Below are 57,075 nucleotides of genomic sequence, written 5' to 3'. Positions count from 1 at the left end.
TCCAGGACGCGCGTGCAGTTCTCGCACTGGTCGCCGCGCGCCTTGTCGTAGCCGCAGTGCGGGCAGGTCCCGACGATGTACCGGTCCGGCAGGAAGCGCCCGTCGGTGACCGAGTACACCTGGCGGATCGCCCGCTCCTCGACGAACCCGTTGGCGTGCAGCTCGCGGGCGATCTCCTGGGTGATCTCCCGGTTCTGCACCGAGGAACTGCGCCCGAAGTGGTCGAACGACAGCCGGAAGCCGTCGTACACCGCCTTCTGCCGGTCGTGCGCCCGTGCGCAGAACTCCGCCACCGGCAGCCCGGCTTCCTGGGCGGCCAGTTCGGCCGGCGTGCCGTGCTCGTCCGTCGCGCAGATGTACAGCACCTCGTGCCCGCGCTGCCGCAGGTACCGGGAGTAGACGTCCGCCGGCAGCATGGACCCGACCATGTTGCCCAGGTGCTTGATCCCGTTGATGTAGGGAAGGGCGCTGGTGATCAGGTGCCGAGCCATCCTCGGATGCTCCGATTTCTCCCGCACGGACCCCTACCCCGGAGTGCCGTGACAGGCGCAGGGTTCTGGGGCCGCGACGGGACCGGCACGCACGCAGGCTCCCGGGCTGCCGCACAGAGCGAGTTCCACTGTGGGCGGGCCCAATCCTAGCGAAGCTCCCCGTGTCCTTCGCTCGTATTTACCGCTGTCCCGCCCCCCGGACCTGGACCAGCGCGTGCCGCCCGTCCGTCCGCCACGCCGTCCCGGAGCGGTCCAGCCGCGCGAGCGTTCCCGGGTCCACCCCCACCAGCACGTCCGACTTGAGCGTGCGCAGCGCCGCGACGGGCGAGGGGAAGTGGTCGACCGTGTCGGCGAACGGCGTCGTCGGCGGCCAGTGCCGGTCGCCCACCAGCCGGCGGTAGTTGAGGTCACCCTTGAGGACGGTGAGGGCCGCACCGCCGAACTCCGCCCGCAGGTCGGCGGGCATCGCGTCGTAGGGCAGCGGCGCGCAGAAGAACGGGTGCGTCCGGACGGCCAGCGTGCCGTCCTCCATCGCCCGCCGGATCCGCCGGCCCGCCGCCGTGCCGTGCAGGCGGCCGACCGCCGCGAGGACGTCGGCCATCGTCGCGTCCGACACGAAGTACGGCCGGGGCTTCACGTACAGGGCGACCCCGGCCGCGAGTCCGCTCGTCAGCAGGTGGTCGATCAGCGCGAGGTCGGGCAGCAGTTCGGGTCCGGCGTTGTCCGCCACCACGGCGACCAGCCCGCCCCGGCCCTTCTCCATCCCGGTCCAGAACGCCGCCGAGTCGTCCACCACCAGCGCGTCCCGTACCGCGTCCCGGCCTTCGCCGGCGGTGACCCGGAACCCCAGGTCCGCCCGGTTCCCCCACAGTGAGGACACCAGCAGCTCCTGCGGTCCGTCGCCGAACCCGTCCACCGCCGCGTCCGCCAACTCGGGTGCCTTGAACGGTCCGAAGGGGTCGATCCCCTGCCAGACGCCGTCCCCGAAGTAGCCGGTGGCCTCCAGCAGCCGCCGGTAGAAGTAGCTCTCCGCCCACAGGAACGGAGCCTCTCCCCAGGGCCGCCCCCAGAGCCCCTCGCCCCAGGCCAGCCACTCGGCGCGGTCGTGCGCGTCCGCCGGCGGCGGCTCCAGTACCCCGGTGGTGCTCTCCACCAGCAGCCGCTCCACTGCCGCCCGTTCCCGAGCCCCGTACGGCAGGGCGGCCAGCACCTGGCCCACCAGCCGCGGATGCCGTTCGTGGAACACCGCCCATGCGAACGACCCGGGTACGTCGCTACGAATCACCGCCACCTCAGCCACGCCGCGACCCTAACCGGCCCCGGCCCCTCCGGCGTCGGCGCCACCCGGTGCGGGGCCCGATCCGGGTGGCGGTCGACCGCTGCCCCGGCGGTACGGGGTGTCGATCAGACGGTGAACTCGCCCTGCTTGACGGCGGCGACGAGGTCCTTCCACTCCTGGTGGGTGAGGACGGCGTGGGGCGCGTCGGGGGAGCGGCCGCTGCGGACGAGGACGGCGTCCGGGGTGATGGTGACCCGGGGGCGATCGCCCGGAGCCTGCGGGTCGTGGTCGTCCATGAGTACTCCCGGGAGGATCGGTGGTGAGGGGCGGCGTGGTTCCGGAGAGCGGAGTGGTCGAACTCGCCGTGCTCGACGCCTCGGCAGTGTGGCGCGCGAGGCGGGTTCGGCGCCACTCGTGGAGGGCGGCAGGCGGGATCCCCTGACGGGGCCGTCGGGGTGCCGAGACGGTTGCTCCGGGATCTTCGTCGGGATCTGCCGGGATCTGCCGGGGCCGTTCGGGACCGGCACCGACGGGCCGGTCCGACCTCTCCGGGCCGGCGACCGGTGCCCTGGTCGGCGGCGGCGGCGCAACCGCCGCCGGGCTCGAACTGCGGTGCGGGCGGCCTCACATGGCCGTGAAGTGCGACGCTCCCCGCCGCCGGTCCGACCGGGACCGGATGCGGCTCGAACGGGTGGGCGGGGGCTTGACCTCGTCGCCGCTTTGGCCGATGACTGGGGTGTGGAACTCATCGGGCTTTGTGGCAGGGCGGTTCGGGCCGTGGCGGCGGTCGATCGCTGATGGCTGTCGTGCTGCTGACGGGACTGCTGGTGTCGGTGCTCTTCGTCGGCGTGGTGGCGCAGATCATCGCGAGCCGTCAGCAGCGGGAAAGGCGCTCCGGCGGAGGGGACCCGGCCTCCGGCCGCTCCTCCACCGGCCGACAGGAGGAGGCGCTGTCGCGCCGCCTTCCGTCGGGGCGGGGGCGTTCGCACCGGTAGCTCTCGGCGGCGCGCCGCACCCGATCGTGAAATGGCCCACCACCGGCCGGTGTTGAGGCCCCCGCACGGCCGCCCGGCTCGCCCCGGGCCCTCGCGCGGTCAGCCCGCGGCCAGCCGCTCCTCCAGGCGCGCACGGGCCGCGGGCCATTCCTCCCTCAGCATCGAGAAGTACGCCGTGTCGCGCCAGACCCCGGTGTCGCGCCGCTTGTCGCGGCGGTGGATGCCCTCGAACGTGGCGCCGAGGCGCAGGATCGCGTTGCGGGAGCGGTCGTTGAGCGCGTCCGTCTTCCAGAACACCCGGCCCATGCCGAGTTCCTCGAACGCGTACGTGAGCAGCAGCAGCTTGGACTCGGTGTTGAGGCCGGTCCGCCACGCCGACCGGGCGTTCCAGGTGCCGCCGATCTCGACCAGTTCGTTCTCCGCGCTGAAGTCGTAGAACCCGGTGATGCCGACGGCCCGCCCCGAGGCGAGGTCGACGGCGGCGAACTTCACGGCCGTCCCGGCGGCGACCTCCGCGAGCCGGAGGTCGAGGATCGCGCCGAGCTCCTCCTCGGTGGTCGGCGCGGCGAACGGGATCCAGCGCCAGACGTCCTGGTCCCGGCCGACGGACGACCACAGCTCGGTGAGGTGGCCGCGGCCGAGCGGCTCCAGGCGCACGTGGCGGCCGGTGAGCGTGACGGGGGCGGGAAGCTTCGCAGTCATGATCGAAAAATAGCGGGCGAATGCACTAGATGCAATGCCGCATTGTCCTAGTGCAAACGCTCAAGGGCAAAGGGGAGCCCTGCGGACACGAGGTCCGCAGGGCTCCCCTCAGCCGGTGGCGGGTGCTCAGACGAACGAGTTGATCTGGATCGTCTCGTACCGGCCCGGGCCGACGCCGATGGCGGAGATGGGGGCGCCCGACATCTCCTCCAGCGCCTTCACGTACGCCTGGGCGTTCTTCGGCAGGTCGCCGAAGGTCTTCGCCCCGCTGATGTCCTCGTTCCAGCCCGGCAGCGACTCGTAGATCGGCTTGGCGTGGTGGAAGTCCGACTGGTTGTACGGCAGCTCCTCGACCCGCTGCCCGTCGATCTCGTACGCGACGCAGACCGGGATCTGCTCCCAGCCGGTCAGCACGTCGAGCTTGGTGAGGAAGAAGTCGGTGAGGCCGTTGACCCGGGTCGCGTAGCGCGCGATGACCGCGTCGAACCAGCCGCAGCGGCGGTCACGGCCGGTGGTGACACCGCGCTCGCCGCCGATCCGCCGCAGGGCCTCGCCGTCCGCGTCGAGCAGCTCGGTCGGGAACGGGCCCGAGCCGACGCGGGTGGTGTACGCCTTCAGGATGCCGATGACCCGGTCGATCTTGGTGGGACCGATGCCGGCGCCGGTGCAGGCGCCGCCCGCGGTCGGGTTCGACGAGGTCACGAAGGGGTACGTGCCGTGGTCGACGTCGAGCAGGGTGCCCTGGCCGCCCTCCAGCAGGACGACCTTGTTCGCCTTGAGCGCCTCGTCCAGCACCAGCGTGGTGTCGGCGAGGAACGGCTTGATCTTGTCCGCGTAGCCGAGGTACTCCTCCAGCACCAGCTCGGCCGGGATGGCGCGGCGGTTGTAGAGCTTGACCAGCAGCTGGTTCTTGTCGTGCAGCGCGGCTTCGATCTTCTGCTGCAGGATCGACTCGTCGAAGAGGTCCTGGACCCGGATGCCGACGCGGTTGATCTTGTCCGCGTAGGTCGGGCCGATGCCGCGGCCGGTGGTGCCGATCCGGCGCTTGCCGAGGAAGCGCTCGGTGACCTTGTCCAGGGTCCGGTGGTACGGCGTGATCAGGTGGGCGTTGCCCGAGATCAGCAGCTTGGAGGTGTCGATGCCGCGCTCGTTCAGGCCGCTGAGCTCGGAGAGCAGCACGCCCGGGTCGATGACGACACCGTTGCCGATCACCGGCGTCACGTTCGGGCTGAGGATGCCGGAAGGGAGCAGGTGCAGGGCATACTTCTGGTCGCCGATGACCACCGTGTGACCGGCGTTGTTGCCGCCCTGGTAGCGGACGACGTAGTCGACGGAGCCGCCGAGGAGGTCGGTCGCCTTCCCCTTGCCCTCGTCTCCCCACTGAGCGCCAACGAGCACGAGTGCCGGCACAGGCGTACACCCCTTCCGGTTGGGGCATCCTGCGTAGGCCGCAGTCTGCCCCGAGATAGACGAAGCCCCTGGCGCAATAGCGCAAGGGGCTCTTGCACCGAGAGATTACCTGAGGAAGGACCGGTTGTGTCGTCCCTGTCCACGCCCGCAACCGGCGGCCCCGAGCCGCTCCTGCTCCTCCTCGACCCGGCGGCCCGGCAGACCGACGGCGAGTCGGTGCGGATCGCGAAGGACGTTCTCTCCGGTGGGGCGGACGTCAAGGTGGCGTGCCCGGAGAGCCCGTCCGAGCTCGACCGGGTGCTTTCGCACCGCGGCCGGAGGCGACCGGTGGTGATCGGTTCCGACCTCGCGTTGCAGCGTGTGCTCCAGGCCCTGCACCGCCAGCGTGAGCTGGGGGCGGACGCGGTGGGCATGGTCCCGGTGGGCCGGGCGGACGGACTGGCGGCGGCGCGGGCGCTGGGTGTGCCGGGGGCTCCGGTGGCGGCGGCGCGGGCGGTGCTCGCGGGGGCGCCGCGGAAGCTCGACCTGCTGGTGGACGACGGCGGCGGGGTGGCGCTCGGCGGGGTGCGGATCCCGGGGGGCGGAACCCGTCGCCCGGTCGGCCGTTCGAGCGGCTGGCGTTCGCTATGGGCGAAACTGGCTGCGGCCGAGCAGGGGACCGTACTCACGCCCGAGGCCGGGGCCGAGAGCAGGGGCGAGCAGGGCGCCCGGGTGCGGGTCGAGGCGGACGGCCGGCTGCTCGCCGACGTCCACCACCCGGTCCGGGCGGTCCAGGTGACGCTGCCGTCCGGCGAGGCGCTCGGCGAGGGCGTCATGGAGATCGTGGTCCGCACGCCCGGCGCCCTGGTGCGGGTGCGGGCGGCCAGTGTCTCGGTGGTCGGACGCGGCTTCGGGTACGAGGCGGACGGCCATCCGGTCGGCCCCGTCCGGGCGCGCACCTGGACGGTCCACCCCGGCTGCTGGGGCCTGCTGCTGCCGGCTGCGTAGTCGCCGTGGAGCGCAGCGCTACCCGCAGGACACCCGGCGTCATCGCACGGCCCGGGTGAGCAGGCTCACGTTGGGCGAACGGCGGCCGAACGCGCGGCGAAGGGTCGTCCGTGCACGGAATGCGCCAACGGGCGCGAACCGCAAGGCCAACCGGGTGCGCGGGGAATGCGGGGCCGCCGAAATCCACCGTGGGTAAGGGGTTTTGTCTACGCGCGTTACCAGCCGACCGCCCGACAATCCCGTCCTCCCGGGTTCCGGAAGCCTGTGCCAACTGCCCTAGACTCGAAGGCGTGCCACGTGGTGACGGAAGACTCAACCACGATCTTCTTCCCGGTGAGAAAGGCCCCCAGGACGCTTGCGGCGTCTTCGGTGTCTGGGCTCCCGGCGAGGAGGTCGCCAAGCTCACGTTCTTCGGCCTTTACGCCCTGCAGCACCGCGGTCAGGAATCCGCGGGCATCGCAGTGAGCAATGGCTCCCAGATTCTCGTCTTCAAGGACATGGGACTCGTCTCCCAGGTCTTCGACGAGGCCTCGCTGGGGTCGTTGCACGGGCATATCGCCGTCGGACACGCCCGCTACTCGACCACCGGTTCCTCGGTCTGGGAGAACGCCCAGCCGACCTTCCGGGCGACCGTCCACGGTTCGCTGGCCCTCGGGCACAACGGAAACCTGGTGAACACCGCCGAACTGGCGGCCATGGTCGCCGAACTCCCCGGTGAGGAGCACGTCTCCCGCTCCGGACGCTCGGCGGCGACCAACGACACCGACCTGGTGACCGCGCTGCTCGCCGGTCACCCGGACCTCTCCATCGAGGAGACGGCCAAGCTCGTCCTGCCCAAGGTCAAGGGCGCCTTCTCGCTCGTCTTCATGGACGAGCACACGCTCTACGCCGCCCGCGACCCGCAGGGCATCCGCCCGCTGGTGCTGGGCCGGCTGGAGCGCGGATGGGTGGTCGCCTCCGAAACGGCGGCACTGGACATCTGCGGCGCCTCCTTCATCCGCGAGGTCGAGCCGGGCGAGCTCATCGCCATCGACGAGAACGGCATGCGCACCTCGCGGTTCGCCGAGGCCCGGCCCAAGGGCTGCGTCTTCGAGTACGTCTACCTGGCCCGCCCGGACACCTCCATCGCCGGCCGCAACGTGCACCTCTCCCGCGTGGAGATGGGGCGCAAGCTGGCCGCCGAGGCTCCGGCCGACGCCGACCTGGTGATAGCGACGCCCGAGTCCGGCACCCCCGCCGCGATCGGCTACGCCGAGGCCAGCGGCATCCCGTACGGCTCCGGCCTGGTGAAGAACGCCTACGTCGGCCGCACCTTCATCCAGCCCAGCCAGACCATCCGCCAGCTCGGCATCCGGCTCAAGCTGAACCCGCTGCGCGAGGTCATCCAGGGCAAGCGCCTCGTCGTGGTCGACGACTCGATCGTCCGCGGCAACACCCAGCGCGCCCTGGTGAAGATGCTCCGCGAAGCGGGCGCCGCCGAGGTCCACATCCGGATCTCGTCGCCGCCGGTGAAGTGGCCCTGCTTCTTCGGCATCGACTTCGCCACCCGTGCGGAGCTGATCGCCAACGGCATGACGATCGAGGAGATCGGCCGCACGCTCGGCGCGGACTCGCTCTCCTACATCTCGATCGACGGCATGATCGAGGCCACCAAGCAGCCGAAGGACCGGCTCTGCCGGGCCTGTTTCGACGGCGAGTACCCGATGGAGCTGCCGGATCCGGCGCTGCTCGGCAAGCTCCTGCTGGAGGCCGAGATCAAGGGCGGCCAGCAGCAGCCGGCGGTCCGCGGCAAGCCGACCAGCGGCAGCGACCTGGACGGCGTCCAGTCGCTGCTCGGCGGGGCGGGCGCGGCCGACGCGCTGCGCCGCCCGTAACGACCCGACGGTGGGGTCCCGGAACCCCGGGGCCCCACCGCTGTTCCGACCCCCACTGACCCGAGAGGGCCGCACCGCAGTGACCACGAACCAGAACGGCGCCACCTACGCCGCCGCCGGCGTCGACATCGAGGCGGGCGACCGCGCCGTCGAGCTCATGAAGCAGTGGGTGAAGAAGGCGAGCCGGCCCGAGGTGGTCGGCGGCATCGGCGGCTTCGCCGGGCTCTTCGACGCGTCCGCCTTCAAGCGCTACGAGCGGCCGCTGCTGGCCTCGGCCACCGACGGCGTGGGCACCAAGGTGGCGATCGCCGCCGCCATGGACAAGCACGACACGATCGGCCACGACCTGGTCGGCATGGTCGTCGACGACCTGGTGGTCTGCGGTGCCGAGCCGCTCTTCATGACCGACTACATCTGCGTCGGCAAGGTCGTCCCGGAGCGGGTCGCGGCGATCGTCAAGGGCATCGCGGAGGGCTGCGCCCTGGCCGGCTGCGCCCTGGTCGGCGGCGAGACCGCCGAGCACCCGGGCCTGCTCGGGCCGGACGAGTACGACGTCGCGGGCGCCGGCACCGGTGTGGTCGAGGCGGACGCGCTGCTGGGCGCCGAGCGCGTCCGGGCCGGCGACGTGGTGATCGCGATGGCCGCCTCGGGCCTGCACTCCAACGGCTACTCGCTGGTCCGTCACGTGCTGCTGAACGAGGCCGGCTGGAAGCTGGACCGCAAGGTCGAGGAGTTCGGCCGGACCCTCGGCGAGGAGCTGCTGGAGCCGACCCGGATCTACTCGCTGGACTGCCTGGCGCTGACCCGGGCCACCGAGGTCCACGCCTTCTCGCACGTCACCGGCGGCGGTCTCGCGGCCAACCTGGCCCGGGTCGTCCCGGACGGCCTGCACGCCCGCCTGGACCGCGGCACCTGGACCCCGCTGCCGGTGTTCCAGACCGTCGCCCGGGTCGGCGGGGTGGCCACCCTGGAGATCGAGAAGACGCTCAACATGGGCATCGGCATGGTGGCGGTCGTCCCGCCGCACTCGGTGGACGTGGTGCTGTCGATCCTTGAGGACCGCGGCGTCGAGTCCTGGCTGCTGGGCGACATCGTCGAGCGGACCGACGAGCACGACGGCGGCGCGGCGCTCTACAACGCCTACGAGGGCTTCACCGCGGGCTGAGCACGGAACCGCGCGAAGGGGCCCCGCCGGGCGGCACGCCGGCGGGGCCCCTTCGCGTGCCGGTGCCCGTGCGCCGGGGTACGCGAAGGCCCGGGCGGGTGCCCCACGAGCCCCGGGGTGCGCCGGGAGCACGAGGGAACGCCGAAAACCGGCCCGGTGCACTGGGCACCGAGGCCGGTCTGGTCAGACTGGGAGACTACGCGCGCCGGCGGGCCTGGGAAGGCCCGGTACCCGACTCGGTGTCGTCGTCCTCGCCGTCATCGGCGTAACGAGCCGCGTACTCCGCGTAGGGGTCGTCGTCCTCGTCCTCTTCGATCGGCTCCGGCTCGATCGGGGAGGTGGAGGGCGATACGCCCAGCTCGCTGGAGAGACGATTGGCGTCGAACCCGCCGCTGTTGTACTTCAGCTCGCGGGCGACCTTCGTCTGCTTGGCCTTGGCCCGGCCGCGCCCCATGGGTCGACCCCCTCAACGATGGGGCTCACGGCCCCGAGTCTGACACGTGTTCATGATCAAGAGCGGCCTGCCCGAATGGGGAGAACCGTCCCTTGGAGCATTAACGGTACCTGTTTCTGCCGCTGGACGGTACGTCGTCGGTGTGACGTGGCGCGCACCGGCCGCACCCGCGACCGGGTCGTCCCAGGTCAGGGGAGGTTTTGCGGCTTTCTGCACGCTGTCCGGAGGTGTCTCGGGTCCGTTGTTCCCGGATCGATTATCCCCCCAAGGGGGACGTTGGATCACCCGATCGGGCGCAGAAGTGAGAATCCGGTTCCACATTGTGATGCGCGGGGGACGGAAGTGGACGCCCCCCGCGCACCGCGGGTCGACCCGGTCCGGCCGGGTGCCCGGGATCAGCCCCGGCGGGCGGCCGGCAGCAGCACCGAGCGCAGCGCGCTGATCTCGCGCATCCGCTTCTCGGCCAGGCGGTCGGCGGCGACGGCCGGCGGCACGCCGTCGGAGGCGGCCCGGGTGAAGATCTCCAGGGTGGTGTCGAAGATCTTCGTCGCCTTGTTCTTGGCGCGGTCGAAGTTGAAGCCCTCGATCTCGTCGGCGACCTGGATGACGCCGCCGGAGTTCACGAGGTAGTCCGGGGCGTAGAGGATGCCGCGGTCGGCGAGGTCCTTCTCGACGCCCGGGTGGGCCAGCTGGTTGTTCGCGGCGCCGCAGACGACGACGGTGCCGAACTCGCCCAGCGCCGCCACCGAGTCGTCGGTGAGCGCGCCGCCGAGGGCGCAGGGGGCGTAGACGTCCAGCTTGGCCTGGAGGAGCGCGGCGGTGTCGGCGACGACCTCCACCTCCGGGTGGGCCGCCCGCACGCGGTTGACGGCGGTCTCCGAGACGTCGGTGACGACGACGGTGGCGCCGTCCGCGACCAGGTGGCCGACCAGGTAGTGGCCGACCTTGCCGACGCCCGCGACGCCGACGCGCTTGCCGCGCAGGGTCGGCTGGCCCCAGCGGGCCTGGGCCGAGGCGCGCATGCCCTGGAAGACGCCGAACGCGGTGAGGATGGACGAGTCGCCCGCGCCGCCGTTCTCGGGCGAGCGGCCGGTCACGAAGCCGGTCTCGCGCGCGACGACGTCCATGTCCTGGACGTAGGTGCCGACGTCGCAGGCGGTGATGTAGCGGCCGCGCAGCGACTCGACGAACCGGCCGTAGGCGCGGAGCATCGCCTCGTTCTTGTCCTTGTTCGGGTCGCCGATGATGACGGCCTTGCCGCCGCCGAGGTCGAGCCCGGCCAGCGCGTTCTTGTAGGACATGCCGCGCGAGAGGTTGAGGGCGTCCTCCAGCGCCGCCTCCTCGGAGGCGTACGGGAAGAAGCGGGTGCCGCCGAGGGCCGGGCCCAGCGCGGTGGAGTGGACGGCGATGATCGCCTTGAGTCCGGAGGAGCGGTCGTGGCAGAGCACGACCTGCTCGTGGCCGTCGCCGTTGGCGCCGTCCTGGGAGGTGCCGAAGATCCTGCTGAGCACGCCGGGTGCGGGGTGCGTGGCGGATGCGGTCTGTACGTCGGTCACTGTGGTGACTCCAGTAATTCCGAGGCCCGCTGCTGTGGTGCGGGCGCGTAGGGCGAAGCGTAGCCGCGGGAAAGCCGCCGATCCGCCCCCTTGGCGAAGCTCGGGCCGGTTGTCCGATGGGTGAGACGGGCCGGGTGGGAGGGGCTCCGCCGGTCCGACCGGCGGGCGGTCCGCACCAGGCCCGCCCGTGGCCCGCCCGCGGCCCGGACCAGGCCCGGAGCCGTTCCGGAGCCGCTCCCGGAGGCCGTCCGCGAACGGTTCGGGGACGGTTCGGCGGCGACGCGGGAGTGCGTCCGCGAACCGCACCCTCCCGGCCGGCGGGGCCGCGTGGGACCATGCAGGACGTGACCGTCGTACGCACCTCCGTGCTGCCGCCCTACGCCGCGCACCTGCGGGTCTACGAACCGCTGGCCGCGTACCCGGAACCCGAGCGGGCACGCTGGCAGGCCTACGCGGCGGAGCACGGGCCGGACGCGGCGGAGGCCGGCCGGTCGGTCGCGGCGGCGGTCCTGGACGAGCAGCGCTCGGCGCTGGCCGAGGTGGTCGGCCGGACGCCGCGGGCGCTGCCGGAGCGGGAGAGCGAGCGGGCGTTCGTCCGCGCCGTGGACGGGGTGCTGTACGTCTGTCCGTGGGCGACCAGGCTGCGGAGCTGGCAGGCGCTGGAGGAGCTGCGGGCGGGGGCCCCGGTGGCGCTGGTGGACACCGCGCTGCCGCAGGCGACCCGGGAGGCGGCGGAGGCGGACCGGGAGCGCTGGCGGGCCGAGCACCCGGACGCCCGGCCGTGGATCCTCACCAGCCGGTGGGAGGTGCCGGTGCGGTGGTTCCTGCCGTTCGGGGAGGAGGACCGGTGCTTCGTCCCCGCAGGAGTGGGAGAGGGGGAAACGGGGGAACGTGACGGGGAGGGGATCCGGGGGGACACGGCGGCGCTCTTCTACCTGACGCCGATGGCGCAGGCGCGCCGGCGGGTGGCCCGGGCGTACCGGGCACTGCGCGAGGCGGTGCCGGAGGGGGAACTGGTGCGGGGGGCGGAACAGGTGGGGCGGTGGCTGGAGGAGTTCCATCCGCGGTCGCTGGTGGAACTGGACTACGGGGGGCTGGTGCACCTGCTGGGGCCGGAGCGGCTGTCGGCGGACCGTTCGGCGGGGGAGCTGGAGGACGGGCTGCGGGCGCTGCGGGCCGGGGAGGCCGCGGAGGCCATGAGGGCGTACGAGGAGCTCACGGTGCGCTGGCGGCGGGTGCTGGCGCTCCGGTACGCGAACTAGGCGGGCCCGTCCGGCTGAGGGGCTGTCACGGCAGGGTCCTCGGGGTGTCGGTGGTACTTGTAAGACTGTAAGAGTCCTACGGCCCGTCCTGCATGACCAAGGTCCTGGTTCGGGTCAATACCTGTCGAACGTGACACTACTCACCGTTGACGCGAACTAACCCCTATGTGCAAAAATGGGACAACCAGCCCAACTTCACGTGAGCGTGCCCACTTTTGGGTGGTTCTGGAGTCGATGCGCGCTTTGCGGGAAAACGGGGGGTCTGGTCCCCTCGTAACCGAATGTCACTATTACGTGACTGCCCGTTATGGGGTGGTCCATCGCCATCCGTCGGCCTTGAACCCGTGAGGGGTCAATTTTGGCGGTTTGGTCGATAGGGCTGGACGGATGGTGTAGTTGTAGACACCAGGACAAGCCGTTCGTCCTATTACCGACTCGGCCCGTCTATGCCATTTCGGGCATCGCGGGCCAAGGTGCAGAATTTGAAGGATAGAACCGCCCTGGTTCGGTTCTCCCGAGGAGGCCGCTCATGACCGCTCGTACCCCTGATGCCGAACCTCTGCTGACGCCGGCAGAGGTCGCCACCATGTTCCGCGTGGACCCGAAGACCGTGACGCGCTGGGCCAAGGCCGGCAAGCTCACGTCCATTCGCACGCTCGGCGGTCACCGCCGCTATCGCGAGGCGGAGGTGCGCGCCCTGCTGGCCGGTATTCCGGCTCAGCGCACCGAGGCCTGACGGGCCGAAGACGCAAGGCTCTTCGAAAGGGGCCGCTTACCGGACTCCGCCGGGTCCGGTAAGCGGTCCCTTTCTTTGTTTCTACACGTCTGTCGTGGTGGCGCCACCGCCCGGAATGTTGAACTCCGGATAACGATTTGAGGTGGATGGGGTGGGGGGGATTTACTGTTAATGACAGTACAATTTTACATATTAAATTAGCGCCCTCCCGGAGAGGCGTTCGAACGGCCGGTTCCCGGAGGGGGTGGGTGACGACCATCACACACACGGTCACTTGTGGTCTAGACCTGGACCGGGTAATGGGGCGTCAGACAAAAACGAGAGGCCCGGAACCAAACGGTTCCGGGCCTCTCGACTACGGCGATCCCGACGGGACTTGAACCCGCGACCTCCACCTTGACAGGGTGGCGAGCTAACCAACTGCTCCACGGGACCAGAGTGTTCTGATCTCGTTCACTCGCTTGCTGCGCTGCGAACAAGACAGACTGTAGCCCATGGTGGGCCCCCAGGTCGAACTGGCTCCTGGGGACCCCGGCCCGCTGAGCTGGGGCGGGCTCAGAGCGACGCCCGGGCGGCCTCCATCGCCTTCATGATCCGCTTCTCGGAGACCGGTGACGGCGTGCCCAGCGACTGGGCGAAGAAACTGACCCGCAGCTCCTCGATCATCCAGCGGATCGCCCGCACCTCCTCGGAGGGCTGCTGCCCGGCCGGTACGGCCGCCAGCAGCTCCCCGTACGCCTGCTGCACCTGCTGGACCTTCAGCAGCTGCTGGGAGTCCCGCTGGGGGTGGTTGGGCAGCGCCTCCAGCCGGCGGTCCACCGCCAGCAGGTACCGCTTGAGGTCGGGCAGCCGCTGCCAGCCGGTCGCGGTCACGAAGCCCGGGTGCACCAGCGAGGCCAGGTGCAGCCGGATGTCGTTCACCGCGCCCAGCAGCACCGGACTGCTCACCGACTTCAGCCGGTTCGACGCCTTGTGGAAGGCGATCAGCGCGGTGGCCGACTTCAGGGTGGTGTCCGCCGACAGGTCGTACAGGTCGGCCCGGACCTTGTCGTGCAGCGAGCCGAACGCCGCCTCGTCCCAGGCCGGTCCGCCGGCCCGGGCCATCAGCCGGTCGGTCGCGCAGGCCACCACGTCCTCGAAGAGGGCCGGGATCGAGCCGTGCGGGTTGTAGGACAGCGCGAGCTTGGCCTGGTTGCCCAGCCGGCCCTGGATCGACTTGGCCGGAGAGGTGGTGGTCAGCGCCAGGAGCCGCCGGGTGCCCGCCCACATCGCCTGCGCCTGCGCCTGCGGGGTGTCGAACAGCTTGATGCCGACCGTGTCGCCCTCGTCCACCAGCGCCGGGTAGGCGCGCAGCGAATGGCCCCGGGAGCGCTGCTCGAAGGTGCGCTGGAGCACCGGCAGGGCGGACGGCCAGGCGGTCAGCCCGGACTGCTCGATGCCCTGTCCGGAGGCCGCCGAGGAGAGGGTCTCCTTCAGCTTCGGCTTGAGACTCAGCCGCAGCTCCTCCAGGTCCTTGGACTCGGCGAGCTTCTTGCGGCCGTCCACCACCCGGAAGGTCACCTTGAGGTGATCCGGGACGCGCTCCTCGTCCCAGGCCTCCGGCGGGACCGTGATCGCCGTCATCCGCTTGAGCACGTGCTCCAGGGTCGGCAGCAGGGGCTCCTGCCGGTCCCTCAGCTCGCGCAGCGCCGCCTTGGCGAAGTCCGGGGCGGGCACGAAGTTGCGGCGGACCGCCTTGGGCAGGGACTTGATCCAGGCGGTGACCAGCTCCTCGCGCAGGCCCGGGATCTGCCAGTCGAAGCCCTCGGCGGTGACCTGGTTCAGCACCGGCAGCGGGATGTGGACGGTCACGCCGTCCGCGTCGCTGCCCGGTTCGAACTGGTAGGTCAGCTTGAAGCGGAGCTTGCCCTGCTGCCAGTAGTCCGGGTAGTCGTCCTCGGTGACGCCGTCCGCGGCGTCGTTGATCAGCATCGACTTCTCGAAGTTGAGCAGGTCCGGCTGCTCGTGCCGGGTCTGCTTCCACCAGGAGTCGAAGTGCCGGGTGGAGACGATCTCGTCCGGCAGCCGGCTGTCGTAGAAGTCGAACAGGGTCTGGTCGTCGACCATGATGTCCCGGCGACGGGCCCGGTTCTCCAGCTCCTCGACCTCGCTGAGCAGCTTCCGGTTCTCCGCGAAGAACCGGTGGTGGGTCTCCCAGTCGCCCTCGACGAGCGCGTTGCGGATGAACAGCTCGCGGCAGAGCTCCGGGTCGATCCGGCCGTAGTTGACCTTCCGCTGGGCGACCACCGGGACCCCGTAGAGGGTGACCCGCTCGTACGCCAGCACCGCGCCGGACTTCTTCTCCCAGTGCGGCTCGCTGTAGTTGCGCTTCACCAGGTGGGCGGCCAGCGGCTCCACCCACTCCGGCTCGATCTTGGCGTTGATCCGGGCCCAGAGCCGGGAGGTCTCCACCAGCTCGGCGGACATCACCCAGCGCGGGGGCTTCTTGAACAGGCCGGAGCCGGGGAAGACCGCGAACCGGGCGCCGCGGGCGCCGCCGTACTCGCGCTTCTCCACGTCGTACAGGCCGATGTGGGAGAGCAGGCCGGCCAGTAGCGACTGGTGGATCCGGTCGGCGTCCGGCTCGGCGTCGTCGTGCGGCTCCTCGATGGTGACGCCGAGCTGCTTGGCGACCGTGCGCAGCTGGGAGTAGATGTCCTGCCACTCCCGTATCCGCAGGTAGTTGAGGAACTCGGCCTTGCACATCCGGCGGAAGGCCGAGGAGGACAGCTCCCGCTGCTGCTCGCGCACGTACCGCCACATGGCGAGGAAGGCGAGGAAGTCGGAGGTCTCCGAGTTGAACCGGCGGTGCCGTTCGTCGGCGGCCTGGCGCTTCTCGGCGGGACGCTCGCGCGGGTCCTGGATGGAGAGCGCGGCGGCGATGACCATGACGTCCCGGACGCAGCCGTTGCGGTCGGCCTCCAGGACCATCCGCGCCATCCGCGGGTCCACCGGGAGCTGGGCCAGCTTGCGGCCGAGCGGGGTGAGCCGCTTGCGGACGTCCTTCTCCTCCGGGTCGAGCGCGCCCAGCTCGTGCAGGAGGCTGACGCCGTCCTTGATGTTGCGGGAGTCCGGCGGGTCCAGGAACGGGAAGGCGGCGATGTCGCCGAGGCCGGCGGCGGTCATCTGGAGGATGACCGAGGCCAGGTTGGTGCGCAGGATCTCGGGGTCGGTGAACTCGGGGCGGGAGAGGAAGTCCTCCTCCGAGTAGAGCCGGATGCAGATGCCGTCCGAGGTGCGGCCGCAGCGGCCCTTGCGCTGGTTGGCGCTGGCCTGGCTGATCGCCTCGATCGGGAGGCGCTGGACCTTGGTGCGGTGGCTGTAGCGGGAGATCCGGGCGGTGCCCGGGTCGATCACGTACTTGATGCCGGGGACGGTGAGGCTGGTCTCGGCGACGTTGGTGGCCAGGACGATCCGGCGGGAGCCGGAGCGCTGGAAGACCTTGTGCTGCTCGGCGGAGCTCAGCCGGGCGTAGAGCGGCAGGATCTCGGTGGACTTCAGTTTGAGCTTGTCGAGCGCGTCGGCGGTGTCGCGGATCTCGCGCTCGCCGGAGAGGAAGACCAGGATGTCGCCCGGACCCTCCGCCTGCAGCTCCCGGGCCGCCTCGCAGATCGCCTGGATCTGGTCGCGGTCGCGGTCCACCTCGTCGCCGTCGCCGTCCGGGTCGGACTCGTCGGTGACCGGCTGGTAGCGGACCTCGACCGGGTAGGTGCGGCCGGAGACCTCGACGATCGGGGCCTCGCCGAAGTGCCGGGCGAAGCGCTCCGGGTCGATCGTCGCCGAGGTGATGACCACCTTGAGGTCGGGGCGGCGGGGGAGCAGCTGCTTGAGGTACCCGAGCAGGAAGTCGATGTTGAGGCTGCGCTCGTGGGCCTCGTCGATGATCAGGGTGTCGTACTGGCGCAGCTCGCGGTCGGTCTGGATCTCCGCGAGCAGGATGCCGTCGGTCATCAGCTTGACCAGCGTGTCCGGGCCGACCTGGTCGGTGAACCGGACCTTCCAGCCGACGGCCTCGCCCAGCGGGGTCCGCATCTCCTCCGCGACCCGCTCGGCCACCGTGCGGGCGGCGATCCGGCGGGGCTGGGTGTGGCCGATCAGGCCGCGTACGCCGCGGCCCAGCTCCAGGCAGATCTTCGGGATCTGGGTGGTCTTGCCGGAGCCGGTCTCACCCGCCACGATCACCACCTGGTGGTCGCGGAGGGCTTCGAGGATCTCGTCCTTCTTCTGGCTGACCGGCAGCTCGGCGGGATAGTCGATCGCGGGGACGGCGGCACGGCGGCGCTCGACCAGCAGCTCGGCGCGCTCGATGTCGCCGGCGATCTCGGTGGCGATCTGCCGGCGGGCCTCGGGCTTGCGGACCTTGCGGGCACCCTCCAGCCGGCGGCCGATGCGCACCTGGTCGCGCAGGGTCAGCTCGGGCAGGCGCGCGGCCAGCTCGCCGATCCCGGGCCCCTGGTCCTCGGTGGGGGCGTCGGCGGGCTGGACTGCGGGAGAACTCACGGCGGGCATCCCTCTAGGTTCGCAAGGAGATGCGGTGGAGCGCACCTCGGTTTTCGAGCGACTCCAGTGTCACAGGGGACGGCGGTCCGCTGCCAACGACGGCCCGGAAGCGGAACAGGGCACGGGGCCGGGAAGGGCTCCTGGGACGGCTCCGAGGACGGTTCCGGGGACGGCCGTGGGGCCCGTCCGGACTGCTCGGACGGGCCCCACGGTGCGCCGGGCGGCGCGGGTCAGTCCTGCGCGATGAAGTCGCTGACCAGCCGGACCCACTCGGCCGGCTTCTCGTAGACCACCACGTGGCCGCTCTCGATCTCGGCGTAGGTGCTGCCGGGGATCGCCTCGGCCAGCTCGCGGGTCAGCTCGACCGGGACGGTGGCGTCCTTGGCGCAGCCGATCACCAGCGTGCGGGCGGTGATCCGGGGCAGCAGCTCGCGGATGTCGGCCCGGAGGTTGAGGTCGATGTGGCGCAGCGCGCCGTCGGTGGGCTGGTTGCCCTTGATGATGCCCTCGACGACACCGTGGTCGAGGCTGTTGAGGTGGTCGCGGCTGAACGCGGTCAGCGTGCCGAACCGGCCGAAGGCGTCGGTGTCGGCCCTGGTGCCGAGCCAGGTGGTCATGTGGTTGCGCAGGTACGCGTCGTCCGGGCGGGTCCAGCCGGCCGTCAGCACCAGGCTGCGGACCAGGTCGGGCCGGGTGGCGGCGACGGCGGCGGCGACCACGGAGCCGAGCGAGAAGCCGACCAGGTCGACCGGGCCGTTGCCGGCCTCCTCGATCACGCCGATGATCTGCTCGGCGAGCAGCTCGACGGTCAGCTCGCCGCCGTCGTCCTCGGTGTCGCCGCAGCCGGCGTAGTCCGGCAGGACCACGGTGCGGGAGCCGGTGAAGTCGCCGGCGAGGTGGCCGAAGGTGCCCGCGGCGCCGAAGCCGGTGCCGTGCACGAAGACCAGACCCGGGCCGGAGCCGTCCACCTCGTAGGAGACGCGGGCGCTGGGAGTGGAGACGATGGGCATGGTGGCGGTTCTCCTCGGAGTACGAGTGGGACAGGTGGGTGGGCGGGAGGTACGGGTGCGGGCGGGCGGGGTCAGGCCAGGCTCTCGGCCGGGGTCTCCTTGACGGCCGCCGCCCGCGGGGCGCGTTCGAAGCCGAGTGCGACCAGGATCAGGGCGACGATCCCTCCGGTGGCGACCAGCACGGCGGTGCGCAGACCGTCCGTGGTGGCGGTGCGGAACGCCTCGCCGGTCAGCCCGGAGGTGCCGGCGTTGGCGATCGCGACCAGGACGCCCAGTCCGACCGCGCTGCCGACCTGCTGGCCGGTGGAGACGATGCCGGAGGCGATGCCCTGCTCGTAGGGGTGCACCCCGGTCGCGGAGGCGGAGAACATCGTGGTGAAGATGACGCCCTGGCACAGGCTGAGCACGACCAGACCGGGCAGCAGCGAGACGTAGGAGCCGTCCGGTTCCATCGCGAACGCCATCACGGTGGTGCCGAGCGCGCCGAGGACGAAGGACGCGACCAGGGTGGTGCGGGCGCCGAACCGGGTGGCGAGCCGGCCGCCCAGCATGGAGCCGAGGAAGCCGCAGGCCATCGGGATCAGGAAGGCCACGCCGGTCCGCAGCGCGCTGTACTCGTGCACGGTCTGGAAGTAGACGGTCAGGAAGTACAGCAGGGTGCCGAAGGAGGCCATGAAGAGGAAGGTCGTGACCACGCCGGTGGAGAGGTTGCGGTTGCGGAAGAGCCGCAGCGGCATCAGCGGGTCGGCGGTGCGGGCCTCGATCGCCAGGAACGCGGCGACCAGGGCGAGGCCCAGGACGGCGGTGGTCAGCACCAGCGGCGAGGTCCAGCCGGAGGCGGGTGCCTGGACGAGGGTGAAGACGACCAGGGTGGCGCCGGTGGTGGCGGTCAGCGCGCCGGGCAGGTCGAAGGAGCGGCCCTGCTCGCGGGGCCCGTCGGCGCGGATCAGCCGGGGGGCGAGCAGGGCGGCGCCGCCGGCGAGCGGCACGTTGACGTAGAAGACCGCCTCCCAGCCGAAGGCGGAGGTCAGCACGCCGCCGGCCAGCGAGCCGATGATCATGCCGCTGGCGCCGGCCGCGGCCCAGACCGAGAGCGCCCGGTTGCGTTCGCGGCCCTCGGCGAAGCTGGTGACCACCAGGGCGAGGGTGGCGGGGAAGAGGAAGGCGCCGCCGAGCCCCTGGAGGGCGCGGGCCGCGATCAGCAGCCCCTGGGTCGTGGCCAGGCCGCCGATCAGCGAGGAGCCGGCGTACAGCAGCAGCCCGAGGACGAACATCCGGCGGCGTCCGAACAGGTCGGAGGCGCGGCCGCCGAAGAGCAGGAAGCCGCCGAAGGCGACCGCGTAGGCGCTGACCACCCACTGGAGGTTCTGGGCGGAGAAGCCGAGGCCGCTGCCGATCTCGGGGAGTGCCACGTAGACGATGTTGTAGTCGACCGAGACGATCAACTGGGCGAACGCCAGCAGGGCCAGGAGGAGACCCGAATGACGCGGCCCGGACGCCTGGTCGGCGCCGGCGGACGGGGGCATGGGGGGCGGCCTTTCGGGGACGGGGGCTCGGCGGACGGGGCGTCACGGACCGTGCCGGGGAGCTGTCTTGGGTACGGCTGTGGACAGGGCTGTGGTCGGGGCTGTCGTGGGCGGGGCGTCACAGGTCGGGTCGCAGGACGACCCTGCGGCCGTTCAGCCCGCCCTTCTCCAGCCGCCGGTGGGTCTCGGCGGCGGCGTCGAGCGGGAGGTTCTCCAGGGCACGCGCTCGCAGCCGGCCGGCGGCGAGCAGGCGGTTGACGGTGCCGGCGGCTTCGGCGAGCTCGTCGGTGCGGGCGTGCGAGATGACGAACCCGCAGATCGAGCCGTCCTTCATGTACAGCTGTCCAGCGGGCAGTTCGGGGCGTGAGCGGGCGCCGGCGAGCAGCACGATCCGGCCGCGCGGGGCGAGCAGGTCGACGGCGGTGGCGAGGTCGTTGGTGCCGGAGGTGTCGAGGTGGACGTCGACGCCGCCCGGGCAGGCGGCGCGGATCCGGTCGGTCAGGTCGGGTGCGCGGTAGTCGAGGACCTCGGTGGCGCCGAGGTCCCGGCAGTGGTCGGCGTCGGCCGCGCTCGCGGTGGCGACCACCCGGGCGCCGGCCTCGGCGGCCAGGACGACCAGGGCGCCGCCCACGTTGCCGCCCCCGCCGGCCACCAGGACGGTTTCGCCGGCCCGGAGCCCGCCGTGGGCGAACAGCGCGAGGTGGGCGGTGGCGGCCGGGTGGACCACGGCGACGGCGCCGGGCCCGTCCACGCCCGGGGGCAGGTGGTAGAGCCGGTCGGCGGGGACGACGGCCTGTTCGGCCGTCGGGCCCTGCCGGCCGCCGTGCCCGAGGCTGTTGGACCAGACCCGGTCACCGGGGGCGAAGCCGGGGGCTCCCGGGCCCGCCTCCGCGACGGTGCCCACGAGGTCCCGCCCGATCACGAAGGGGAAGGGCAGCGGGGTGCGGAAGAGCCCCGAGCGGACGAAGGTGTCGACCGGGTTGACCGAGACCGCGGCCACGTCGACCAGGACATCGGTGGGCCCGGGGACCGGCCGGGGCACCTCGCCGTAGCGGATGTCCGTCGCCGGTCCGTGCTGGGTGATGAACGCTGCGTACATGGGGCCGATCCTCCGGGAGGGACGGCCGGGCTGCGGCGGATCGCGGCATCGTTCGTCAACTCCTCTGGCTCGGAAGGAAAGGCGGAGCGGGCCGGAGTGTCCCCCGACCTGACATAGATGCTACACCGATCGGTGCAATCTCTCATCTGCACCGAGTAGTTTACTTGGGTCTCGGGTCGGACCGGCGCCATCGGTCCGCTCCACAGGCTCGACACCCTCAAGGACGGAACCATGGCCACCGACCGACTCCTCGCCCAGCCGGGACCGACACCGGACGGCGGGAGCGGACAGCAGTCGCAGCGCCCCTTCACCAGCCGTCTGCCGTCGCTGACCGGCCTGCGCTTCCCCGCCGCCCTTGCGGTCTTCGCGTACCACGCGGCCCTGCCCATCCCCACCCTGCGGCTCTTCGCCGACGACAGCACCGAGTTCCGCTTCGTCGACATCGCCGACCAGGCGGGCGGTCTCGGCGTCGCGTTCTTCTTCGTGCTCAGCGGCTTCGTGCTCACCTGGTCGGCCCGCGCCGACGACACGGTCACCGGGTTCTGGCGGCGAAGACTGGTCAAGATCGTCCCGAACTACGTGGTCGCCTGGGCGCTGGCCATGGTGCTGTTCGCGAGCACCTACACCCCGGCCCGGACCGCGATCGTCAACCTGTTGATGCTCCAGGTCTGGATACCCGACTTCAACACCTACTTCAGCGTCGACCCGCCGAGCTGGTCGCTGGGCGCCGAGGCGTTCTTCTACCTCTCGTTCCCCTTCCTGCACCGGGTGTTCCGGGCCATCCGCCCCGAGCGGCTGGTGTTCTGGATCACCGGGGCGGTCGCCGCCGTCGTCGCCACCCCCGCCGTCGCCTACCTGCTGCTGCCCGACACCCCGGGTGTCCCCGGCGGGTACGAGGGCTCGGTCTCGCAGTACTGGTTCAGCTACGTGCTGCCGCCGGTGCGGATGCTGGACTTCGCGCTCGGCATGCTGGTCGCCCACGCGGTGCGCAGCGGTCGCTGGCGCAACATCGGGATGGTCTGGTCCGGCCTGCTGCTGGTGGCCGGCTACGTCGCCACCCACTACGTGCCCTACCTGTACGCGCAGCGGGCCGTCCTGGTCGTCCCGATCGCGCTGCTCATCGCGGCCGCCGCGATCGCCGACAACGAGGGGCGGTTCACGATCTTCCGCAACCGGGCGATGACCTGGCTGGGGGAGATCTCCTTCGCCTTCTACCTGTTGCACTTCATCGTGCTGACCGAGCTGCGCGACCTGCTCGGCACCCGGATGTACTCCACCGTGGAGGGTGTCGGCCTGCTCCTCTTCGCCATCGCGGCGACCGTCCTGGTCTCCTGGGTGCTGTACCGGCTGGTCGAGGCCCCGATCACCCGGCGCTTCTCCTCCCCGCGCCGCACCCGACCCGCCGTCCGGAACGACTGACAGGCCGCCCGTCGCCCGTCCGTCGACCCGTCAGACCGTCCGTTCGTCCGTTCGTCAGTCCGTCAAGAAAGCGAGCCGTTCCCATGGGCAAGATCCTCGTCACCGGGGCGACCGGCCAGGTCGGCGCCGAGGTGCTGGCGCAGCTGCTGGCCGCCGGCGCCGACGTCCGGGCCGGTGCCCGGACCCCGGAGAAGCTGGCGTCGACCACCACGGCCGAGACCGCCGTGCTCGACCTGACCGACCCGGAGACCTACGGACCGGCGCTGGCCGGCGTCGAGAAGGTCTTCCTCTACGCGGTGCCGCAGGGCACCGAGGGATTCCTCGCGGCGGCGAAGGAGGCCGGCGTCCGGCACGTCGTGGTGCTCTCCTCGCAGACCGTGGTGGACGCCTTCCCGGTGCAGCGGCCGATCGTCGAGATGCACCGGACGGTCGAGGCGGCCGTGGTCGCCTCGGGCATCCCCCACACCTTCCTGCGGCCGCACAACTTCGCCACCAACATCCTGATGTGGGGGTGGCCGGAGTCGATCCGGGCCGAGGGGCGGATCCGCTTCCCGTACCCCGAGTCGCACAGCGACGCGATCCACGAGAAGGACATCGCCGCGGTCGCCGTGGTCGCGCTGACCCAGCCCGGCCACGAGAACCAGGCCCACTTCCTCAGCGGTCCGGCGTCGGTCACCCAGCGGGAGCAGCTGGCGACCCTTGCCGAGGTGCTCGGCCGGCCGCTGGAGTTCGAGGAGCTGACCGACGCCGAGGCGCGCGAGGCGCTCTCCCCGATCGTGCCGGTCTGGGTGATGGACGCGGTCGTCGGCTACTGGGCCGGCTCCGACGGCGTCCCCACCGAGCTGTCCGACACGGTGGAGAAGCTCACCGGCCGACCCGCCCGGACCTTCGCCGACTGGGCCCGGGACCACGCGTCGGACTTCACCGCCTGACCCCGTCCGGCCGGGTGGCGCCCTCGCGGGCGCACCCGGCCGGTGCCGGTCCGGCGCGCCGGATTCCGCTCCCGCCTCACCGGCGGGACGGACCCCGGTGGCCGGGCCACCACCGAGAGCGCCGGACGGGTGGGCAGCGCACCTTAGCGGGAGGGAGCGCGGCGCCTAGCGTGAGGACGGCGCAGCCATCCGCGCATTCGAGGGGGATCAATGAGCGGTCTCGCCCTGGGCGCCGTGGGCGCCCCAGCCCACAGCGTTCCACTGCACAGCGTTCCACTGCACGGCGTTCCACTGCACAGCCTTCCGGCCCACGGCGTTCCGGTACAGGGGGTACCGGCCCGCGGTACCGCGGCCCGCGGCGCTCCGGCGGTGCGGGAGCTGCCGGGCCTCGACGCCTCGCACGACGTCCTGCTCCGGGAGCTGTGCGCCGTGCTGTTCGCCTCCCTGCCCCGCAGCGACCAGCGGCAGAAGGGCGCCCAGTACCTCCGCGGCCTGCTCGGCGCGCGCGGGCGCAAGTCGATCCGGAACATCGCCACCGTCGTCGGCGGCCAGGCCGCCGAACAGAGCCTGCACCACTTCATCACCAGCTCCACCTGGGACTGGGGACCGGTCCGTCAGGCGCTGGCCCAGCACCTGGCCCGGATCGCCCCGCCGCAGGCGTACGTGCTGCGGCCGATGGTGATCCCGAAGGCCGGTGACCACTCGGTGGGCGTGGACCGCCGGTTCATCCCGGCGCTCGGCCAGGTCCTCAACGCCCAGCAGGCAGTGGGGGTATGGGCCGCCTCGGACAGCTTCAGCGGCCCGCTCAACTGGCGCCTGCACCTGCCGCAGGCCTGGCTGGACAACGAGCCGCGGCGCAGCCAGGCGCTGATCCCGGACGAGGTGGACGCGGAGACCCTCGGCGACTGCGCGCTGGAGGCGGTGATCGGCCTGCCGGCCCGCTGGGGCCTGCCCGTCCGCCCGGTGGTGGCGGACGCCCGGGACGCGGACGGGATGCGGATGGTGCGCCGGCTGCGGGCCGAGCGGCTGCCGATGCTGGTCCGGGTCGGCGGCTCGTTCCCGCTGCTGCCGGTGGGGCCGGTGCTGACCGGCCTCCCGGCCGGCCCGGGCCCCGCCCACCGGTTGATGTCGGCGGCCCGGGAGCTGCGCCGGCCGGTGGTCTGGTCGGGTCCGGCCGGCGGGCTGCGCAACGGTCTGGTGGCCACGGTCCCGGTCCGGCTGCCCGGGCGCGGTGCCCGGTCGGGCGGGCGGGACCGGCGGGGCGGCGGGGAACTGCTGCTGCTCGGGGTGGGCGCGGCCGGGCGGCGCTGGCCGGCCGAGCTCTGGCTGACCGATCTGGTGGACCTGCCGACCGCGGCGCTGGTCCGGCTGGCCCGGCTGACCGACCGGGTGGGCCGGGACTTCGCCCGGACCGCCGACCGGGTCGGGGTGCGGGACTTCGCGGGGCGGTCGTTCAGCGGATGGCACCGGCACATCACCCTGGCCTCGGCGGCCCACGCGGTGGCGGTGCTGGCCCGGGGGGACGACCGGCGGGCGTGACGGAGCCTCGGGTGGACGGGGTCGGGGCCGTCCGGGCGCGCGGAGCGTCAGGACGGCGGTCCGGGGCGGTCCTTGCGGGCCGCGCGGTCCAGCAGGACGCGCCGCACCCGGCAGAGCTTGAGCGCCAGCTGGATCTCGAAGGCCCGCTCGGGCTTCTGCCAGTCCGGGCCGAGCAGTTCGCCGATCCGGTCCAGCCGCCGGGCCACCGTGTTGGGGTGGACGTGCAGCTGCTGCGCGGCGTGGGTCGGGCTGTTGCCGGTCTCGAAGTACGCCTGGAGTGTGCGGGTCAGCTCGGTGAGCCGCTGCCGGTCGTAGTCGAGGACCGGCCCGACGGCGGACTCGATGAATCCTTCGATGTCATGGTTGTCTGCCAACAGTACGCCCACGAAGCCGAGTTCACGCACAGAGGCGGCGCGGCCGACTGCGCCGAGCGAGGTCATCGCGTCCAGGCAGCGCAGCGCCTCCTGGTAGCCGTGGAACACCGAGGTCGGATCGGAGACCGGACCGGCCGCGCTGACCGTCACCGGGATGCCGAGCAACGGGGTGAGCTCGTCGGAGACGGCGCGCGCGGCCGTCCCCGGGTCGCTGCCCGGCAGCAGCAGGACGGCCCGGCCGTTGTGGACGCGTTTCAGCCCGCTCATCCGGTGGGCGTACAGGTTGGCCCAGGTGGCGGCCTTGCCCTGGGCCTCGCCCTCGGGCCGGGCGACCACCAGGACGTGCGCGGTGGAGAGGTCGATGCCCAGGCGGCGCGCGCGCAGCGCGAGTTGCTGCGGCGGTCGCTGCGGGCTGGCCAGCAGCTCGTCGAGGAGCTCGTCCCGGACCTGGCCGGCCGGGCCGGTGTGCCCGGCCGCCCGGCCGCTCTCCAGCAGCAGTGCGACCGCCACCGCCTGCGCCAGGCCCTGGCAGGACTCCGCGGCCAGGTCGGCCCGTCCGTCGGCGGGCCGGGCGAGCAGGGTGCCCAGGTCGGTCGAGCCGGCGCAGACCGGGGCGGCCCAGAGCGGACCGGCGAGCCGGACCGGCCGGCCGGCGGCGTGGGTGTCCAGTGCGGCGGCGACCACGGTGGGCTCGTCCAGCTCGGGCAGGTCGCCGAACGAGGCGACCACCGTGCCGTCGGTGGCGTACACCCGCAGGCCGAGGTCCAGACGGCGCCCGGCGTCGCGGACCAGGGCGTGCGGGTCGCCGCCCGAGAGCGCGAGGTCGACCAGGGCGCGGTGCACCGCGGCGAGTTCGCCGGCGGTGCGGTCCGGTTCCGGGACGGGGGCCGGGCGGGCGGCCTCCTCCAGCAGCCGGGCCTTCTCGACCGCCACCCCGGCGAGGTCGCCGAGTGCGGCCATGAGGGAGATCTCGTCGGCGGTGAAGCGGCGGACCGTGCGCTCGGCGACGTACAGCACACCGAACGGGTGGGTGCGGTGGCCGAGCGGGACGGCCATCACGGCGTGCAGGCCCTCGGCGCGGATCGTCTCGTCGATCGCGGGGCTGTGCCGGATCCGCTCGTCGAGCAGGTAGTCCGGGGTCCAGAAGGGCGCCGGGTCGGCCAGGACACCGGCGCCCAGGCCGAAGCCGTCGGGCAGGGGCAGGCCGACCGCGAGCGCCCCGGTCGGGCCGTCGGTGGTGCGGATCCTGACCTGTCCGTGCTCCTCGTCGGTGGTGGTCAGGCAGGCCACGTCGGCGCCCAGCAGCAGCCGGGCCCGGCGTGTGATCACCGCCAGCAGGCCGTCCAGGTCGTACGGAAGCGCCAGGTCGCGGGCGGTGTCGGCGAGCGCGGCCAGCCCGGCCTCGCGCCGGCGGCGGCGCTGTGACTGTGTGCGTATGGAGAGGCCGAGCTGTTCGATCCGGCCCAGCGCCTCCCGTTCACGGGGCGACTCACAACTCTTCCGGGCCTGCTCGACCAGCTCCGCCAGCTGGGCGGCGGGCGCCTCGCTGGCCAGCAACTCCAGGACGTTGAACGCGATTGAGTCGGCCGACCGTCGCGTCATGACCTTCCCTCCCCCCAGGCCCTCCTGAGCAGAAGGAGTGCGTGACGGCCTGCAAATCGGAAGGTATGCGGGGGCGGATGTTCCCGTCAAGCACAGGTCCGGGCCGGTCGCCGGGCCACCGGTGCGGGTTCGGGCGCTCCCGGCGCCGCCAAGGTGATGGTTCGTCAAAGATCCTCAACTGCCACGGAGTCGGGCAGGTTCGCTGTCTCCCGGCAGGTCGGCCGGGCGGGCCAGCCGGGTGGCGGCCGAGGCGTGCAGGCGGAGCCAGTGGTCGACCAGCCGCGGGACGCTCTCCTCCTCCAGCCGTCGCACCACCGCGCAGTAGTCGATACCGAGCCGTCCCAGCCGGTCGAGCACCGCCTGGGCCGCCTCGTGCCGGCCCATCAGGGTGTCGCCGTCGAGGCGGAGCTTGCGGACGGCCTCGTCCAGCACCGGGCGGGTCATCGCGTGCGCGGTGCCCCAGGAGACCAGGCCGGCCACGTACCGGGCCTGCGCGGCGGCGGCACCGGCCAGCGCGGCGTCGGTCCACAGCAGGCGCTGCGGCCGGGCGCCGGAGGCGCGCAGGGTGCGCCAGCGGCCGTCGCCGAGCCGCTCCTCGTACGCCCGGTACATCAGTCGGGCCGCCGCCTGGGCGGTCAGGCCGCGCAGGGCGAGGGCGTCCTGGGTGCCGATCGCGGTCAGCCTGCGGTCGATCTCCAGGTCGACCCGGCCGACCGGCAGCGAGGCCACCGAGGCGATCGCCGCCAGCGGCCGGCCGGCCGCCAGCGCCTGCTCCAGCCCGTCGAAGTAGGCGTCCACCACCTGCCCGTAGCGGTGCACCGAGAACAGCCCGGTCGCGTGCACGCCGAGGCCGAGACCGACGCAGTCGCGGATCGCGCCCAGGCCCTCGGGGGTGGCCGGGATCTTCACCAGCAGATTGGGCCGGTCCACCGCGCGGGCCAGCTCGACGGCCTCGGCGGTGGTCGCCGCCGGATCGTGCGCCAGCCTCGGGTCGAGGTCCGCCGAGACCAGGCCGTCATGACCGTGGGCGGTGCGGAAGACGTCCAGGAACTGGTCGCAGACCAGCCGCAGGTCCTGCACCGACGCGGCCCACACCGAGCCCTCCGGGGACACGTCGTGCCCGGCCAGCCGGGCCAACTGCTCGCCGTAGACCGGGTCCCGGCGCAGTCGTCCGGCCAGCAGCGCGGGGTTGGTGGTGGCGCCGCGCAGCCCGGTCTCGTCGATCAGCCGGCCGAGCAGGCCCGAGGTGGCCAGGCCGCGGTGGATCCCGTCCAGCCAGGGGGAGACGCCTTCGGCGATCAGCGGCCGCAGGTCTCGTCGACGGGGTGGGGCGGCCGGCGGTTTCTTCACTGCGGGATCACTGCTCCTCGGCTCTGCGGCGGCCCGAAAACGGTGCCGGGCACCGAGGATAGGGAGCAATTCGTGCCCGGAAAAGTGACTGCTCCGGTCAATGTCAGGTCGGGTCGAACGGGACATCTGATGAGTATTCGACGGAGTGCGACGCCACCTGACGAAGTGCCGGTAACTCCGTTGGCCGACCTGCTGTCCACCGTCAAGGATCAGCTGAACGCGTCCCCGTCCCTGAGGAGTTCGCCGTCATGACCACCATTGCCGTCGTCTATTACTCGTCGACCGGAAATGTCGCCAGGCTGGCCGAGGCGGCGGCCTCCGCCGCCGAGAAGGCCGGTGCCGAGGTGCGGCTGCGCCGGATCGCGGACCTGCCCGACGACACCTACGTGCCCGGGACCGAGGACGCCGCGCGGGAGCTGCGGGAACGCACCGCGGACGTCCCCGTGGTCGACCTCGCGGACCTGGCGTGGGCGGACGGCATCCTGATCGGGAGCCCGGTGCGGTTCGGCCTGCCGGCCGCGCCGGTCCTGCGGTTCATCGACTCCACCGCGCCGCTGTCGATCCCGGGCGGGCTGGCCGACAAGGCCGTCTCGGCGTTCACCTCGGGCTCGGCGCCGCGCGGCGGCCACGAGACCACGATCCTCGCGCTGCACAACGCGTTCTGCCACTGGGGCTCGCTGATCCTGGCCACCGGATCCACCGACCCGGTGCTGTTCCGGCCCAACAACGGCAACCCCTACGGCGCCAGCGCGGTCTCCCGGAACGTGCCCGGACAGGTCCACGAGGAGAACATCGCCGCGGTCGAGTACCAGGCCCGGCGCCTGGTCCGGGTCGCCGGTGTGGTCCGGGGCCTCGACACGCCCTAGGGCCGAGGGCCTGCCGCAGTCGCCTGCCGCAGGCCGGCCCCCAACCCGTGATGGAGATGTCAGTGGACAACCTGCTCGTGGGCCAGCTCGCCGGCCGCCCCGCAAGACAGCAGCCGGACTGGCCGAATTCCGTCGAACTCGATTCTGTCAAAAAGGAGTTGGCCGGAAGGCCCGCCCTCGTGGCGGCCGCCGACGTGCACCGGCTGCGCGCCCTGCTCGGCCAGGTCGCCGAGGGCCGTGCACAGGTGCTCCAGGCCGGGGACTGCGCCGAGGACCCCCAGGAGTGCACCGCGGGGGACGTCGCCCGCAAGGCCGGCCTGCTGGACGCGCTGGCCGGCCTCCTGAAGATCACCACCCCCCGTCCGGTGGTCCGGATCGGCCGGATCGCGGGCCAGTTCGCCAAGCCCCGCTCGCACCCCACCGAACGCTGCGACGGCGTCGAACTACCCGTCTACCGGGGCCACATGGTCAACGGCCCGGAGCCCGACCCGGCCCAGCGCACCCCGGACCCGCGCCGCCTGCTGACCGGCTACGACGCCGCCCGGCAGACCATGGTCCACCTCGGCCGGCTCGCCCCCGGCGAACCCTCCGCGGCCTGCCCTCCGGTGTGGACCAGCCACGAGGCGCTGCTGCTCGACTACGAACTGCCGCTGCTCCGCCGCGACGACGAGGGCCGGCCGCTGCTCGCCTCCACGCACTTCCCGTGGATCGGCGAACGCACGCGCCAGCCCGACGGCGCCCACGTCGCGCTGCTCGCCCGGGTGGTCAACCCGGTCGGCTGCAAGGTCGGCCCGACCACGACCCCGGACGAGCTGCTCCGGCTCTGCGCCCTGCTCGACCCCGGCCGCGAACCCGGCCGGCTCACCCTGATCGCCCGGCTGGGCGCCGACCGCGTCGCCGGGGTCCTCCCCGGGCTGGTCCGGGCCGTGCGGGCCGCCGGCCACCCGGTGGTCTGGCTGACCGACCCGATGCACGGCAACACCTTCAGCCGGCCCGACGGCCTCAAGACCCGTCTGGTGGAGACCGTCGTCCGCGAGGTCGAGTCCTTCCAGCAGGCGGTCCGTGCCGGGGGCGGCACCGCCGGGGGCCTGCACCTGGAAACCACGCCCGACGACGTCACCGAATGCGCCGACGACGAGACCGGGCTCGGCCGGGTCGGTGACAAGTACACGAGCTTCTGCGATCCGCGGCTCAACCCCGGCCAGGCCATCGCCGTGGTGTCCGCCTGGCGGGCCTGACCCGGGCACGGCAACGGGCCCCGCCCCGTTCCGTCCGGCCCGCCCCGCACGCCCCGCACCACTGTCCGGCACCACCTGTCCCGAACGACCTGTCCCGAACGACCTGTCCCGCAGCTGTTCCGCAGCAGCTGTCCCGCACCACCCGATCCGGTGCGGACCCGACCCGGGTCCGTCCCGTCCGACCGTGCACAACCCCCAACCCACACTGCCGGCCCGCACCCCCGGGCCGACCCCAGGGAGGTCTGGCACATGCAGAACAAGGTGGCACTCATCACCGGCGCGGCCGGCGGCATCGGCGCCGCCGTGGCCCGGGCCCTGGCCGCTCGCGGCGTCCTCGTCGCCGCCGTCGACCGGGACGCCGGTCGACTCGCCGAGCTGGCCGGCAAACTGACCGCCGAGGGCCTCACCGTCGTGGCGATCCCCGCCGACGTCACCGACAGCGCCTCCGTCGAGGAGGCCGTCGACACGGCCGAACGGCGGCTCGGCCCGCTCGACTACCTGGTCAACACCGCCGGTGTGCTCCGGCTCGGCGAGGTCCGCGACTTCACCGACGAGGACTGGCACAGCACCTTCTCGGTCAACGCCGACGGCGTCTTCCGGGTCTCCCGCGCCGTGGTCAACCGGATGATCCCGCGCCGGAGCGGCGCGATCGTCACGGTGGCCTCCAACGCCGCCACCACCCCGCGCAGCGAGATGGCCGCCTACGCGGCCTCCAAGGCCGCGGCGACCCTCTTCACCAAGAGCCTCGGCCTGGAGGTCGCCCGGTACGGCATCCGCTGCAACCTGGTGGCGCCGGGCTCCACCGACACCCCGATGCTCAGCTCCATGTGGCACGACGACAGCGGCCGTGCCGGCACCCTGGAGGGCCGGCCGGACGCGTACCGGGTCGGCATCCCGCTCGGCAAGCTCGCCGAGCCGGAGGACGTCGCGCACGCCGTCGTCTTCCTGCTCTCCGACGAGGCCGGCCACATCACCCTGCACGACCTCACGGTGGACGGGGGTGCCGGGCTCGGTGCGTAATGGCCTCCCCACTCCGGCGCGGCGGCCGGGCCTCCCGGCGATCGCCCCCTACCCGCTGCCCACCGCGGCCGACCTGCCCGCCAACACGGCCGGCTGGACGCTCGATCCGGACCGCGCGGTCCTGCTCGTGCACGACATGCAGCGCTACTTCCTCGCGCCGTTCGGCGAGGACGGCCCGCTGCTCGCCAACGCCGTCCGGCTCCGGGACTGGGCCCGCGGGCACGACGTGCCGGTGGCCTACACCGCGCAGCCGGGCGGCATGACCCCCGAACAGCGCGGCCTGCTGGCCGACTTCTGGGGCCCGGGGATGCAGGCCGCCCCCGCGGACCGGGAGATCGTCGACCGGCTCGCCCCGGGACCGGCCGACTGGCTGGTCACCAAGTGGCGGTACAGCGCCTTCTTCAACAACGACCTGCTGGCGCGGCTGCGGGCCGCCGGCCGGGACCAGCTGGTGCTCTGCGGCGTGTACGCGCACGTCGGGGTGCTGATGACGGCCGTCGAGGCGTTCACCAACGACATCCAGACCTTCCTGGTGGCCGACGCGGTGGCCGACTTCACGGCCGAGGACCACCGGATGGCCCTGGAGTACGCGGCCCGGCGCTGCGCCGTGGTGCTGACCGCGGACGCGGTGACCGGGGACGCGGTGACCGGTGGCCCGTCATCCGCGGACCGGGCCTCCGTGGACCCGTCGAGCCCGGACCCGTCGACGGCCGGGGCGGTGACCCGATGAGCGAGCTGCTGGACCGGGTGCTGGCCGGGCACCCGCCGGCCTTCGCGCTGCTGCACCGCCCGGAGGCGACCGGGCCGGGCCTGGTCGACCTGCTGGTCGGCGAGGTCTCCGAACCGGCCACCCTGGCGGACCTCCCGCTGCCCGCCGACCCCGCCCACCGCGCCGGACCGGCCGGGGCCGGGGCTGCGGAGACTGCGGGGAAGCGCCACGAAGTGCTGGCGCTGGTCCCCTACCGGCAGATCGCCGAGCGCGGCTTCGAGGCGCCCGACGACGGCACCCCACTGCTCGCGCTGACCGTCACCGAGCAGGCCGTCCTGCCGCTCGCCGAACTGTTCGCCCGCCTCCCCGACGTGCCGATCACGCTGGCCGGCGGTCGTTTCGACGCCGACGACGAGGAGTACGCGGAGACCGTCCGCCGGGTGATCGGCGAGGAGATCGGCGAGGGGACGGGCGCCAACTTCGTGGTCAAGCGCTCGTTCGTCGCCGAGATCACCGGCTACACCCCGGCCGCCGCACTCACCCTGTTCCGCCGCCTGCTCCAGCGGGAGACCGGAGCCTACTGGACCTTCGCGGTGCACACCGGGGAGCGGACGCTGGTCGGCGCCACCCCCGAGCGACACATCAGCGTGCACGGCGGGCGGGCGGTGATGAACCCGATCAGCGGCACCTACCGGTACCCGGAGCGGGGCCCCGACCTCGACGGCCTGATGGACTTCCTGGCCGACCGCAAGGAGGCCGAGGAGCTCTTCATGGTGGTCGACGAGGAGCTCAAGATGATGGCCCGGATCTGCACGACGGGCGGCCGGGTGGTCGGCCCGTACCTGAAGGAGATGGCCCGGCTCGCGCACACCGAGTACTTCATCGAGGGCCGGACCGACCGGGACCCGCGCGAGGTGCTGCGCGAGACGCTGTTCGCGCCGACGGTGACCGGGAGCCCGCTGGAGTCCGCCGCCCGGGTGATCGCCAAGTACGAACCGGGGGGCCGGGGTTACTACAGCGGAGTGGTCGCCCTGATCGGCCGTGACGCGGAGGGCGCGCGGGCACTGGACTCGGGCATCCTGATCCGCACCGCCGACATCGACGCGGCCGGCCGGCTGCGGATCGGCGTCGGCGCGACACTGGTCCGCCACTCCGACCCGGACTCCGAGGTGGCCGAGACCAGGGCCAAGGCGGCCGGGCTGCTCGCCGCGCTGGAGGACGGCGGCCGGGGCCGGTTCGGCGCGCATCCGAGGGTCCGGCAGGCGCTGGCCGGGCGTAACCGCACGCTGGCCGGGTTCTGGCTCGCCGACGACGGCGAGGGGTCCTTCGAGCGCTCCGTCGAGCGGTCCTTCGCCCGCGCCGAGCTGGCCGGCCGCCGGGTGCTGGTGGTGGACGCCGAGGACACCTTCACCGCGATGATCGACCACCAGTTGCGGGCGCTCGGCCTCGACGTCGACGTCCGGCGGTTCGACCGGCCGTACGCGCCGGACGGGGTCGACCTGGTGGTGCTGGGCCCCGGGCCCGGCGACCCGCGGGACACCGCCCACCCGAAGATCGCCCATCTCCGCTCCCGGGTGAAGGAGTTCCTCGCCGAGCGGCGGCCGTTCCTGGCGGTCTGCCTGAGCCACCAGGTGCTCTGCGCGGAACTCGGGCTGCCGCTGGTCCGCCGGGAGACGCCCAACCAGGGCGTCCAGCGGGAGATCGACCTCTTCGGCGCCGGTGAGCGGGTCGGCTTCTACAACACCTTCGCCGCCTCCTGGACCGGGGGAACGGGGCCGGAGGGGGCGTTCACCGTGCCCGGCGGCGCCGTCCGGGTCGCCCGGGACGCCGCCACCGGGGAGGTGCACGCGCTGCGCGGCCCGCACTTCGCCTCGGTGCAGTTCCACGCCGAGTCGGTGCTCACCCGCGACGGCGTGCGGATCATCGGCGACCTGATCGCCCACGTGCTGGGCGGCCCGTCCGCCCCGCCCGTCCCGGCCGATCCGGGGTCCGTCCTGCGGGCGGGCACCGGCTCCTACGGCCCGTCCATTCCCGGCGCCTGACGATGCGTCGGAGCCCGGTGTCCGATCCGATCGAGGGGACAAGGATGATAACGACGGGAATTCCCGGGAAGGGTCGCACGCACACGGGAGTCGCCGTCCTGGGAACCGGCTCGTACCTGCCGGCCCGGGTGGTGAGCAATTCCGAGGCCGCCGCCCCGGCCGGTGTCACCGGGGAATGGATCGCCCGGAAGACCGGAATCGTCCGGCGCCGCCGCGCCGGGCCCGACCAGGCCGCCAGCGACCTCGCGGTGGCGGCCGGCCGGGCGGCGCTGGCGGACGCCGGGGTGGACCCGGCCGACCTCGCGCTGATCATGGTCGCCACCTCCACCCCCGACTCCCCGCAGCCGCCGACCGCCAGCGTGGTCGCCGACCGGCTCGGCGCCGCCCCCGGCACCGCGGCCTTCGACGTCAACGCGGTCTGCAGCGGCTTCGTCTTCGCCCTCACCGCCGCCGAACGGATGCTCGGCGACGCCGCCCCCGGGTACGCGCTGGTGGTCGGCACCGACGTCTACTCGCGGATCCTCGACCCCACCGACCGCCGGACCGCGGTGCTGTTCGGCGACGGAGCCGGCGCGGTGGTGCTCGGCCCGGCCCCGGCACCCGGCCGGGGCCTGCTCGCCGGGCGGCTGGCCGGGTTCGGCGCCGACCGCGGACTGATCGGCGTCCCGGCCGGGGGCAGCCGGCTGCCCGCCAGCGCCGACACCCTCGCCCAGGGCCTGCACTGGTTCCGGATGGACGGCCGCGGCGTGCGCGAGTTCGTCGAGACCCGGCTCCCGGAGGCGGTCCGGTCCTTCCTGGCCGACGCCGGGGTCGCCCCCGGGGACCTGGCGGGCTTCGTCCCGCACCAGGCCAACGGGCTGCTGCTCGCCGACCTGGCCGACCGGCTCGGCATCCCCGTCGGACGGACGTGCACCACGGTCGAGGAGTACGGCAACACCGGCTCGGCCTCGATCGCCGTCACCCTCGACCGGGCCGCCCGGGCCGGCCGGTTCGCCCCCGGGGACCTGGTGCTGCTGGCCGGCTTCGGCGGCGGCATGGCGATCGGCCTCGCCCTGCTGCGCTGGTGACGGCCCCGGCCCGGGCCGGCCCCCGCTCTCCCCCTCAGCACCCCCCGTCCGTACCGCCCGCACCTTCCCACCCGGTTCGACCGAACGACCGACAAGGAGATCACCGTGCTGGACGACGCCATGGTGGACGCGTACCTCGCCCGGATCGGCGCCGAACGGCCCGAGCGGGCCGACCTCGACGCGCTCACCCGCATCCAGGAGCGGCACGTGCTGTCCGTGCCGTTCGAGAACCTCGGCTACCACCTCGACGAGCCGATCCACATGGACGAGCAGGTCCTCGACAAGATCGTCCGCCAGCGCCGCGGCGGCGGCTGCTACGAGGTCAACCCGGCCCTCTCGTTCCTGCTCACCGCCCTCGGCTACCAGGTCGAGATCCTCCCCGGCCGGGTCCACCGGCCCGGCGGCACGCTCGGCGCGGCCCTGTGCCACCTGGCCCTGCGGGTCACCGTCGACGGCGAGCAGTGGCTGGTCGACACCGGCTTCGGCCGCAACAGCCGGCGCCCGCTCCGGCTGGCCTCCCGCGAGGTCCAGCACGACCCGGACGGCGACTTCCTGCTCGCCGACGTCGAGGGCGGCGGCTTCGACGTGCTGCTCAACGGCAAGCCGCTGTACCGGCTGGAGGACCGCCCGGTCCGCATCGAGGACTTCCGGCCGACCCTCTGGTGGTACCGAACCGCGCCCGAATCCCCCTTCCTGCAGGACGTGTTCTGCTCGCTGCGGACCGAGGACGGCCGGATCACCCTCAAGGGCAACCAGCTCTCCACGGTCGCCGGCAGCGACCGCTCCACCGAGGAGTTCGTCGGCGACGCCGCCGTCCTGGAGGCGTACAAGACCCACTTCGGGTTCAGCCTGGACCGGCTGCCCGACCAGCCGGGCGGCGGCGTCACCGCCGGCGTCCAGACGGGATGACCGCCATGACCACCAGCGAACCCCGCACCGCGACCGGGAGCCCGGCACAGCCGGTGCACCCGGCGCCCACCGATCCGGCCCGGTTGCCGGCCGCCTTCGTCGCGGCCTTCAACACCGGTGACCGGGCGGCCGTCGAGGAGCTCTTCGAGCCCGGCGCGGTCCTCGTCGACCGGCCCGGCACCCCGCTGACCGGCGACGACCGGCGCGCCGCGACCGGCCGCTTCCTCGCCCTCGGCCTGCCGATCCGGATCACCCTCCGGCACTGCTACGAGAACGGCGACCTCGCCCTGCTGATCGGCGACTACCTGATCGAGGGCGAGGGGCCGGACGGGCCGTTCCGGTCCGAGGGCACCGCCACCGACGTCGCCCGGCGCGGCGCCGACGGCCGCTGGCGCTACGCCATCGACAACCCGCCCGGCACCGACCGCTGAACCCCACCCCTGGAAGGACCGCTGTGTCTCCTGTCGACGATCCCGCCGCCGACCCGGTGCTGGACCTCCCGTTCGACGCCGTGCCCGACCCCGAGGAGTACCTGCGCGCCGCCATGCGCTGGCACTTCTCGCCCGCGACCGGCTCCCCGTTCTGGCTGTCCAGGGCCGGCTCCCTCGGCTTCGACCCGCTCACCGAGGTCCGCACCCACGCCGACCTCGCGAAGTTCCCCAACCTCGCCAACGAACTGCGCACCGCCCGTGTCGAGGACCTCGTTCCGCGCGGCTACGGCGACCGCCCCGACGTGCTCGGCGTCTACGAGAGCGGCGGCACCACCGGCGCGCCCAAGCGGATCGTGCTGCTGCGCGACTGGCTGGACCGGCTGCTCGGCTGGTCCAGCGCCCAGCTCGACGGCCACGGCGTGCCGCAGGGCGTCAACTGGCTGGTCGTCGCGCCCACCGGCCCGCACATGGTCGGTGACGTCATCAAGGCCCAGACCGCCTACCGGGGCGGCCTCTCGTTCACCGTCGACCTCGACCCGCGCTGGGTGAAGAAGCTGATCTCCGACGGCAGGGCCGCCGAGGCCGGCGCGTACGCCGAGCACATCGTCGACCAGGTCGCCTACCTGCTGGAGACCCAGGACGTCGGGGTGCTGATGTGCACCCCGCCCGTCCTGGAGCGGATCGCCCGCCGGGACGGCCTCGCCAAGCTCGTGGGCGAGAAGGTCCGGGCGATCAACTGGGTCGGCACCCAGATGGACCCGGACACCCGCCACCTGTACCGCACCGAGATCTTCCCCGACGCCGTGCTCTACAGCGGCTACGGCTCGACCATGATCCTCGGCAACGCCAGCGAGCGGCACGGGCTGACCGACGACGACCCCTGCGTCTACGACCCGTACTCGCCGTACATGAGCTTCGGTGTGATCGACCCGGAGACCGGCCGGACGGTCGACTTCGGCGAACGCGGCCAGGTGGTCATGCACCACGTCTCCAAGAGCCTGCTGATGCCCAACAACCTGGAGCGTGACCTCGGCACCAGGATCGCCCCGCTGCCCGGGCAGCTCGGCGACTCGGTGGCGGACATCGCCCCGGTCCGGGAGTTCGACAACGAGACCGTGATCGAGGGGGTCTACTGATGGCCGGACCGCTGCAGCCCGCCGGGTCCCGGGAGCCGGGGCCCCACGGGGCGGACGTGCCCCCGGAGCCCGCCGGGCTCCTGCAACTGGACGCGCTCGGCCCCGGCGAGCCCTTCCGGGCCCGCCGGCGGACCGTCGTCGCCGACGTCACCGGTGCGCCGTTCGCCGAACTCAGCCTCGTACCGAGGCTGTTCGTCACCCGGGCGATGCGGGCGCTGCACGCCGCCGAGTCCCTGCCGGCCGCCGAGCGGTTCGCCGCGCTGGCCCGGGCCGGGCGGATCTTCACCGAGGCGACCATCGACGGCCTCGACCTCCCCGCCTACCAGCGGGCCGTGGCCCGGGTCTCCGGGGTGCCGATCGGCGTCGTGCGCGACGCCGTCCGGTCCATCGCCGACTCGGCCGGGAAGGCCGGCTGGGCCGCCCACCGGGCCCAGCCGGTCGGCTCGGTGAGCGACTGGCGGGACGGCGCCACCCTCGACGGCAGCGCCGTCTGGACCAGGCGCGGCGACGTCTTCGCCGTCCACGCGGCCGGCAACCACCCGGGCCCGCACGGACTCTGGCTGGAGGCGCTGGCACTCGGCTACCGGGTCGCCGTCCGGCCCTCCCGGCGCGAGCCGCTCACCCCGCACCGGCTGGTCACCGCCCTGCGGCTGGCCGGCTTCGGCGCCGACCAGGTGATGCTGCTGCCCACCGACCACGAGGCGGCCGACGAGATCCTGAACGGCGCCGACCTCGGCATGGTCTACGGCGGCGACGAGGTGGTCCGCAAGTACGCGGGCAGCACCGTCCTGCCGCAGGGCCCCGGCCGTTCCAAGATCCTGGTCACCGCGGACACCGACTGGCGCGCGCACCTGGACACCATCGTCGACTCGATCAGCCACCAGGGCGGCGTCGCCTGCATCAACGCCACCGCCGTCCTGATCGAGGGCGACCCGGCGCCGCTCGCCCGGGCGATCGCCGAGCGGCTGGCCGTCATCCCCAGCCTGCCGCCGGAGGACGAGAAGGCGGTGCTCTCCGTGCAGCCGGTGGCGGAGGCCCGGGCGATCGAGGCGTTCCTGCTGCGCCGCGCGGCCGGCACCCGGGCCTGGCTCGGCGGGGACGGCGTGGTCGCCGAACTCGGCGACGGCAGCGCGGTGCTGCGGCCCGCCGTGCACCAGCTGGACCGGCCCGACGCCGAGCAGGCGGGCATCGAGCTCGCCTTCCCCTGCGTCTGGGTGGCGCCGTGGAGCCAGGAGGCGGGCGTCGCGCCGCTGCGCAACTCCCTGGTGCTCACCGCGATCACCCGGGACGACGCGCTGTTCGACCGGCTGCTCCGGGAGCCGAGCATCAGCAACGTCTACCGGGGTGACCACCCGACGTACTGGCTCCGGCCGGGGGTGCCGCACGACGGCTACCTGGGGGAGTTCCTGATGCGGACCAAGACCGTCATCCGGGACTGAGCCCGGCGGACGCGGTACCGGGCAGTCACGGCATCGGGCAGTCGGGGTACCGGGCGGCCGCGGGACGGCGCGGACGCGGGCACGGGAAGGCCCCCCGGGAGCGGGGGGCCTTCCCGTACGGTCGCGGGAGGTCAGGAACCGACCGCCCGGTCGACCAGTGCGCCGGCCGCGCCGGTGTAGCCGGCCGGGTCGCACAGCTCGGCGATCTCCGCCGGGGTGAACCTGCCTGCCAGTTCGGCCTGTTCGACGAGGACGTCGGCCAGCGCACGGCCCTCCCGGTCCGCCGTCAGGGAGACCTCGGTGAGCAGGTGCTTGGCCACCGCCTTGCCGAGCTTCGGCGCCAGCCTGGCCGCGATCCGCTCGGAGACCAGCTGCCCGCCGGTGAGCCCGAGGTTGGCCCGCATCCGCTCCGGCCGGACGAGCAGCCCCTCGGCCAGCTCCACCGAGGTGTGCGCGGCGCCGCCGGCCAGCCGCAGGCACTCGCGCAGCAGCAGCCACTCGGCGTGCCAGGCGCCGCCGGAGCGCTCGTCCTCGGTCACCAGGCACTGGGTCAGCCCGGCGGCCAGCACCGGCACCTGGAGCGCGGCGCTGCGCAGCAGGGTGGCCAGTACCGGGTTGCGCTTGTGCGGCATCGCGGAGGAGGCTCCGCGGCCGGCCACGGCCGGCTCGACCACCTCGCCGACCTCGGTCCGGGTCAGCGACTGCACGTCCACCGCGATCTTGCCCAGCGCGCCGGCGGTGAAGGCCAGGGCGGCGGCCAGGTCGGCCATCGGGGTGCGCAGCGCGTGCCAGGGCAGCACCGGGCGGGCCAGCCCGGTCTCCGCGGCGAACGCGTCCACCAGCCGGTCGAGGTACGCACCGGCGTCGACGTCCGGGTCCGGGCCGTCCAGCCGGGCGTACTCCAGGTAGCCGGCCAGCGTGCCGGCCGCGCCGCCGAGGGAGACGGGCAGACCGTCCGCCAGGACGGCCGCCAGCCGCCGGTCGGCGTCCAGCACCAGCTGGCGCCAGCCGGCCGCCTTGAGGCCGAAGGTGGTCGGCACCGCCTGGAGGGCCAGGGTGCGTCCGGCCAGCACGGTGTCCCGGTGCTCGGCGGCCAGCGCGGCGAGCGCCCGGGCGGTGCGGTCCAGGTCGGCCCGGACCAGCCGCAGTGCCCGGGCCGCCACCAGCATCGCGCCGGTGTCGAAGATGTCCTGGCTGGTCGAACCGCGGTGCACGTACTCGGCGGCGGCCGGGTCCTCGGCGGCGACCACCCGGGTCAGCGCCTGGACCAGCCCGACGACGGGGTTGGCGGTCTCCCGGGAGGCCAGGGCCAGCGCCCGGAGGTCGAACCGTTCGGCCCGGGCGGCCGCGGTGATCGCGGCGGCGGCCGGGACGGGCACGGTGCCGAGCCCCGCCTGGGCGCGGGCCAGCGCGGCCTCGGCGTCCAGCATGGCCTGGAGCCAGGCCCGGTCGCCGACGGCCCGCTCGACCGGGGTGCCGGCGCGGACGGGGGAGAGCAGTCCGGAGTCCTGGTCGGCCTCCGCGCCGGTCCCCTCCGCGCCGGTCCCGTGCGGTCCGGTCCCCTGCGCGCCGGTCCCCTGCGCTCCGGTCCCGTTCGCCGCGGATTCCTGCGGCGGAAGGTGACTGTCCGTCATATCACGACGCCTCTCAGGTCGGTCTCGGCCGGTTGGGGCCGTACCTCGGCCGGCACCTCGGACACCAGCGGCAGGGCCAGCACCGCGCGGGCGATCGCGTCCGAGTCGCCGAGGGTCACCGAGTCGACGCCGGGGCGGATGCCCGCGGCGGTCACCCAGTGCACCGACTCGGTCGGTATGCCGTACGCGAACCGGCGCGGGTGCGCCCGTCCGCGGGCGTCCAGCAGCCGGTAGGGCCGCTCGGTGACGGCGAGGCCGCCGGTCTCGTAGCCGTTCCCGTGCTCCCCGTCGATCCGGTACGTGGTGCACTGCTCGGTCTCCAGCAGGTGCCGCAGCAGCGGATCGTCGGTGCGCCGCAGGTCGGGTTCGGGCAGCCGGGCCTCGATCAGCACGGAAGCCCGGATCGGCTCCCCCGGCACGGTGGCGGAATGCGCCGTGAAGGCCGGGTCCACCGGGTCGATGCGGATCTCGGTGCCCGGGCCGAGCAGTTCCAGCACCCCGGCCTCGACCAGGGCGATCAGCTGCTCGATCCGCTCGGTCGGCGGGCCGATCGAGAGGAAGGCGTTCAGCGGGGTGTACCAGCCCTCCAGGTCGTCGCGGTGCGAGCTGCCCTCCAGGCCGCTGTGGTCGACCGCGAGCCGGACCTCGTTGCGCAGGTCGCGCAGCACGTCCAGGGCGGCCTTGAGCGGGCCGCTCAGGTTGCCGGCCCGGGCCTCGGCGACGTCCTGGCGCAGGTAGTCGAGCAGCCAGTCGCGGAACTCCGCGCGGTCGGCGAACTCGCGTCCGGCGTAGGGCCGGGAGAGGCGCTCCCAGCTCCACCGCCCGGACTCCTCGACACCGTGGGCGTCGAGCAGCCCGGCCGGGTCGTCGGTGGTCAGGAACCGGTCGGTGAACTCCTCGCGCTCGGCGCCGCGCCCCCTCGCGGTGAGCAGGGCGCCGTAGTAGACGGACTCCACCTCGCGCGAGATCAGCGGCCACAGGTCGGTGGCGAACCGGGCGGGCTCGCCCCGGCGGGCGCGCCCGCGGAGCTCGGCGATCACCTCGGGGGTGAGCAGCCGGGGCAGGTAACGGCCGTACGCGCCCTTCTCGTTCTCGCCGCGCGCGTGGTACGGGATGCCGCGCCGGGAGGTGGCGTAGAGGCGTGGCTCGGTGCCGGACGCCCGGTACACCAGCCTGCCTTCCGGCTGCCCGTCGCCCGGCTGCCCGTCGCCCGGCCGGCGTTCGTCGGTGGGGCCGGTGCCGACCCGTTCGAAGCGGCCGCCCCGGCCGAGGGTGAAGAGCGCCATGTGGTCGAAGAAGTTGAGGCCCAGGCCGCGCAGCAGCACGGTCTGACCGGGCCGGACGGCCACCTGGACGTCGGCCGGGTTGGTGGGGGTGACGTAGGTCAGGTGGTGGATCCGCGCGAGGCTGGCGGTGCGGGCCTCGCGGGGCGTGAGCCGGGCCGACACGTGCCCCTGGGCGAGCACGATGGCGTCCAGCTTGTTGAGCCGGGTGCCGTCCTCCAGCCGGACGCCCTGCGGCCCGCCGGGAACGCCGTGCGCGTCGGCCATCGCGACCGCCCGGGAGCGGTGGACGCGGATGGTCATGGACGGCGGGGCGCCGGCCACCACGGCGAGGAAGGCGTCGTTCAGGTACTGCCCGTAGAAGGCCCGGGTGGGGTAGGTGTTGGGGCCGAGGTCGGCGGCCTCGGCCAGGGTCCGCTCGTCGTACCCGCCCGGATGCTCGCCCTTGGAGAGGGACGTGGCCCACTCGTAGAGGCTCGGACCGGGTTCGATCGGCCCCTCCACCCGGACGCTGTCGTCCGTGTAGACGGTGATCTGCGAGGCGACCGTGTTCATCAGCAGGTGCCGGGACTGGTCGGTGCGCCAGACCCGGCCCGCCCCCGGCGCCGCCGGGTCGACGACGTGCACGGTGACGGCGCACCCGGCCGGTGACTTCCGTTCGTTGGCGCAGAGCCTCTCCAGTACCGAGAGGCCGCGCGGACCTGCGCCGATGACGCAGATCTGGAGATGGCGATCGATCATGCCCACGGCTCGCCATCGTAGTTGTGATGATCCATTGATGGAAAGGGCCGGATGTCGTGCATCCAGGCCACGTGCTCGTGCAGTTCGTCCTCGGAGAGGCCGCCGAGCAGCTTGTTGCGGGCCGTCGCGTCCTCCCCGGCCGGGTGCCAGAGCCGGACCGATTCGCGGGCCGCGCGCTGGATCGCCGCCGTGCGGGCGTGCCGTTCGGCGGCGAACCGTTCGAGCGTGTCGGTGAGTTCGGTGGTCTGGACCATCAACTCGCCGAGCAGGACGGCATCCTCCAGCGCCTGGCAGGCGCCCTGCGCCGCGTAGTGCAGCATCGGGTGGGCGGCGTCGCCGAGCAGCGCGACCCGCCCGTCGGTCCAGCCGTCCACCGGGTCGCGGTCCACCAGCACCCAGGAGCGCCAGCCCTCGCCGAGGGCCAGCAGCCGGCGGGCGGCCGGCGCGGTGAGACCGGCCAGCTGGGCGTGGACCAGCTCCTCGCCGACCGCCACGCCGGCGATCGCCTCGGTGGCGCCGTTGTCCCGGGAGGCGGCGAGGTTGAGGAAGGCGCCGCCCGCGATCGGGTAGTGGACGAAGTGGCAGTGCGGACCCGCCCACCAGGTCACCGAGGTGGGCAGCCGCAGCTCCTCGGGCACCCGCTCCATCGGGACGATCGCCCGGTAGACGGTGATCCCGGAGATCCTCGGCTCGCCGTCGCCGACCAGCTGGGCACGGACCGCCGAGTGGATGCCGTCCGCCCCGATCAGCGCGTCCCCGGCGACCGTCCCGCCGCCGGCCAGCAGGGCCGTGGCGCCGCGCCCGTCCTGCCGGTAGCCGGTGACGGCGGTCGCGGCGCGCAGGTCGATCCGCGCGTCGGCCAGGCAGGTCTTCAGCAGCAGCCCGTGCAGTTCGGCGCGGTGCACCACCACGTACGGGTTGCCGAACCGCCGCCGGTAGCGCTCGGTGAGCGTCAGGCTGGTGACGTGCTCGCCGGTCACGCCGTCCATGAAGCGGAGTTCGGCCATGTGGACACCGGCCGCCCGGACGGCGTCGCCGAGGCCGAGCCGCTCCAGCGCGAGGATGCCGTTGGGGGCGATCTGGATGCCGGCCCCGATCTCGGCGAACTCGGGGGCCCGTTCCAGGACGACGGCCCGGTGGCCGGCCCGGCTGACCGCCAGGGCGGTGGCCAGGCCGCCGATCCCGCCGCCGACCACGACGACGGTCGCCGGGGCGCCGGGGAGCGTGTCGGGGGGCGCGGCCGGGGGCCGCCCGTCCCGCTCGGGGAGCGCGCTCATCGGCCCGCCCCGCCGTCCTCGGCGGCTGCCAGCCGGCGGGCCAGCTCCAGCCGCTTGATCTTGGTCGTGGCGGTGGCGGGCAGCTCGCCGAGCTTCCACTGCACCGGGTCGGCCATCGGCGGCAGGCCCGCCGCCGCGGCCCGCCAGGCGGTGCGGTCGAGCGGGCGGTCGTCCTTGGTGCAGACGACCGGGACCGGCCGCCCGTCCGGCCCGGGGATGATGACCACCTCGGCCAGGTCGGCCAGCCGGGCGAAGAGGGTGTCCTCGGCCGCCAGGGTGGAGCCGAAGCCCTCGATCACGTCGACCTCGCGGTCCAGCAGGTGCACACAGCCCCACCGGGTGCGGTAGCCGACGTCACCCATCCGCCACCAGCCGTCGTTGACCTGCTTGTCGTACCGCTCCTGCTCACCGAGGTAGGTGACGATCCGGCCGTCGCTGCGCACCTCGATGAACCCCGGGTTCTCGGCCGACGGCGGCGCGCCGTTCCGGCTGACCACCCGGACGTCGGTGAAGCCCGGGAACGGCATGCCCACGCACCGGCCGTCCGCGTCCGGGCCGCGCCGCTTCGAGAAGGACCGGACCACCGCGGGACCGACCTCGCTCTGCCCGTACAGCTGGCCGAACACCGGGGCGCGGCGTGCCGAGGCGTTCAGCATGGTCTGCACGGTGCGCGGGTGGATGGCGTCGAAGGTGGAGGAGAACAGCTTGACGTTGGCCAGCGGGCGGCGCGGGTCCTCGGCCAGCTCCTCCCACTCCATGAAGGAGTTGGGGTGCGCCTCCAGGATCCCCGGCCGCAGCCGGGCGAACAGGTCGCCGACGTGCCGGGGGTCCGAGTCGGCCAGTACCAGGATCGGGAAGCCGCGGAACAGCGAGATCGCCAGGGCGGTGATCAGCCGCGAGTGGACGAAGGAGACGTGCATCGCGATCGTCTCGCGGCCGGGGACCAGCGGCCGGACGACGGTCGCCTGCGGGCGGTACCGGGCCTCCAGGGTCCGGCCGGTGTGGACGGCCAGCTTGGGCGTACCGGTGGTGCCGGAGGTGTGGGTGATCAGCGTCGGGTGCTCCGGCGGCATGGTCACCGGCGCGATCCGGGGCGAGCCGGCCAGCCCGGCCAGCCCGATCCCGTCGGGGTGGCCGCCCTTGGTCAGCAGGACGGTGTGCGCCAGTCCGAACACTTCGGCGGGCAGCTCCTGTTCGAGCTTCTCCTGGTCGGTGACGAGGAACGGCTCGTCGGTGCGGCGGATCAGTTCGGCGACGGTCTCGCCGTCCAGCTTCGGGGACAGCAGCACCGGGACGCCGCCGGTCCGTGCCACCGCGCAGGCGAGCAGGGTGATGTCGAAGCTGTTCGACTTGTAGACCACCACCCGGCGGCCCGGGCGGACCCCGGCGGACCAGAGCCGGGACGCGAAGTCGTCGACCAGGTCGGCGATCTCGGCGACGGTGGCCCGCCGCCCCAGGTCGGGGGCGATGTCGAGGTCGTGGTCGAGGATCACCACGTTCGCGCCGTTCCGGACGGCGGCCCGCTCGAAGAGCGTGCCCAGCCGGATGCCCCGGTTGGCAATGCGCTGAAGTAGCACCGTTCCGCCCTCTCGTGGGTTTCGGGTTTTCTTTCAGGGGGGGATCGAAAGGCATTTCAGGCGCTGTTCAGAGGTGTGCACGGACACGCGGAGGCCGGAGACGGCCGGGAAGACGGCCGGGAGGGGCGTGGGGAGGCGGCCATGAGCGGCCGGGCGGGGTGTCGGGACGGCGGTCGGGACGGCGGCCGGGATGTGCCGCGAACGGCACCCGGGCTCCGTCAGCCCTTCTCGACGACCTGCTTGATCCGCTCCAGGGTCACGCCGAGGTCCCCGGCCACCTTCTCGCCCCACTCGGCGAAGAACCGACGCTTCGCGTCCGCGTCCATCTCCGCGGTGATCCCGCGGATCCCCTCGGTGGCGGTGCCCATCCTGAAGTGGTGCACCAGCAGGCTGCCGTCGTCGTCGGCCTCGATGTCGAAGGCCCAGACGCTGTCCTGGGCCCGTCCGCCGCTGTCCCGCATGGCCCAGCGGAAGGTCCGGCCCGGGTCGGCCGCGAGCACCTCGGCGTGGGTGAACCAGGTGCCGCGGACCACCGGCGCCCAGGAGACCACGTCCGGGCTGCGCAGGTTCTCGCCGCGGAACACCGAACCGACCGCTCCGGGCTCGCCGGAGATCCAGCTGCCGCCCTGGCATTCCGGGCTCCACTCGCCGCTGCGCGGGAGGTCGCTGATCACCGAATAGACCTCGGCCGGTCCGGCGGAAATCCGGAGCTCGGCGCGGGATGCGAAAAGGGGCGCGATTTCTGCGGTGTTTTCTCCCATGGCCGGAATCCTGGGCGGCGGCGTGCGGGAGGGTCAAAGGTCGCCCGGCGGGTCCGTCAAGTCCGGTGGTGGACCTGACAGATCAGCGGTCGGCCGGTCGGGCGGCGGGTGGCGGCCCCGGTACGCTCCCGGCGCACGCGGGTCGGGGCGGGTCGGGTCGGGGCGGGTCGTGACCTGCCCCGCCACCTGTGCCGCGACCCGCCGGGCTACACCTCCAGGCCGAAGTGCAGGGCGGTCACGGCCATCCGGTGCGCGTGGTAGAAGCGGTGCGCGCCGTGGTTGGCCGTGCCCGAGTCCAGCTCGATCCGCACGCAGCCGGCGGCCCGGGCCCGCTCCCGGAGGACCGCGAAGAGCCGCCCGCCGACCCCGGTCGACCGGGCCTCGGGCGCGGTCACCAGGTCGTCGACGAAGAACAGCCGCCCCCGGCTGGTGGCCAGCACCCGGTGCGCGGCCACCGCCAGACAGCGCCCGCGGGCGTCGTACGCGGCCGTGAACACCAGCCCCTGGCCGTGCGCCTCGGTGGCGAACGCGACGAACCCGTCCGGCCCGAGCGCCGGCCGCAGCGCGCCGATCAGCGGTGCGACGTCGCGGGTCAGCGCAGGCGTTCCCGGTACGACGTCGACGACGGTCAGTTCCATCTGCGCGGCCCCCCTGGCGGCTTCGACGGTCAAGCGGTCAAACGGTCAAGCGGTCACGTGCTGGTGAAGCGGTCGAGCGGTCGAGCGGTCGGCGTGGTCCGTCCGGTCACGTGGTCGCTCCGGTGGCGCGGTACACCTTGAGGAACGCCGTCACCCCGCTCGCCACGACCTCGGCGATCCGTTCCGCCGGCATCGGGATCGCGCCGTAGAAGGTGGGCTGGGCGACGGCGATGAAGGTCAGCAGGTTGAGGTGGCGGGCCGCCTCGTCCGGGTCCGGCACCAGCAGCAGCCCGCGGTCGGCGAACTCGGTCATCCAGTGGGTGAGCACCCGGTGGGTCTCGCGGGGCCCGGCTTCCTGCCAGGCCTCCAGGACGGCCGGGCGGATGTGCAGGGCCTCGGCCTCGATCGTCCGGACCAGGGCCCAGTGCTCGGCGAAGGTGGTCAGCGACCCGACCCGGTCCAGGCCGAAGTCGATCAGGTCGCCGCGCAGGTCGACGATCTTCCGCAGGTGGCGGTCGGCGATCTTCGCCTGGGTGGCGGCCACCGTGGAGGCGCCCTCCAGGATCACCGACTGGAACAGCTGCTCCTTGTCGGCGAAGTGGTTGTAGATGGTCCGCTTGGAGACGCCGGCCTCGGCGGCGATGGCGTCCACGCTGGTGCGGGTGAAGCCCTCGCGGCCGAACACGGTGCGCGCGGCGCGGGCGATGGCCACCCGCTTCTCCGGCATGCCGCGGTGACCGGCGGCCTGAGCGGCCTGAGTGGCCGGTGTCGCCGGGGCAGCCTGGGCCGCCGTGGCCGGCGTGGCCGAAACCGGTGCCGTCGCGGTCTGTTCGACCATCGGAATAACCTCCTTGCAGTGCACTACATCGTGTAGTTTACGACATGCTTGAGGTGAAGCGGACTTGAAGTCCTACGCTCGGTGGCACGTCCAGAAGCACCCGGAGGGAAGCGTTCCATGGCCGTTCAGCTGAACCACACGATCGTTCCGGCGCGCGACGACAAGGAGTCCGCGCGCTTCCTCGCCGACATCCTGGGCCTCGCCGACCCGGTCTACAGCGAGCCCTTCCAGATCGTCCGGCTCAGCAACGACGTCGCGCTCGACGTCATGCGGGTCGACGGCCCGATCACCACCGGGCACTACGCCTTCCTGGTCGACGACACGGAGTTCGACGAGATCCTCGACCGGGTCAGGGCCCGCGGGCTCACCTTCTGGGCCGATCCGTTCCACCGCCACGCCGACCGCACCAACGACTGGTACGGCGGGCGCGGCGCCTACTTCGAGGACCCCAGCGGCCACAACCTGGAGATCATGACCCGCGCCTCCGACGTCGGCCGCTGAGGCCCGCGACGGACGGCCCGGCCGCGGCCCCGGGGGGAGGCCGCGGCCGGGTCCCGCCGCCCGCGACGGTCCTCGTCGCGGGCGGCCACCCCGGCCCGCCCCCTCCCGGGCCCCTCCCCGCGCGGCCGACGGTGACGCTCCGTCAACAAGCTTTCCGGGCCGACCTGACAGAGAGCGGATGCGGACGGGATTGCTCCGCCCGCGACCGGGTTAGCCTCCCGGCATGATCGAGACCACAGGGCCGGTGTACCGGCCGGGCGATGACGACTACGACGCCCAACGGACCGGCTACAACCTCGCGTTGGACCACCACCCCGCACTGGTGGTGGCCGCCGCCGACACCGCCGACGTCGCGGCCGCCGTCCGGTACGCCGGCGAGCACGGCCTCGCGGTCGCCGTCCGCGCCACCGGCCACGGCATCTCCGTCCCCACCGACGGCCAGCTCGTCATCAACACGGCGGGGCTGAAGGGCGTCACGGTCGACCCGGACGCCCGCACCGCCACCCTCGCGGCCGGCGTCCGCTGGCACGAGGTGCTCGCCGCCGCCGCACCGCACGGCCTCGCCCCGCTCAGCGGCTCCAACCCCGACGTCGGCGCGGTCGGCTACACCCTCGGCGGCGGCATCGGCCTGCTCGGCCGCCGCTACGGGTACGCCGCCGACCACGTCCGCCGCCTCGACGTGGTCACCGCCGACGGCCGGCTGCGCACCGCCACGCCCGACACCGAGCCCGACCTGTTCTGGGCCCTGCGCGGCGGCAAGGACAACTTCGGCGTCGTCGTGGCCATGGAGATCGACCTCGTCCCGGTCGCGACCCTGTTCGGGGGCGGCCTCTACTTCCCCGCCGAGTCCGCCGCCGCCGCGCTGCACGGCTGGGCCGAGTGGAGCCGGACGGTTCCCGAGGAGCTCGCCACCTCCGCCCAGCTGATCCGCTACCCCGACCTGCCCGTGCTGCCCGAACCGCTCCGCGGCCGGTACGCCGCCGTCCTCCGGGTCGCCTGGAGCGGCCCCGCCGACCAGGGCGAGGACCTGGTCAAGCCGCTGCGCGCCCTCGGCACCCCGCTGCTCGACACCGTGCGCGAGCTGCCCTTCCAGGACGCCGGCACCATCCACCACGAACCGCCGTTCGCGCACCCCGCGTACGACCGCAACACCGCGCTGCGGGAGCTCGCCCCCGAGGCGGTGGACACCCTCCTCGACCTCGCCGGGCCGGACACGGACAGTCCGCTGATCGTCGAGGTCCGCCTCCAGGGCGGCGCCTACTCCCGCGAGCCGGCCGTCCCGAACGCGGTCGGCGGCCGCGACGCCGGCTACCTCGCCTTCTCCACCAGCCTGATCGAACCGGGCCGGCTCGACGACCTGCGCGCCGCCCACCGCACCCTGCACGAACGCCTCGGCCCGTGGTCCACCGGCGGGGCCTTCGCCAACTTCTTCGGCTTCGACGCCGCCGACCCGGCGACCGTCCGCACCGCCTACCCCGAGGACGTCCACCGGCGGCTCACCGAACTCAAGGCGGTCCACGACCCGGGGAACCTCTTCCGCCTGAACTTCAACATCCCGCCCGCCGCCTGACGCCCGCCGCCCGACGTCCGGCCGCGCGGTGCCGCCGGCCGACGTCCGGCCGCCACGACGTACGTTTCTCCTCGTCCTTCCCCGCCGGGCAACGGTTCACCACCGTCCCGGGCTCTGGGAGGGCGAGGAGGTACTCATGGGAGCCAAGAAGGCCGAGCGGGACTTCGAGTTCAACGCGTTCATGACCGGTGCCTGGCCACGTCTGATGCGCACGGCGTTCCTGCTGTCAGGGGAGCGTTACCTGGCGGAGGACCTGGTCCAGACGGCACTGGAACGGACGTACGCGGCCTGGGGGAAGGTCGCCCGGGCCGACGATCCGTACGCGTACGTGCGCCGGATCCTGATCAACGAACACGCCCGCCGGTTCCGGCGGAAGCTTCCCGAGCGGCTGGTCACCGCCGTCCCCGAGCAGTCCGGCCCGGACGGCTTCGGACGGGTCGACGACCGGGCGGCGCTGCTGGAGGCGCTCGGCACGCTGCCCCCCGGGCAGCGCCAGGCGGTGGTGCTCCGGTACTGGGAGGACCTCAGCGAGTCCCAGGCCGCCGCCGCCATGGGCTGCTCCGTGGGCACGGTCAAGAGCCAGGCGTCGAAGGGGATCGCCAAGCTGCGCGAGCTCTCCTCACTCAACACCAGGACGAGCATCGGAGGTGCGGCGTGAACCGCGACGAAACAGGGTCGGCCGGAGCGGTCGAGGGAACGGGGGCGGTGGTCCGGGAGCTCTCCGGACTGGCGGAGACGGTGCAGATCGGCCCCGTGCCGTACACCGCCGTCCAGGCCGGAGGACGCCGCAGGGTGATGCGGCGGCGGTCCCTGCTGACGGGGGCTACGGCGCTCGCTGTGGTCGCGGCCGTCGGCGGCGTCGCGGCCGTCCACGGCGGCGTCGGCCCGTCGTCCCGGACCGGGCCGCTGATCGCGGCGTCCGCGCCGCTCTCGCCCGCGGCGGGCCCCGGGCAGGCCCCGGCCGCCACACCCACCCAGACCGCCCCGCCCGCCCCCCGGGACCCGTTCACACCGGTCCGGGTGCAGATGGCGTCGGGCACCAAGGACGGCAAGCCGTGGACCGCCTGGGCGGCCCTCTGGCCGGCCGTCTCCAAGGAACAGGCCCTCCAGCAGGCCCGGCTGATCTGGGAGGAGGACAAGGCGGCGGGCTCCACCGACTCCCCGCCGACCCAGGACTACGTCGACCAGTACCGGCACGCCGACCACGACCAGGTGGTCTTCTCCCTGATCGTGGACGGCAAGCGGATCTCGCGGTCGGTGGCGAGCGAGCAGCCCGTCCGGGGCGCCGTCCCGTTCTGGGGCACCCCTCCGCCCGGCTCGACCCCGCCCGGCGGGGTCGAGGACGTCATCGGCGGCGCCGCCTTCCACGCCTGGGCCAAGAACGGCACCGACGACCCGTTCTACGGCGCCCCCGAGGTGGGCTTCTTCACGGTCGCCCCCGAGGTCTCCTACGCCGAGGTGAAGTGGGCCGACGGCACCGTCGCCCGGCCCGCCGTCGTGACCCTCGGCGACTCGCCCGTCCGTTGGATCGCCGCCGACGGCACCTCGTCCACGTACCGGGTCAGCCTCTACCGCGCGGACGGCACCCTCTACGCGGCCCAGAAGGGCTGAGCCGCCCGTCCGGGGCCGGGTGCGCGGGTCCTGTGGTCGGAGCGGTCCACCGCCCCGGGTACCGGAGCGCGCAGCCCGGCAACCCCGGACGGGCCCGCCTGCGGACAACGCAAAAGGCCCCGGAGAGTGAACTCTCCGGGGCCTTTCTGCCGTTCGCAGCTGTGGCCAGGGCCGGGGTCGAACCGGCGACCTTCCGCTTTTCAGGCGGACGCTCGTACCAACTGAGCTACCTGGCCGTACTGCACCGTCTCTTGCGAGACGAGCGATCCCGACGGGACTTGAACCCGCGACCTCCACCTTGACAGGGTGGCGAGCTAACCAACTGCTCCACGGGACCTGAGGTGGTGTCGCTCCACCAGGTCTTGCCTTACTGCACTGTACTACGGTACTGCGTGCCCCCAACGGGATTCGAACCCGTGCTACCGCCTTGAAAGGGCGGCGTCCTGGGCCACTAGACGATGAGGGCTTGCGGCCTGTCCCGCTGTCTCCAGCGTTCGGGGACGTCGAGAAGCATATGGGATGCCGGGCGGATCGCCAAAACGGGTTTCGGCCAGGTGGGCGGTGGGGCGCCGGTGGGGCGGTCCGGCCCGGGTGCGAGCGCCGCGCGGTCGGGGTGCGGGCTCAGGACCAGCCGAGTTCGTCGAGCTCGTGGTCGTCGAAGCCGAAGTGGTGGGCGACCTCGTGGATCACCGTGGTGCGGACCTCGTCGACGACCTGCTCGCGGCTGTCGCAGAGGCGGAGGGTCGGTCCCCGGTAGACGAGGATCCGGTCCGGCAGCACGCCGGCGTACCACTCACCGCGTTCGGTGAGGGGGGTGCCCTCGTACAGGCCGAGGAGCTCGGGGTCGGCGGGGTCGGGTTCGTCCTCGACGAAGACCGCGACGTTGTCCATCATCGCCGCGAGCTGCGGGGGGATCTGGTCGAGCGCATCGCTGACCAGTACCTCGAAGTCTTCCCGGGTCATCTCCACCGGATCATTGTCGGGTCTGGGGTGACGGTGTGCCAGGCGGTCGACGGCGGTGTTTCATGGGCTCATGGCGACCTCGGAGGGCGTGGTGCCGGACGGCCCGGTGGGAGACCCGTCGCGGACGGTGGTCCCGCGGCGGCCGTCGGCGCTGCGCGGGCAGGGGCCGGCGGTGGCGGTGGTGGCGGTCGGCGGGGCGCTGGGGGCGGCGGCCCGGTACGGGGCCGGGCTGCTCTGGCCGACCGGGACGGCGGCGTTCCCGTGGACCACGCTGCTGGTCAACGTGGCCGGGTGCGCGGTGATCGGGGTCTTCCTGGTGGTGGTCACCGAGGGTCGTCCGGCGCACCCGTTGCTGCGGCCGTTCTTCGGGACCGGCGTGCTGGGCGGGTTCACGACCTTCTCGACGTACGCGGTGGACATCCGCGGCCTGCTGGAGGAGGGACGGCCGGGCCTCGGGCTGGCCTACCTCGGCGGGACGCCGGTGGCGGCGCTGGTGGCGGTCTGGGGGGCGTCCCGGGTGACGCGCCGTCTGGTCCGGCGCGGCGTGGGGAGGTCGGCGTGACGGGGAGGGGGCCGGAACCGGAACCGGGGGCGGATCAGGGGCGCGGTCCGGCGTCGTCGCGGCTGGGCGGGGAGGCGCTGCGGCTGACGGTGCTGGTCGGCGAGAACGACCGCTGCCGGCACCGCCCGCTGTACAGCGAGATCGTGCACCGGGCGCGGGCCGCCGGGCTGGCCGGGGCGAGCGTGTTCCGGGGGATCGAGGGTTTCGGGGCGTCGTCCCTGGTGCACACGGCGCGGCTGCTGTCGCTGAGCGAGGACCTGCCGGTGGCGGTGGTGATCGTGGACACGGAGGAGCGGGTGCGGGCCTTCCTGCCGCAGCTGGACGGGCTGGTGGCGGAGGGGCTGGTGCTGCTGGACCGGTGCGAGGTGGTCCGGTACGCGGGCCGCGGCGGGCCGTCCGCGGACGGCGCGGCGGGTCCGCGCGGCGAAGCCGGGGAGGCCGGGGCGTGAACTGGTTGCTGGTGGTGGCCGGCGCGGCGGTCGGTGCGCCGCTGCGGTACCTGACCGACCGGGTGGTGCAGTCCCGGCACGACTCGGTGTTCCCGTGGGGGACGTTCACCGTGAACGCGGCCGGTTGCCTGGTGCTGGGGCTGTTGACCGGCGCGGTGGCGGCCGGCGCCGCGTCCTCGCACGTCCGGCTGCTGGTCGGGACGGGGTTCTGCGGGGCGCTGACCACGTACTCGACCTTCTCGTACGAGACGCTGCGGCTGGCGGAGGGCGGGGCCGGGCGGTACGCGCTGGCCAACGTCGCGGGCAGCGTCGTGGTGGGCCTGGCGGCGGTCTACGCGGGGGCGGGCCTGGCCTCGGCGCTCTGGGCCTGATCGCCCGGCGAGCGGGGCGCCCTGGGGCGGTCGCGGGTCCGGCCGGGGCACGCCCGTTCGGACTCGGGGGCGGGAGCGGCGCTCGTTCGGGTGCTTCCGGTGGGCCGGTCCGTGTCCGTGCGCCGGGGCGCGCGTTGGGCACCAGAAATGGTGGCCGCGCGCGGTGGGTGGGCGGTCCGCCCGGGGCGGGGTCAGGAGAGGGAGCGCGGTGGCGGCGAAGCGTGCGATGCGTGCGGTCCGTGCGGTGCGTACGGAGCGGGAGACGGGCACTCGGGAGGGGCGGCCGGCGGAGCCGTCGGCCGCCGGGATCCCGGCGAGGGAGCCGGCGGAGTCCGGGCGCCCGGCGGCGGCGGTGGTGCGGTCGCTCGCGGCGCGGCGGGCCGAGCCGCGTACGGCGGCGGTCCGGACCGGGGTGGTGCGGGCGGCGGCGGTGCTGGCGGCGGCCGGGCTGGGGCTGACCGGGTGCATGTCGGTGGGGCCCGGGGCGGACGAGAAGCACGGCGCGGTGCCGGTCGGCCAGGCGGGGACGGCGGCCAGGCCGGGGGCCGGCCCGTCGGCCTCGCCGACGGCCGGCGGGCACCAGGGCGGTGCCTCGGGGCGGCCGGAGCGTGCAGGGAGCGTGCAGGGGCAGAACGCGCCGGGCGGCGGCCTCGGCCCGGCCGTGGGCGAGCAGCCCGTCGTCACGGGTGATCTGAGCGACGCGAACGGCGCACCTGCCGGCGCGGAGCCGGTACCGGCCGGTGCGCCCGGCGAGTCCGCGCCCGGCGTGAGCGGCTCGGCCGGGGGCGCGAGCGTCAGCCCGGCGCCCCACTCGGGCTCCGGTGCGACCGCGGGCGGTGCGGCGGGCGGCGCGGGCGGGACCGCGGGGGCGGGACACCCCACGGGGGGCACCGGGGCCACCACCGGGACGGGCGCGGGCCCCGGCGACGGCCGTTCCGGCGGCTCGGCGGCATCCACCCCGGCCGCGAGCCCGAGTGCCCGGCCGCCGGCCTCGCCGGAGCCCGGGCACACCGCGCCCGCGCCGACCGCCACCCCGGCGCCGGAGCCGTCACCCGCTGTGACGGCCTCGTCGGCACCGAGTGCGGGGACCGGAGGGTAGGGGCGCGTGCGGCCGGGCTCCGGTTCCCAGGTCCGGCCAGCGCATTTGCCTTTGATCCCGAGGTTCGTCTATGGTGGTAGATCGTTCGTTTGATCCATTTGACTGGCGCCCTAACTCACCTGGCGCCCTTGGCGCGTTCCGGCGATCCGTGGCTGACCGCATAGAGGCGGTTGTGAAACAGAACCCCGGACTTTGGCGCGTGCCACTTCCGGAAGGTTTTAGATGTCTCTCGTTGACGACGCCCGCTTCGCCATGCCTGCGAGCGAGTCCGCCGCCGATGCCACCACCACCGAGCCGACCACCGACTCCCTCGACGCCGCCCAGCCGGTCGTCGAGGCCGACGCCGAGCTGATCGCCGCCGTCGACGAGGTCGAGGTCGCCGACACCGACGCGGTCGAGACCGCCGAGGAGCCCGCCGAGCCCACCCTCACCTTCGGCGACCTGGGCCTGCCGGACGACATCGTCCGCGCCCTCGCCAAGCGTGACGTCACCACCCCGTTCCCGATCCAGGCCGCGACCATCCCGGACGCGCTGGCCGGCAAGGACGTGCTGGGCCGCGGCCGCACCGGCTCCGGCAAGACCCTCAGCTTCGGCCTGCCGCTGCTGACCCGCCTCGCCGCCGGCGAGCGCACCCGTGCCAAGCACCCGCGCGGCCTGATCCTCGTCCCGACCCGTGAGCTGGCGATGCAGGTCGCCGACGCCCTGGAGCCCTTCGGCTCGGTGCTCGGCCTGCGGCTCAAGGTGGTCTGCGGCGGTACCTCGATGTCCAACCAGATCTACGCGCTGGAGCGCGGCGTCGACGTCCTCGTCGCCACCCCCGGCCGCCTGCGCGACCTGATCAACCGCGGCTCCGCCAAGCTCGCCGACGTCCAGGTCGCCGTCCTCGACGAGGCCGACCAGATGGCCGACATGGGCTTCCTGCCCGAGGTCACCGAGATCCTCGACCAGGTGCCGGCCGGCGGCCAGCGCCTGCTGTTCTCCGCCACCCTGGAGAACGAGATCGACACCCTGGTCAAGCGCTACCTGAACAACCCGGTCACCCACGAGGTCGACCCGTCGGCCGGCGCGGTGACCACCATGACCCACCACATCCTCGTGGTGAAGCCCAAGGACAAGGCGCCGATCACCAACGCGATCGCCGCCCGCAAGGGCCGCACGATCATCTTCGTCCGCACCCAGATGGGCGCCGACCGCGTCGCCGAGCAGCTCGTCGAGGCCGGTGTGAAGGCCGACGCGCTGCACGGCGGCATGACCCAGGGCGCCCGTACCCGGGTCCTCGGCGACTTCAAGGACGGCTACGTCAACGTCGTCGTCGCCACCGACGTCGCCGCGCGAGGCATCCACGTCGACGGCATCGACCTGGTCCTCAACGTCGACCCGGCCGGTGACCACAAGGACTACCTGCACCGCTCGGGCCGCACCGCCCGGGCCGGCCGCTCCGGCACCGTCGTCACCCTCGTGCTGCCGCACCAGCGCCGCGGCGTCTTCCGCCTGATGGAGGACGCGGGCGTCGACGCCGGCCGCCACATCCTGGACCACGCCTTCGACCCCGAGGTGGCCCGGATCACCGGCGCCCGTTCGCTGGTCGAGGTCCAGGCGGAGAGCGCGGCGAACATCGCCGGCGCCGCCGAGCGCGAGGTCGCCGACATGGGCCGCCAGCTGGAGCGCGCCCAGCGTCGGGCCGCCGAGCTGCGCGACGAGGCCGACCGGCTGTCCGCGCGGGCCGCGCGCGAGCGTGCCGACCTGGGCATCGTGGACGAGGCCCCGGCCGCCGAGGCCGACAGCGAGGCCGTGACCACCGGCGAGACCGCCGTGACCGAGCCTGCCGCGACCCCCGCGGTGACCGAGGAGCGCGCGCCGTCGCACCGCGAGGCGCGCAGCGAGCGCCCCGCGTTCCGCGAGGACCGTCCGTCCTTCAACCGTGACCGTGACGACCGCGGTGGCCGCTCCGGTGGCTTCAACCGTGACCGTGACGACCGTGGCGGCTTCAACCGCGACCGTGGGGACCGTCCGTCCTTCAACCGTGACCGTGACGACCGCGG

General features: G+C 73.4%; 49 protein-coding genes and 4 tRNA genes (1 of these 53 only partly in view). 28 read left to right on the top strand and 25 right to left on the bottom strand.

The genetic code is table 11. The features are described from left to right. The 3 genes from metG to PUR61_RS38870 all read right to left on the bottom strand — a co-directional run. A protein-coding gene (gene metG / locus PUR61_RS38880) for a methionine--tRNA ligase (RefSeq protein WP_329884614.1) crosses the window boundary here: on the bottom strand, positions 1-491 show its 5' portion. Its footprint begins 1,240 nt before the window's first position; the window shows 491 of its 1,731 coding nt (coding positions 1-491); its start codon is at positions 489-491; its stop codon lies beyond the left edge, outside the window. 178 nt (positions 492-669) lie between these two features. Then, positions 670-1,791, bottom strand: coding sequence for a damage-control phosphatase ARMT1 family protein (locus tag PUR61_RS38875; RefSeq protein ID WP_329884612.1), 1,122 nt, complete (start codon positions 1,789-1,791; stop codon positions 670-672). Positions 1,792-1,895: 104 nt separating this feature from the next. Next, the gene (locus PUR61_RS38870) at positions 1,896-2,066 is read right to left on the bottom strand and encodes a DUF397 domain-containing protein (protein WP_329884610.1); all 171 of its coding nucleotides are present in this window, start codon (positions 2,064-2,066) and stop codon (positions 1,896-1,898) included. A gap of 501 nt (positions 2,067-2,567) precedes the next feature. Here PUR61_RS38870 and PUR61_RS38865 point away from each other — a divergent pair. Next, positions 2,568-2,765, top strand: coding sequence for a hypothetical protein (locus tag PUR61_RS38865; protein ID WP_329884608.1), 198 nt, complete (start codon positions 2,568-2,570; stop codon positions 2,763-2,765). A gap of 99 nt (positions 2,766-2,864) precedes the next feature. On the opposite strand, the gene PUR61_RS38860 is transcribed toward PUR61_RS38865, so the two are convergent. Together PUR61_RS38860 and PUR61_RS38855 are read right to left on the bottom strand one after the other, a co-directional pair. Next, the gene (locus tag PUR61_RS38860) at positions 2,865-3,467 is read right to left on the bottom strand and encodes a GNAT family N-acetyltransferase (protein WP_329884606.1); all 603 of its coding nucleotides are present in this window, start codon (positions 3,465-3,467) and stop codon (positions 2,865-2,867) included. A 126-nt stretch (positions 3,468-3,593) separates the two neighbouring features. Then, complete coding sequence (locus PUR61_RS38855) at positions 3,594-4,877, bottom strand: adenylosuccinate synthase (protein WP_329884604.1); 1,284 nt, start codon at positions 4,875-4,877, stop codon at positions 3,594-3,596. A 126-nt stretch (positions 4,878-5,003) separates the two neighbouring features. On the opposite strand from PUR61_RS38855, the gene PUR61_RS38850 reads away from it, so the two are divergent. The 3 genes from PUR61_RS38850 to purM all read left to right on the top strand — a co-directional run bounded on the left by PUR61_RS38850 (position 5,004) and on the right by purM (position 8,903). Continuing rightward, a complete protein-coding gene (locus PUR61_RS38850) occupies positions 5,004-5,864 on the top strand; it encodes a diacylglycerol kinase (RefSeq protein WP_329884602.1) in 861 nt (286 codons plus the stop codon). Between the two features lie 290 nt (positions 5,865-6,154). Continuing rightward, complete coding sequence (purF, locus tag PUR61_RS38845; protein WP_329884600.1) at positions 6,155-7,738, top strand: amidophosphoribosyltransferase; 1,584 nt, start codon at positions 6,155-6,157, stop codon at positions 7,736-7,738. Between the two features lie 79 nt (positions 7,739-7,817). Further along, on the top strand, positions 7,818-8,903 hold the full coding sequence (gene purM / locus PUR61_RS38840; RefSeq protein WP_329884598.1) for a phosphoribosylformylglycinamidine cyclo-ligase: 1,086 nt from the start codon (positions 7,818-7,820) through the stop codon (positions 8,901-8,903). 196 nt (positions 8,904-9,099) lie between these two features. On the opposite strand, the gene PUR61_RS38835 is transcribed toward purM, so the two are convergent. Further along, positions 9,100-9,357 carry a DUF3073 domain-containing protein gene (locus PUR61_RS38835; protein ID WP_327679361.1) on the bottom strand — a complete coding sequence of 86 codons (258 nt, stop codon included), beginning with the start codon at positions 9,355-9,357 and terminating at the stop codon, positions 9,100-9,102. Positions 9,358-9,752: 395 nt separating this feature from the next. Further along, positions 9,753-10,913, bottom strand: coding sequence for a Glu/Leu/Phe/Val dehydrogenase dimerization domain-containing protein (locus PUR61_RS38830; protein WP_380355309.1), 1,161 nt, complete (start codon positions 10,911-10,913; stop codon positions 9,753-9,755). Between the two features lie 335 nt (positions 10,914-11,248). Between PUR61_RS38830 and PUR61_RS38825 the strand changes: the two genes are divergently transcribed. Beyond that, a complete protein-coding gene (locus tag PUR61_RS38825; protein ID WP_329949094.1) occupies positions 11,249-12,175 on the top strand; it encodes a hypothetical protein in 927 nt (308 codons plus the stop codon). A 529-nt stretch (positions 12,176-12,704) separates the two neighbouring features. After that, complete coding sequence (gene bldC / locus PUR61_RS38820) at positions 12,705-12,911, top strand: developmental transcriptional regulator BldC (protein ID WP_014137253.1); 207 nt, start codon at positions 12,705-12,707, stop codon at positions 12,909-12,911. Between the two features lie 361 nt (positions 12,912-13,272). Here the strand turns inward: bldC and PUR61_RS38815 are convergent. The 5 genes from PUR61_RS38815 to PUR61_RS38795 all read right to left on the bottom strand — a co-directional run bounded on the left by PUR61_RS38815 (position 13,273) and on the right by PUR61_RS38795 (position 21,085). Further along, a tRNA-Asp gene (locus PUR61_RS38815) sits at positions 13,273-13,346 on the bottom strand. Positions 13,347-13,466: 120 nt separating this feature from the next. After that, positions 13,467-17,459 (bottom strand): ATP-dependent RNA helicase HrpA, encoded by a 3,993-nt coding sequence (gene hrpA / locus PUR61_RS38810; protein ID WP_443035313.1) that lies wholly within the window; start codon positions 17,457-17,459, stop codon positions 13,467-13,469. 221 nt (positions 17,460-17,680) lie between these two features. Continuing rightward, a complete protein-coding gene (locus PUR61_RS38805; RefSeq protein WP_329884568.1) occupies positions 17,681-18,460 on the bottom strand; it encodes an alpha/beta fold hydrolase in 780 nt (259 codons plus the stop codon). A gap of 71 nt (positions 18,461-18,531) precedes the next feature. Further along, positions 18,532-19,986 carry an MFS transporter gene (locus PUR61_RS38800; protein WP_329884566.1) on the bottom strand — a complete coding sequence of 485 codons (1,455 nt, stop codon included), beginning with the start codon at positions 19,984-19,986 and terminating at the stop codon, positions 18,532-18,534. A 118-nt stretch (positions 19,987-20,104) separates the two neighbouring features. Next, the gene (locus PUR61_RS38795; protein ID WP_329884564.1) at positions 20,105-21,085 is read right to left on the bottom strand and encodes an NADPH:quinone reductase; all 981 of its coding nucleotides are present in this window, start codon (positions 21,083-21,085) and stop codon (positions 20,105-20,107) included. 231 nt (positions 21,086-21,316) lie between these two features. Between PUR61_RS38795 and PUR61_RS38790 the strand changes: the two genes are divergently transcribed. The 3 genes from PUR61_RS38790 to PUR61_RS38780 all read left to right on the top strand — a co-directional run bounded on the left by PUR61_RS38790 (position 21,317) and on the right by PUR61_RS38780 (position 24,975). Beyond that, the gene (locus PUR61_RS38790; protein WP_329884563.1) at positions 21,317-22,504 is read left to right on the top strand and encodes an acyltransferase family protein; all 1,188 of its coding nucleotides are present in this window, start codon (positions 21,317-21,319) and stop codon (positions 22,502-22,504) included. An 83-nt stretch (positions 22,505-22,587) separates the two neighbouring features. Beyond that, positions 22,588-23,436, top strand: coding sequence for an NAD(P)H-binding protein (locus tag PUR61_RS38785; RefSeq protein ID WP_329884562.1), 849 nt, complete (start codon positions 22,588-22,590; stop codon positions 23,434-23,436). 210 nt (positions 23,437-23,646) lie between these two features. Continuing rightward, a complete protein-coding gene (locus PUR61_RS38780; protein WP_329884561.1) occupies positions 23,647-24,975 on the top strand; it encodes an IS701 family transposase in 1,329 nt (442 codons plus the stop codon). 47 nt (positions 24,976-25,022) lie between these two features. Here PUR61_RS38780 and PUR61_RS38775 read toward each other — a convergent pair whose 3' ends face one another. After that, the gene (locus tag PUR61_RS38775) at positions 25,023-26,951 is read right to left on the bottom strand and encodes a helix-turn-helix domain-containing protein (RefSeq protein WP_329884559.1); all 1,929 of its coding nucleotides are present in this window, start codon (positions 26,949-26,951) and stop codon (positions 25,023-25,025) included. Positions 26,952-27,125: 174 nt separating this feature from the next. Continuing rightward, a complete protein-coding gene (locus tag PUR61_RS38770) occupies positions 27,126-28,301 on the bottom strand; it encodes a transaldolase family protein (protein WP_329884557.1) in 1,176 nt (391 codons plus the stop codon). Positions 28,302-28,549: 248 nt separating this feature from the next. Between PUR61_RS38770 and PUR61_RS38765 the strand changes: the two genes are divergently transcribed. The 10 genes from PUR61_RS38765 to PUR61_RS38720 all read left to right on the top strand — a co-directional run bounded on the left by PUR61_RS38765 (position 28,550) and on the right by PUR61_RS38720 (position 39,158). Beyond that, positions 28,550-29,167 (top strand): flavodoxin family protein, encoded by a 618-nt coding sequence (locus PUR61_RS38765; protein ID WP_329884555.1) that lies wholly within the window; start codon positions 28,550-28,552, stop codon positions 29,165-29,167. Positions 29,168-29,229: 62 nt separating this feature from the next. Beyond that, the gene (locus PUR61_RS38760; RefSeq protein WP_443035324.1) at positions 29,230-30,405 is read left to right on the top strand and encodes a 3-deoxy-7-phosphoheptulonate synthase; all 1,176 of its coding nucleotides are present in this window, start codon (positions 29,230-29,232) and stop codon (positions 30,403-30,405) included. Between the two features lie 249 nt (positions 30,406-30,654). Then, on the top strand, positions 30,655-31,425 hold the full coding sequence (locus PUR61_RS38755; protein WP_329884551.1) for a 2,3-dihydro-2,3-dihydroxybenzoate dehydrogenase: 771 nt from the start codon (positions 30,655-30,657) through the stop codon (positions 31,423-31,425). Next, the gene (locus tag PUR61_RS38750) at positions 31,418-32,155 is read left to right on the top strand and encodes an isochorismatase family protein (protein ID WP_329884549.1); all 738 of its coding nucleotides are present in this window, start codon (positions 31,418-31,420) and stop codon (positions 32,153-32,155) included. Before PUR61_RS38755 ends, PUR61_RS38750 begins: the two co-directional genes overlap by 8 nt. Then, positions 32,152-34,176, top strand: a complete 2,025-nt coding sequence (locus PUR61_RS38745) for an anthranilate synthase family protein (RefSeq protein ID WP_329884547.1) — start codon at positions 32,152-32,154, stop codon at positions 34,174-34,176. Before PUR61_RS38750 ends, PUR61_RS38745 begins: the two co-directional genes overlap by 4 nt. A 44-nt stretch (positions 34,177-34,220) precedes the next feature. After that, entirely contained in the window at positions 34,221-35,243 is a 1,023-nt protein-coding gene (locus PUR61_RS38740) for a 3-oxoacyl-ACP synthase III family protein (protein WP_329884545.1), read from the top strand. A gap of 105 nt (positions 35,244-35,348) precedes the next feature. After that, the gene (locus PUR61_RS38735) at positions 35,349-36,152 is read left to right on the top strand and encodes an arylamine N-acetyltransferase family protein (RefSeq protein WP_329884543.1); all 804 of its coding nucleotides are present in this window, start codon (positions 35,349-35,351) and stop codon (positions 36,150-36,152) included. A 5-nt stretch (positions 36,153-36,157) separates the two neighbouring features. Next, entirely contained in the window at positions 36,158-36,583 is a 426-nt protein-coding gene (locus tag PUR61_RS38730) for a YybH family protein (RefSeq protein ID WP_329884541.1), read from the top strand. A gap of 23 nt (positions 36,584-36,606) precedes the next feature. After that, positions 36,607-37,719, top strand: a complete 1,113-nt coding sequence (locus tag PUR61_RS38725; protein ID WP_329884539.1) for a phenazine antibiotic biosynthesis protein — start codon at positions 36,607-36,609, stop codon at positions 37,717-37,719. Next, positions 37,719-39,158, top strand: a complete 1,440-nt coding sequence (locus tag PUR61_RS38720; protein ID WP_329884537.1) for an aldehyde dehydrogenase family protein — start codon at positions 37,719-37,721, stop codon at positions 39,156-39,158. The genes PUR61_RS38725 and PUR61_RS38720 overlap by 1 nt, the downstream gene beginning before the upstream one ends. A 131-nt stretch (positions 39,159-39,289) precedes the next feature. Here PUR61_RS38720 and pcaB read toward each other — a convergent pair whose 3' ends face one another. The 7 genes from pcaB to PUR61_RS38685 all read right to left on the bottom strand — a co-directional run bounded on the left by pcaB (position 39,290) and on the right by PUR61_RS38685 (position 47,907). After that, positions 39,290-40,792, bottom strand: coding sequence for a 3-carboxy-cis,cis-muconate cycloisomerase (gene pcaB, locus PUR61_RS38715; RefSeq protein WP_329884535.1), 1,503 nt, complete (start codon positions 40,790-40,792; stop codon positions 39,290-39,292). Beyond that, positions 40,789-42,816, bottom strand: a complete 2,028-nt coding sequence (locus PUR61_RS38710) for an FAD/NAD(P)-binding protein (protein ID WP_329884533.1) — start codon at positions 42,814-42,816, stop codon at positions 40,789-40,791. The genes pcaB and PUR61_RS38710 overlap by 4 nt, the downstream gene beginning before the upstream one ends. Continuing rightward, on the bottom strand, positions 42,813-44,093 hold the full coding sequence (locus PUR61_RS38705) for an FAD-dependent monooxygenase (protein WP_329884531.1): 1,281 nt from the start codon (positions 44,091-44,093) through the stop codon (positions 42,813-42,815). The genes PUR61_RS38710 and PUR61_RS38705 overlap by 4 nt, the downstream gene beginning before the upstream one ends. Further along, complete coding sequence (locus tag PUR61_RS38700; RefSeq protein ID WP_329884529.1) at positions 44,090-45,670, bottom strand: class I adenylate-forming enzyme family protein; 1,581 nt, start codon at positions 45,668-45,670, stop codon at positions 44,090-44,092. Before PUR61_RS38700 ends, PUR61_RS38705 begins: the two co-directional genes overlap by 4 nt. Before the next feature lie 218 nt (positions 45,671-45,888). Beyond that, entirely contained in the window at positions 45,889-46,431 is a 543-nt protein-coding gene (locus tag PUR61_RS38695; protein ID WP_443035312.1) for an SRPBCC family protein, read from the bottom strand. A gap of 206 nt (positions 46,432-46,637) precedes the next feature. Then, entirely contained in the window at positions 46,638-47,069 is a 432-nt protein-coding gene (locus tag PUR61_RS38690; RefSeq protein ID WP_380355355.1) for a GNAT family N-acetyltransferase, read from the bottom strand. A 106-nt stretch (positions 47,070-47,175) separates the two neighbouring features. Further along, entirely contained in the window at positions 47,176-47,907 is a 732-nt protein-coding gene (locus PUR61_RS38685; protein ID WP_329884524.1) for a TetR/AcrR family transcriptional regulator, read from the bottom strand. Between the two features lie 117 nt (positions 47,908-48,024). Here PUR61_RS38685 and PUR61_RS38680 point away from each other — a divergent pair, with 117 nt between their 5' ends. The 4 genes from PUR61_RS38680 (at position 48,025) to PUR61_RS38665 (ending at position 51,589) form a co-directional block, all read left to right on the top strand. Further along, entirely contained in the window at positions 48,025-48,408 is a 384-nt protein-coding gene (locus PUR61_RS38680; protein ID WP_329884522.1) for a VOC family protein, read from the top strand. A gap of 223 nt (positions 48,409-48,631) precedes the next feature. Beyond that, a complete protein-coding gene (locus PUR61_RS38675) occupies positions 48,632-49,978 on the top strand; it encodes an FAD-binding oxidoreductase (protein WP_329884520.1) in 1,347 nt (448 codons plus the stop codon). Between the two features lie 136 nt (positions 49,979-50,114). Beyond that, positions 50,115-50,636 (top strand): SigE family RNA polymerase sigma factor, encoded by a 522-nt coding sequence (locus PUR61_RS38670; protein WP_329884518.1) that lies wholly within the window; start codon positions 50,115-50,117, stop codon positions 50,634-50,636. Beyond that, entirely contained in the window at positions 50,633-51,589 is a 957-nt protein-coding gene (locus tag PUR61_RS38665; protein ID WP_329884516.1) for a hypothetical protein, read from the top strand. Before PUR61_RS38670 ends, PUR61_RS38665 begins: the two co-directional genes overlap by 4 nt. Before the next feature lie 162 nt (positions 51,590-51,751). On the opposite strand, the gene PUR61_RS38660 is transcribed toward PUR61_RS38665, so the two are convergent. The 4 genes from PUR61_RS38660 to PUR61_RS38645 all read right to left on the bottom strand — a co-directional run bounded on the left by PUR61_RS38660 (position 51,752) and on the right by PUR61_RS38645 (position 52,552). Next, a tRNA-Phe gene (locus PUR61_RS38660) sits at positions 51,752-51,825 on the bottom strand. 27 nt (positions 51,826-51,852) lie between these two features. Then, positions 51,853-51,926: transfer RNA gene (locus PUR61_RS38655), tRNA-Asp, on the bottom strand. Between the two features lie 56 nt (positions 51,927-51,982). Beyond that, a tRNA-Glu gene (locus tag PUR61_RS38650) sits at positions 51,983-52,055 on the bottom strand. Positions 52,056-52,210: 155 nt separating this feature from the next. Then, positions 52,211-52,552, bottom strand: coding sequence for a metallopeptidase family protein (locus PUR61_RS38645; RefSeq protein WP_329884514.1), 342 nt, complete (start codon positions 52,550-52,552; stop codon positions 52,211-52,213). A 70-nt stretch (positions 52,553-52,622) separates the two neighbouring features. On the opposite strand from PUR61_RS38645, the gene crcB (PUR61_RS38640) reads away from it, so the two are divergent. The 5 genes from crcB (PUR61_RS38640) to PUR61_RS38620 all read left to right on the top strand — a co-directional run. Continuing rightward, positions 52,623-53,114 carry a fluoride efflux transporter CrcB gene (crcB, locus tag PUR61_RS38640; protein ID WP_329884512.1) on the top strand — a complete coding sequence of 164 codons (492 nt, stop codon included), beginning with the start codon at positions 52,623-52,625 and terminating at the stop codon, positions 53,112-53,114. Positions 53,115-53,176: 62 nt separating this feature from the next. Next, positions 53,177-53,563, top strand: coding sequence for a DUF190 domain-containing protein (locus PUR61_RS38635; protein WP_329884987.1), 387 nt, complete (start codon positions 53,177-53,179; stop codon positions 53,561-53,563). After that, positions 53,560-53,934, top strand: a complete 375-nt coding sequence (gene crcB, locus PUR61_RS38630; RefSeq protein WP_329884510.1) for a fluoride efflux transporter CrcB — start codon at positions 53,560-53,562, stop codon at positions 53,932-53,934. The genes PUR61_RS38635 and crcB (PUR61_RS38630) overlap by 4 nt, the downstream gene beginning before the upstream one ends. 208 nt (positions 53,935-54,142) lie before the next feature. Then, entirely contained in the window at positions 54,143-55,033 is an 891-nt protein-coding gene (locus tag PUR61_RS38625) for a hypothetical protein (protein ID WP_329884509.1), read from the top strand. A gap of 222 nt (positions 55,034-55,255) precedes the next feature. Then, positions 55,256-57,075 (top strand): DEAD/DEAH box helicase (locus PUR61_RS38620; protein ID WP_329884508.1); only part of this gene is annotated, 1,820 nt, incomplete at its 3' end.

Source organism: Streptomyces sp. BE20, from assembly GCF_036322525.1.
Taxonomy (GTDB): domain Bacteria; phylum Actinomycetota; class Actinomycetes; order Streptomycetales; family Streptomycetaceae; genus Kitasatospora.
The sequence above is the reverse complement of the archived record's forward strand: the minus strand, read 5'-3'. Positions and strand labels throughout refer to the sequence as shown.

Excerpts from the sequence above, each read along its gene's own strand:
- PUR61_RS38870 (WP_329884610.1), bottom strand. The coding sequence starts at position 2,066 with ATGGACGACCACGACCCGCAGGCTCCGGGCGATCGCCCCCGGGTCACC.
- PUR61_RS38865 (WP_329884608.1), top strand. The coding sequence starts at position 2,568 with ATGGCTGTCGTGCTGCTGACGGGACTGCTGGTGTCGGTGCTCTTCGTC.
- PUR61_RS38860 (WP_329884606.1), bottom strand. The coding sequence starts at position 3,467 with ATGACTGCGAAGCTTCCCGCCCCCGTCACGCTCACCGGCCGCCACGTG.
- PUR61_RS38835 (WP_327679361.1), bottom strand. The coding sequence starts at position 9,357 with ATGGGGCGCGGCCGGGCCAAGGCCAAGCAGACGAAGGTCGCCCGCGAG.
- PUR61_RS38825 (WP_329949094.1), top strand. The coding sequence starts at position 11,249 with ATGCAGGACGTGACCGTCGTACGCACCTCCGTGCTGCCGCCCTACGCC.
- bldC (WP_014137253.1), top strand. The coding sequence starts at position 12,705 with ATGACCGCTCGTACCCCTGATGCCGAACCTCTGCTGACGCCGGCAGAG.
- hrpA (WP_443035313.1), bottom strand. The coding sequence starts at position 17,459 with ATGCCCGCCGTGAGTTCTCCCGCAGTCCAGCCCGCCGACGCCCCCACC.
- PUR61_RS38805 (WP_329884568.1), bottom strand. The coding sequence starts at position 18,460 with ATGCCCATCGTCTCCACTCCCAGCGCCCGCGTCTCCTACGAGGTGGAC.
- PUR61_RS38800 (WP_329884566.1), bottom strand. The coding sequence starts at position 19,986 with ATGCCCCCGTCCGCCGGCGCCGACCAGGCGTCCGGGCCGCGTCATTCG.
- PUR61_RS38795 (WP_329884564.1), bottom strand. The coding sequence starts at position 21,085 with ATGTACGCAGCGTTCATCACCCAGCACGGACCGGCGACGGACATCCGC.
- PUR61_RS38790 (WP_329884563.1), top strand. The coding sequence starts at position 21,317 with ATGGCCACCGACCGACTCCTCGCCCAGCCGGGACCGACACCGGACGGC.
- PUR61_RS38785 (WP_329884562.1), top strand. The coding sequence starts at position 22,588 with ATGGGCAAGATCCTCGTCACCGGGGCGACCGGCCAGGTCGGCGCCGAG.
- PUR61_RS38780 (WP_329884561.1), top strand. The coding sequence starts at position 23,647 with ATGAGCGGTCTCGCCCTGGGCGCCGTGGGCGCCCCAGCCCACAGCGTT.
- PUR61_RS38775 (WP_329884559.1), bottom strand. The coding sequence starts at position 26,951 with ATGACGCGACGGTCGGCCGACTCAATCGCGTTCAACGTCCTGGAGTTG.
- PUR61_RS38765 (WP_329884555.1), top strand. The coding sequence starts at position 28,550 with ATGACCACCATTGCCGTCGTCTATTACTCGTCGACCGGAAATGTCGCC.
- PUR61_RS38755 (WP_329884551.1), top strand. The coding sequence starts at position 30,655 with ATGCAGAACAAGGTGGCACTCATCACCGGCGCGGCCGGCGGCATCGGC.
- PUR61_RS38745 (WP_329884547.1), top strand. The coding sequence starts at position 32,152 with ATGAGCGAGCTGCTGGACCGGGTGCTGGCCGGGCACCCGCCGGCCTTC.
- PUR61_RS38740 (WP_329884545.1), top strand. The coding sequence starts at position 34,221 with ATGATAACGACGGGAATTCCCGGGAAGGGTCGCACGCACACGGGAGTC.
- PUR61_RS38730 (WP_329884541.1), top strand. The coding sequence starts at position 36,158 with ATGACCACCAGCGAACCCCGCACCGCGACCGGGAGCCCGGCACAGCCG.
- PUR61_RS38720 (WP_329884537.1), top strand. The coding sequence starts at position 37,719 with ATGGCCGGACCGCTGCAGCCCGCCGGGTCCCGGGAGCCGGGGCCCCAC.
- pcaB (WP_329884535.1), bottom strand. The coding sequence starts at position 40,792 with ATGACGGACAGTCACCTTCCGCCGCAGGAATCCGCGGCGAACGGGACC.
- PUR61_RS38710 (WP_329884533.1), bottom strand. The coding sequence starts at position 42,816 with ATGATCGATCGCCATCTCCAGATCTGCGTCATCGGCGCAGGTCCGCGC.
- PUR61_RS38705 (WP_329884531.1), bottom strand. The coding sequence starts at position 44,093 with ATGAGCGCGCTCCCCGAGCGGGACGGGCGGCCCCCGGCCGCGCCCCCC.
- PUR61_RS38695 (WP_443035312.1), bottom strand. The coding sequence starts at position 46,431 with ATGGGAGAAAACACCGCAGAAATCGCGCCCCTTTTCGCATCCCGCGCC.
- PUR61_RS38690 (WP_380355355.1), bottom strand. The coding sequence starts at position 47,069 with ATGGAACTGACCGTCGTCGACGTCGTACCGGGAACGCCTGCGCTGACC.
- PUR61_RS38685 (WP_329884524.1), bottom strand. The coding sequence starts at position 47,907 with ATGGTCGAACAGACCGCGACGGCACCGGTTTCGGCCACGCCGGCCACG.
- PUR61_RS38680 (WP_329884522.1), top strand. The coding sequence starts at position 48,025 with ATGGCCGTTCAGCTGAACCACACGATCGTTCCGGCGCGCGACGACAAG.
- PUR61_RS38675 (WP_329884520.1), top strand. The coding sequence starts at position 48,632 with ATGATCGAGACCACAGGGCCGGTGTACCGGCCGGGCGATGACGACTAC.
- PUR61_RS38670 (WP_329884518.1), top strand. The coding sequence starts at position 50,115 with ATGGGAGCCAAGAAGGCCGAGCGGGACTTCGAGTTCAACGCGTTCATG.
- PUR61_RS38645 (WP_329884514.1), bottom strand. The coding sequence starts at position 52,552 with ATGACCCGGGAAGACTTCGAGGTACTGGTCAGCGATGCGCTCGACCAG.
- crcB (WP_329884512.1), top strand. The coding sequence starts at position 52,623 with ATGGCGACCTCGGAGGGCGTGGTGCCGGACGGCCCGGTGGGAGACCCG.